Annotated in this window: 46 protein-coding genes; 20 read left to right on the forward strand and 26 right to left on the reverse strand. The window is 65.4% G+C overall.

Features of this window, described 5'->3' with window-relative positions; all coding sequences use genetic code 11:
- Nucleotides 1-146 precede the first annotated feature (146 nt).
- The 5 genes from N0B15_RS16370 to N0B15_RS16385 all read left to right on the forward strand — a co-directional run bounded on the left by N0B15_RS16370 (nucleotide 147) and on the right by N0B15_RS16385 (nucleotide 3,290).
- On the forward strand, nucleotides 147-1,448 hold the full coding sequence (locus N0B15_RS16370; protein WP_263020783.1) for a hypothetical protein: 1,302 nt from the start codon (nucleotides 147-149) through the stop codon (nucleotides 1,446-1,448).
- Nucleotides 1,449-1,550: 102 nt separating this feature from the next.
- The gene (locus tag N0B15_RS16375) at nucleotides 1,551-1,841 is read left to right on the forward strand and encodes a UPF0175 family protein (RefSeq protein WP_263020784.1); all 291 of its coding nucleotides are present in this window, start codon (nucleotides 1,551-1,553) and stop codon (nucleotides 1,839-1,841) included.
- Nucleotides 1,842-2,348 carry a DUF3368 domain-containing protein gene (locus N0B15_RS16380; protein WP_263020785.1) on the forward strand — a complete coding sequence of 169 codons (507 nt, stop codon included), beginning with the start codon at nucleotides 1,842-1,844 and terminating at the stop codon, nucleotides 2,346-2,348.
- 97 nt (nucleotides 2,349-2,445) lie between these two features.
- Nucleotides 2,446-2,658 (forward strand): hypothetical protein, encoded by a 213-nt coding sequence (locus N0B15_RS18425; RefSeq protein ID WP_464502977.1) that lies wholly within the window; start codon nucleotides 2,446-2,448, stop codon nucleotides 2,656-2,658.
- Between the two features lie 263 nt (nucleotides 2,659-2,921).
- Nucleotides 2,922-3,290: a hypothetical protein gene (locus tag N0B15_RS16385; RefSeq protein WP_263020786.1), complete on the forward strand. Its 369-nt coding sequence runs from the start codon at nucleotides 2,922-2,924 to the stop codon at nucleotides 3,288-3,290.
- A gap of 541 nt (nucleotides 3,291-3,831) precedes the next feature.
- Here N0B15_RS16385 and N0B15_RS16390 read toward each other — a convergent pair.
- Nucleotides 3,832-5,721 carry an ATP-binding protein gene (locus tag N0B15_RS16390; RefSeq protein WP_263020787.1) on the reverse strand — a complete coding sequence of 630 codons (1,890 nt, stop codon included), beginning with the start codon at nucleotides 5,719-5,721 and terminating at the stop codon, nucleotides 3,832-3,834.
- A gap of 98 nt (nucleotides 5,722-5,819) precedes the next feature.
- On the opposite strand from N0B15_RS16390, the gene N0B15_RS16395 reads away from it, so the two are divergent.
- Nucleotides 5,820-6,176 carry a DUF7113 family protein gene (locus N0B15_RS16395; protein WP_263020788.1) on the forward strand — a complete coding sequence of 119 codons (357 nt, stop codon included), beginning with the start codon at nucleotides 5,820-5,822 and terminating at the stop codon, nucleotides 6,174-6,176.
- A gap of 12 nt (nucleotides 6,177-6,188) precedes the next feature.
- Here N0B15_RS16395 and N0B15_RS16400 read toward each other — a convergent pair whose 3' ends face one another.
- Nucleotides 6,189-7,466 (reverse strand): DNA double-strand break repair nuclease NurA, encoded by a 1,278-nt coding sequence (locus N0B15_RS16400; protein WP_263020789.1) that lies wholly within the window; start codon nucleotides 7,464-7,466, stop codon nucleotides 6,189-6,191.
- Between the two features lie 227 nt (nucleotides 7,467-7,693).
- Between N0B15_RS16400 and N0B15_RS16405 the strand changes: the two genes are divergently transcribed.
- Nucleotides 7,694-7,855, forward strand: a complete 162-nt coding sequence (locus N0B15_RS16405) for a hypothetical protein (protein WP_263020790.1) — start codon at nucleotides 7,694-7,696, stop codon at nucleotides 7,853-7,855.
- Nucleotides 7,856-8,049: 194 nt separating this feature from the next.
- On the opposite strand, the gene N0B15_RS16410 is transcribed toward N0B15_RS16405, so the two are convergent.
- Nucleotides 8,050-8,706, reverse strand: coding sequence for a hypothetical protein (locus N0B15_RS16410; protein WP_263020791.1), 657 nt, complete (start codon nucleotides 8,704-8,706; stop codon nucleotides 8,050-8,052).
- Between the two features lie 353 nt (nucleotides 8,707-9,059).
- Complete coding sequence (locus N0B15_RS16415) at nucleotides 9,060-9,707, reverse strand: cysteine hydrolase family protein (protein ID WP_263020792.1); 648 nt, start codon at nucleotides 9,705-9,707, stop codon at nucleotides 9,060-9,062.
- 90 nt (nucleotides 9,708-9,797) lie between these two features.
- On the opposite strand from N0B15_RS16415, the gene gpmI reads away from it, so the two are divergent.
- Nucleotides 9,798-11,330 (forward strand): 2,3-bisphosphoglycerate-independent phosphoglycerate mutase, encoded by a 1,533-nt coding sequence (gene gpmI, locus N0B15_RS16420; RefSeq protein WP_263020793.1) that lies wholly within the window; start codon nucleotides 9,798-9,800, stop codon nucleotides 11,328-11,330.
- Between the two features lie 53 nt (nucleotides 11,331-11,383).
- Nucleotides 11,384-11,560, forward strand: coding sequence for a hypothetical protein (locus tag N0B15_RS16425; RefSeq protein WP_263020794.1), 177 nt, complete (start codon nucleotides 11,384-11,386; stop codon nucleotides 11,558-11,560).
- A 17-nt stretch (nucleotides 11,561-11,577) separates the two neighbouring features.
- Here N0B15_RS16425 and N0B15_RS16430 read toward each other — a convergent pair whose 3' ends face one another.
- Entirely contained in the window at nucleotides 11,578-12,054 is a 477-nt protein-coding gene (locus tag N0B15_RS16430; RefSeq protein WP_263020795.1) for an NUDIX hydrolase, read from the reverse strand.
- A 97-nt stretch (nucleotides 12,055-12,151) separates the two neighbouring features.
- Here N0B15_RS16430 and N0B15_RS16435 point away from each other — a divergent pair, with 97 nt between their 5' ends.
- Nucleotides 12,152-13,441 (forward strand): O-acetylhomoserine aminocarboxypropyltransferase/cysteine synthase family protein, encoded by a 1,290-nt coding sequence (locus tag N0B15_RS16435; protein WP_263020796.1) that lies wholly within the window; start codon nucleotides 12,152-12,154, stop codon nucleotides 13,439-13,441.
- Between the two features lie 45 nt (nucleotides 13,442-13,486).
- Here N0B15_RS16435 and N0B15_RS16440 read toward each other — a convergent pair whose 3' ends face one another.
- The 4 genes from N0B15_RS16440 to N0B15_RS16455 all read right to left on the reverse strand — a co-directional run bounded on the left by N0B15_RS16440 (nucleotide 13,487) and on the right by N0B15_RS16455 (nucleotide 16,657).
- Nucleotides 13,487-14,338, reverse strand: a complete 852-nt coding sequence (locus N0B15_RS16440; protein WP_263020797.1) for an Ig-like domain-containing protein — start codon at nucleotides 14,336-14,338, stop codon at nucleotides 13,487-13,489.
- A 203-nt stretch (nucleotides 14,339-14,541) separates the two neighbouring features.
- Nucleotides 14,542-14,889 (reverse strand): four-helix bundle copper-binding protein, encoded by a 348-nt coding sequence (locus tag N0B15_RS16445; protein WP_263020798.1) that lies wholly within the window; start codon nucleotides 14,887-14,889, stop codon nucleotides 14,542-14,544.
- 54 nt (nucleotides 14,890-14,943) lie between these two features.
- Nucleotides 14,944-15,402: an SHOCT domain-containing protein gene (locus N0B15_RS16450; protein WP_263020799.1), complete on the reverse strand. Its 459-nt coding sequence runs from the start codon at nucleotides 15,400-15,402 to the stop codon at nucleotides 14,944-14,946.
- A gap of 88 nt (nucleotides 15,403-15,490) precedes the next feature.
- Nucleotides 15,491-16,657 (reverse strand): ATP-binding response regulator, encoded by a 1,167-nt coding sequence (locus tag N0B15_RS16455; RefSeq protein ID WP_263020800.1) that lies wholly within the window; start codon nucleotides 16,655-16,657, stop codon nucleotides 15,491-15,493.
- A 212-nt stretch (nucleotides 16,658-16,869) separates the two neighbouring features.
- On the opposite strand from N0B15_RS16455, the gene N0B15_RS16460 reads away from it, so the two are divergent.
- On the forward strand, nucleotides 16,870-17,688 hold the full coding sequence (locus N0B15_RS16460) for a winged helix-turn-helix transcriptional regulator (protein ID WP_263020801.1): 819 nt from the start codon (nucleotides 16,870-16,872) through the stop codon (nucleotides 17,686-17,688).
- A gap of 7 nt (nucleotides 17,689-17,695) precedes the next feature.
- Here N0B15_RS16460 and N0B15_RS16465 read toward each other — a convergent pair whose 3' ends face one another.
- The 4 genes from N0B15_RS16465 to nadA form a co-directional block, all read right to left on the reverse strand.
- Nucleotides 17,696-19,474 (reverse strand): sensor histidine kinase, encoded by a 1,779-nt coding sequence (locus N0B15_RS16465; protein ID WP_263020802.1) that lies wholly within the window; start codon nucleotides 19,472-19,474, stop codon nucleotides 17,696-17,698.
- Nucleotides 19,475-19,585: 111 nt separating this feature from the next.
- On the reverse strand, nucleotides 19,586-20,401 hold the full coding sequence (nadC, locus tag N0B15_RS16470; RefSeq protein ID WP_263020803.1) for a carboxylating nicotinate-nucleotide diphosphorylase: 816 nt from the start codon (nucleotides 20,399-20,401) through the stop codon (nucleotides 19,586-19,588).
- A complete protein-coding gene (locus N0B15_RS16475) occupies nucleotides 20,398-21,954 on the reverse strand; it encodes an L-aspartate oxidase (RefSeq protein WP_263020804.1) in 1,557 nt (518 codons plus the stop codon). The genes nadC and N0B15_RS16475 overlap by 4 nt, the downstream gene beginning before the upstream one ends.
- Before the next feature lies 1 nt (nucleotide 21,955).
- The gene (gene nadA / locus N0B15_RS16480; RefSeq protein ID WP_263020805.1) at nucleotides 21,956-23,089 is read right to left on the reverse strand and encodes a quinolinate synthase NadA; all 1,134 of its coding nucleotides are present in this window, start codon (nucleotides 23,087-23,089) and stop codon (nucleotides 21,956-21,958) included.
- A 183-nt stretch (nucleotides 23,090-23,272) separates the two neighbouring features.
- On the opposite strand from nadA, the gene gfo6 reads away from it, so the two are divergent.
- Complete coding sequence (gene gfo6, locus N0B15_RS16485) at nucleotides 23,273-24,343, forward strand: D-xylose 1-dehydrogenase Gfo6 (RefSeq protein ID WP_263020806.1); 1,071 nt, start codon at nucleotides 23,273-23,275, stop codon at nucleotides 24,341-24,343.
- 602 nt (nucleotides 24,344-24,945) lie between these two features.
- Here gfo6 and N0B15_RS16490 read toward each other — a convergent pair.
- From N0B15_RS16490 to N0B15_RS16525, 8 genes are all read right to left on the reverse strand, one after another.
- Nucleotides 24,946-27,159 carry a glycoside hydrolase family 3 N-terminal domain-containing protein gene (locus tag N0B15_RS16490; protein ID WP_263020807.1) on the reverse strand — a complete coding sequence of 738 codons (2,214 nt, stop codon included), beginning with the start codon at nucleotides 27,157-27,159 and terminating at the stop codon, nucleotides 24,946-24,948.
- A 147-nt stretch (nucleotides 27,160-27,306) separates the two neighbouring features.
- On the reverse strand, nucleotides 27,307-28,407 hold the full coding sequence (locus N0B15_RS16495; RefSeq protein ID WP_263020808.1) for an ABC transporter ATP-binding protein: 1,101 nt from the start codon (nucleotides 28,405-28,407) through the stop codon (nucleotides 27,307-27,309).
- The gene (locus N0B15_RS16500) at nucleotides 28,404-29,477 is read right to left on the reverse strand and encodes an ABC transporter ATP-binding protein (protein ID WP_263020809.1); all 1,074 of its coding nucleotides are present in this window, start codon (nucleotides 29,475-29,477) and stop codon (nucleotides 28,404-28,406) included. The genes N0B15_RS16495 and N0B15_RS16500 overlap by 4 nt, the downstream gene beginning before the upstream one ends.
- Complete coding sequence (locus N0B15_RS16505; protein ID WP_263020810.1) at nucleotides 29,477-30,556, reverse strand: ABC transporter permease; 1,080 nt, start codon at nucleotides 30,554-30,556, stop codon at nucleotides 29,477-29,479. Before N0B15_RS16505 ends, N0B15_RS16500 begins: the two co-directional genes overlap by 1 nt.
- Entirely contained in the window at nucleotides 30,543-31,466 is a 924-nt protein-coding gene (locus tag N0B15_RS16510; RefSeq protein WP_317618616.1) for an ABC transporter permease, read from the reverse strand. Before N0B15_RS16510 ends, N0B15_RS16505 begins: the two co-directional genes overlap by 14 nt.
- 113 nt (nucleotides 31,467-31,579) lie before the next feature.
- On the reverse strand, nucleotides 31,580-33,466 hold the full coding sequence (locus tag N0B15_RS16515; RefSeq protein ID WP_263020812.1) for an ABC transporter substrate-binding protein: 1,887 nt from the start codon (nucleotides 33,464-33,466) through the stop codon (nucleotides 31,580-31,582).
- A gap of 214 nt (nucleotides 33,467-33,680) precedes the next feature.
- Entirely contained in the window at nucleotides 33,681-34,586 is a 906-nt protein-coding gene (locus N0B15_RS16520; RefSeq protein ID WP_263020813.1) for a HEAT repeat domain-containing protein, read from the reverse strand.
- Between the two features lie 127 nt (nucleotides 34,587-34,713).
- Nucleotides 34,714-34,929, reverse strand: coding sequence for a hypothetical protein (locus N0B15_RS16525; RefSeq protein ID WP_263020814.1), 216 nt, complete (start codon nucleotides 34,927-34,929; stop codon nucleotides 34,714-34,716).
- 398 nt (nucleotides 34,930-35,327) lie between these two features.
- On the opposite strand from N0B15_RS16525, the gene N0B15_RS16530 reads away from it, so the two are divergent.
- From N0B15_RS16530 to N0B15_RS16540, 3 genes are all read left to right on the forward strand, one after another.
- Nucleotides 35,328-37,487 (forward strand): methyl-accepting chemotaxis protein, encoded by a 2,160-nt coding sequence (locus N0B15_RS16530; protein WP_263020815.1) that lies wholly within the window; start codon nucleotides 35,328-35,330, stop codon nucleotides 37,485-37,487.
- Nucleotides 37,488-37,813: 326 nt separating this feature from the next.
- Complete coding sequence (gene hmgA, locus N0B15_RS16535) at nucleotides 37,814-39,046, forward strand: hydroxymethylglutaryl-CoA reductase (NADPH) (protein WP_263020816.1); 1,233 nt, start codon at nucleotides 37,814-37,816, stop codon at nucleotides 39,044-39,046.
- Between the two features lie 216 nt (nucleotides 39,047-39,262).
- Nucleotides 39,263-39,391 carry a hypothetical protein gene (locus N0B15_RS16540; protein WP_263020817.1) on the forward strand — a complete coding sequence of 43 codons (129 nt, stop codon included), beginning with the start codon at nucleotides 39,263-39,265 and terminating at the stop codon, nucleotides 39,389-39,391.
- Nucleotide 39,392: 1 nt separating this feature from the next.
- Here the strand turns inward: N0B15_RS16540 and N0B15_RS16545 are convergent, their stop codons facing one another.
- Nucleotides 39,393-39,728, reverse strand: coding sequence for a hypothetical protein (locus N0B15_RS16545; RefSeq protein WP_263020818.1), 336 nt, complete (start codon nucleotides 39,726-39,728; stop codon nucleotides 39,393-39,395).
- 48 nt (nucleotides 39,729-39,776) lie between these two features.
- The gene (locus N0B15_RS16550; protein ID WP_263020819.1) at nucleotides 39,777-40,301 is read right to left on the reverse strand and encodes a DUF5817 domain-containing protein; all 525 of its coding nucleotides are present in this window, start codon (nucleotides 40,299-40,301) and stop codon (nucleotides 39,777-39,779) included.
- A gap of 123 nt (nucleotides 40,302-40,424) precedes the next feature.
- On the opposite strand from N0B15_RS16550, the gene N0B15_RS16555 reads away from it, so the two are divergent.
- The 5 genes from N0B15_RS16555 to N0B15_RS16575 all read left to right on the forward strand — a co-directional run bounded on the left by N0B15_RS16555 (nucleotide 40,425) and on the right by N0B15_RS16575 (nucleotide 44,869).
- Complete coding sequence (locus N0B15_RS16555) at nucleotides 40,425-40,763, forward strand: cupin domain-containing protein (RefSeq protein WP_263020820.1); 339 nt, start codon at nucleotides 40,425-40,427, stop codon at nucleotides 40,761-40,763.
- 87 nt (nucleotides 40,764-40,850) lie between these two features.
- Nucleotides 40,851-42,212 (forward strand): NRAMP family divalent metal transporter, encoded by a 1,362-nt coding sequence (locus N0B15_RS16560; RefSeq protein WP_263020821.1) that lies wholly within the window; start codon nucleotides 40,851-40,853, stop codon nucleotides 42,210-42,212.
- A gap of 3 nt (nucleotides 42,213-42,215) precedes the next feature.
- A complete protein-coding gene (locus N0B15_RS16565) occupies nucleotides 42,216-42,767 on the forward strand; it encodes a hypothetical protein (protein ID WP_263020822.1) in 552 nt (183 codons plus the stop codon).
- Between the two features lie 74 nt (nucleotides 42,768-42,841).
- The gene (gene pdhA, locus N0B15_RS16570; protein ID WP_263020823.1) at nucleotides 42,842-43,957 is read left to right on the forward strand and encodes a pyruvate dehydrogenase (acetyl-transferring) E1 component subunit alpha; all 1,116 of its coding nucleotides are present in this window, start codon (nucleotides 42,842-42,844) and stop codon (nucleotides 43,955-43,957) included.
- Nucleotides 43,958-44,029: 72 nt separating this feature from the next.
- Nucleotides 44,030-44,869, forward strand: a complete 840-nt coding sequence (locus tag N0B15_RS16575) for a hypothetical protein (protein WP_263020824.1) — start codon at nucleotides 44,030-44,032, stop codon at nucleotides 44,867-44,869.
- Nucleotides 44,870-44,993: 124 nt separating this feature from the next.
- Here N0B15_RS16575 and icd read toward each other — a convergent pair whose 3' ends face one another.
- The 3 genes from icd to map form a co-directional block, all read right to left on the reverse strand.
- Entirely contained in the window at nucleotides 44,994-46,256 is a 1,263-nt protein-coding gene (icd, locus tag N0B15_RS16580) for an isocitrate dehydrogenase (NADP(+)) (RefSeq protein WP_263020825.1), read from the reverse strand.
- A gap of 158 nt (nucleotides 46,257-46,414) precedes the next feature.
- Nucleotides 46,415-46,666: a hypothetical protein gene (locus N0B15_RS16585; RefSeq protein ID WP_263020826.1), complete on the reverse strand. Its 252-nt coding sequence runs from the start codon at nucleotides 46,664-46,666 to the stop codon at nucleotides 46,415-46,417.
- Between the two features lie 114 nt (nucleotides 46,667-46,780).
- Entirely contained in the window at nucleotides 46,781-47,674 is an 894-nt protein-coding gene (map, locus tag N0B15_RS16590; protein WP_263020827.1) for a type II methionyl aminopeptidase, read from the reverse strand.
- Between the last annotated feature and the right edge of the window lie 259 nt (nucleotides 47,675-47,933).

Raw genomic sequence — 47,933 nt, forward strand, 5'->3', positions numbered from 1 at the left:
ACTGATCGACGACGCACAGAAGATCCACCAGCAACGGCCAGTGTTACAAGAGACGCTCGCTACCGCTACGCAACCGAGGTGTGAGTCTTAGCTAAAGACGAATAATCCCTAGATTAAAGCGGCCCGACTGTCTCGAGTCGGGCTGAATGCGCCGATCGATCGTCATCGCGGCCGTCGTGCTCACGCTCGCGTTCGTCTTCGTCGGCGGCCCGTCGCTGTTGACCTCGCCGTCGACCAGCGACGTCGCCCCGGAGGAAGAAGAGACGCTGCCCGACGTGGTCTCGTTCGACGACGCAGCGAGTGGCTTCTGGCCCTATTTGAACGCCCGCGAGAGCCACGAGAAACGGAGTCCGATCAACGTGATCGTCCGCGGCGAGACCGACGAGGTGGTCCGCGCCCTCGCGGAGGAGACCGACGGCGAGTGGGACGAACTGGCCGAGGAACACGAGGACGCTGAGCCGGATACCTACGCGTTCCTGGCCGAAGAGCGCCACCACGCCACCGGCATCGAGTGGGGGGAGGCAGCGGGGACGACCCGCTACGCCTGGGTCGACCCCGGTGGCGACGACGACCCGCGCTGGGTGACCGAGACGCTCCAGCTCGAGGACGGCGACTACTACGGCCAGCGCTATCACATCCGGCTCTACGAGACGCCGAACCCCGACGACCGGTGGGTCGCGATGCAGGGCCACACCGAACACTTCGACTGGTTCACCTTACGCCACCGCGTCGACGGTGTCGAGGCAGCCCAGTTGCGCATCGAATCCGACTTCATGTCGCTGCCCCAGGTCGACAACCAGACCAACGTCAGCCGGATCAACCTCGAGAACAGCGGCCCCTCCGACGCCGACGGCTGGGCGACGCTCGTCGACCTGACGGCGCTCGCCGTGATTCCGGCGACGCTCTCCCTCGCGGCGAGTCGCGGTGTCAGAGGGCGTGTCGAGGACCGCGCCGACGACCACCTGACCGAGGCCGACCGCGCCCGTCTCGCTGCGGCTGCCGACCGACTCGAGGCCGGCCACCTCGTGCTCGCGGCGACGATCCTGACGCTCTTCCTCGGCGTCCGCGTCGTCGGCGTCGCCTTAGAGCGGGGTGCCGACTTCCTGACGATGCACGTGATCGCCGCCATCCTCTACCCGGTGATCACACTGGGGATTCCGATCGCGACCTACCTGATCGCACGCGGTCTCGAGCGGCGGATGGACGCGGCGGTCGCGGCCTCGCTCTCGCTCGCGGTGGCCATCTGGATCGACTACGGACTGCTCGGGGTCGACTCGCTGCCGGTCGACGTCGTCGTCCAGCGGATCCTCGTCGTGGTCGCCCTCGGCCTGATCGCCGGCGGGGCGGCCAAACGTGCTACGCGTGACTCGAGTCTGAACGACATGGTGATCGCGGGGGTCGTCCTCTGGGCGCTCGTGCTCGTCGGGACGCTCTTCGGCTATCTCTAGCGGCCGGTACGAGCCCCGACAGCACGCAACCCCCCTCGTTCGAACTCGCTGACGGACCCGGCGGACGAAGCGTTTGTATACATTGAATACGTTGTATACACTATGGGCACGATCTCGGCGCGCGTTCCGGACGAACTCGAGGACGAACTCGAGCGCTACCTCGAAGACGAACGACTCGATCGGAGTACTGGCGTCAGAAAGCTCCTCGCGGACGGTCTCGAGTCCTGGCGGCGTGAGCGCGCACTCGAGCGCTTCACTGCGGGTGAGGTCACACTCACGAAGGCGGCGGCCGTAGCCGGGGTGTCGGTCTGGGAGTTCAGACAGCTCGTCCGCGAGCGAGAGGCCGCCTGGGTCTCCAGTGCAGACCTCGAGACAGATCTCGAGGACCTCTGAATGTGGGTGTTCGATGCGACACCGCTGATCTATCTGGCGACGGTAGACCGGGTGGGCTACGTTCGACAGCTCCGCGGGCGTCGGGTGATTCCCGCCCGCGTCTACGACGAGGTCGTCACCCGCGGACTCGAGGAGGGCTACCCCGATGCGAGACGCCTCGAGCGGGCCGTCGAGAACAGTGAGTTCGAGGTTCAGACCGTCGAGGAGACGGCGCTCACCGACCGGCTCCAACAGAACCCGACGCTCAGCGATGCAGATATTGCGGTGCTCACCTGTGCGGCGACCAAGGACGGAACGGCCGTAATGGACGAAGCCGCTGGCCGGAGCGCGGCCGCGGTCGAGGGGATCGAGACGCGCGCGACGGCGTACCTCGTCTGTTCACTCGCGAAGCAGGGCAAGATCGAGACGGCTGCGGCACGCGAGACGGTCGACGCGATGGTCGACGCGGGGTGGTACTGTGCGCCCGATCTCTACGCGAAGATCGTCCGGACGCTCGAGTCACTCTGACGCGCGTCTCACTCGCGGCCGTGTCGCGTCACACACGGCGAATCAAACGCGCCGTGATTCCAAAAAGATTTCAGCCCGGAAGAACGATCCGGCGGATATGGTCCTCTCAACGAATTCGATATGGGACGAAGTCGCAGGAGATATCTCGGATAAATTGGTGATCGAGTACGAAGATGCGACTGTTTACGGCGATTTTGAACAGGAGCAGACACTTCACCGAGGCAAGGTTCGTATTCTCCCAAATGGTTGGGTTGCATTGCCTACTGACCGGCTACTGTCTCCCGAAGCAGTACACCATATCGATCCGTAGAGCCTCCGAGTCGATTGGACGAGTACCGCGGACCGGCCCGAGCAACTCGCCACTCCATCTCTCGTGGAGCGGTTTTCGGGTGAGAGATGGCGAGGTGTGTTCCGATCAGTCTACCTGCATATTGTGCACTGTAGTGGATGGTTCGATTTGGGAAATTCGAGAGAGACTTTGAGGAAGCGATGGGTGCATGAATCAACCATGGTACAATCATGCTGGGTTCATGACCAAGTCTTTAAGTGATTACAGCCCAAATAATCGACCAGATGGCGAAATACAAGACACTCTGGGAGGCTGAGATTGAATCGACACACAAGGAAGCAGATGACTCTGGAAAGATGATTCAAGTGCTTGTGCGTACAGATGATAAACCTCATATCTCTATCAGAGATGCTTACAAAGGACCAGCAGGGAACTTCCTGAATAATCCTCCAACATACAACCCTGATGAAGAGGTCGAAGAGGAACTAATCGAGATTCTTCCTCAGGCTTTCAGGAAGGGTCGGATCTACAAGGAGGCTTTGAAGCAGTTCCAAGACTGTGACGAGATTAGCGATGAACGGGCGATAGGGCTCCTTGACCTTATAGATGAATACGATGACATAACACAAATACTTGAACTGGTCGAGGCCTGAAAGCGGTGTCCAGTGCCTAAAGTCACCTGCGTATTGCGCTGAAGATAGCAACCAGCGCTGAATCTACACTCTATATTCAGTAGGTTGTTTCTGAGCCTATCGGAGAGGTCGATAGCTGCTCCGGTAACGCCTTCGCCTGCGTTGTCCGCTACGAACCACCTGCGAACTGTGGTCCCCCACAATCGCAGCTCGCAGTTTTCGACGGCCGCGATGCTCAACCCACTGGCCGTGGCGCGTGCTGGCGGCACGCCCGAGCATTGCGAGGGTGTGCCGACGACGCTGCGCGAGGGGCGAGTGAGCGACCAGCGGGAGCGAACGAGTCGGCTGGGGAGGGTGAGGCTGCGGTGGGTGGGACTTCGGAAGGGGCCGGGCGCTCGAGGGGCGTCGCGACGTGAGAACCGGAGCGAAGCGAGGACCGCAACGAGCGAGGTCCCTCGAGCGTCCGGGGGCTTCCGGCAGCAGTGTTCGCGACGACCGAACCGGCCGCAACACCGCTCAGGGACACACGGTCAGGCAGCGGTATGGGAACAAACTGACCCTCTCACTCCCGACCGTGTCGCGTCACACACTGCGGGAGACCGATCAACTCGACGGGTTCTGAGTTGTCCGGCGAGTAGACGACCATCTGGCCTTTCTCCATGTAGGGGACTTTCGACTCGAGCGTCCGCGGGATGTTGACGCTCTTGATGGCGTCCTCGTCACCGAGGTTGAGGACGACCGTGGTGTTGATCTGTTTGAAGACGGGGTCGGCGATGTCCTGGGGGTCCTGGGTGATGAGAAACAGCCCGAGGCGCTCTTTCCGGCCCTGTTTCGCCGCGTCGGTGAACGTCGAGATGACCTTCCCGGCCTGGACGCTCTCGGCGTCAGCGAGGAAGTTGTGTGCCTCGTCCATCCCCAGGATGAGCGGCGTCTCCTTGATCCGGTCGTAGTCCGGGTCGTTCGAGAGTTTCTGGTCGATCAGCAGACTCGAGAGTGCGAGGACGACCGTCTCGGTCGCCCGGGTGTCGCTGACGTGGTAGGTGGGGACGACGCTGAGACCGCCGGGGCGGACGAACGAATCGATGAGGTCGGTGATCGGCCGGGCGTCCTGGTCGAAGACGTGGCCGAAGCCGAGCGCCCGGCGGCGGACGGCGTCGAAGGTCGCCTCGTGGACGCGGCCGGACTCGTCGAGTTCCTCGCGGAGGGCGGGATCGTCGAGGAACGCCCGGAACTCCTCGTAGGTGCCGCTCGAGCCGTACTGGCGGCGGAATCGCGGCAGGAGGACGCTCACCAGCGCGCCGTACTGGTTGTCGTTCAGGCCGCTGCCCGCGACGAGCCACGGGTCGTCGTGGACCATCGAGAAGGGGATGGTGAACTCGAGACACTCCGCGCGGTGGTGGCTCGCCGCGTAGGTGGCGTCGCCGACTTTCGGGACGAACACCGTCGTCTCCTCGTGGCCGCCGTAGGCGATACCCTCGCGCTCGAGGCGGCGGGCGAACTCGCCGTCGAGGTCGGGGTTGTCGTCGTGCATCTGGGCGTACTCGTCCTGGGGGTCGAACTGGACGACGGCGGGGGTCACCGTCCGGCCGTCGCTCATCGGGTAGCGCCGGTCGTCGCTCAGGTACTGCCGGAGGACGTTCTTCGCCGCGTGGGTCTTCCCGGAGCCGGTCCCGCCCGCGATCAGGGTGTGGCGAAACACCAGCGGGTCGCCCGCCTCGTAGTCGTCTTTGACCCGGTAGTCGATCGTCGGCGGCGAGGCGGCCGTCCGCACCTTCTCGCCACCGACCGAGAGGTGCCCCAGGAAGACGCCCTCGTCGGGAATCTTGAGTCCGGTCTTGATCTCGTCGGTCTCGCTCGCCTGGCGGATAATCGTCCGGGGTTTGGGCACTCGGTCGGTCATCCGCCGCTTGAGGTCGTCGCCGTCCTCGTAGAGCACCGCCACCGGCTCGAGTTCGGCGACGAACTTGTAGTCGGTCTCGTCGCGCTCGTCGAAGCCGCTCGAGCGCATCGCCCGGCGGGCGTGGATCTCGGTTGCGTCGTCGGCGTGGTACTGCTGGGCGTACTCGAGGGCGGTGACGCGACAGAACAGCATCTCTCCGCGGGCGCGCCCGGCGGGCGTCGCCTCGTCGGGATACGGCGCGAGCAGGTAGGTGCCGAGGCGCACCTCCGACCGGTGCTCCCGCGTCACGTAGGCGCGAAGCGCCGTCTCCTCGCCGTCTTCGCTCACGCGCAGCCCCTGTGAGACACAGAGCGCGCCGATGCCCACGTCCGTCCCCTGTGGCTCGACGCGCGTCGTCTCGAAGCCGTCGTCGCTCGCGTCCGTACTCGAGGCGCTCGCGTCGGCCGACGAGGTGCTCGCCTCCGCCGACGGCTCGCTCGAGGCGTCGGTGTCGGTGGTCTCGTCACCGCCATCGTCGGCGGAGAAGGTGCTGAAATCTCCCAGATCGGTCATACACACGTTATCCCAGTCGACCCACAAACCCGTTTCCCCTCGAGTACCCGGCAACGCCCCTCCACTGACCTTTTCCCTCTCCGGCCCGTACTGTAACTATGCTCTTCGTACGCGGTCGCGCGAGAGGGACGGAGTTGACCGGCACGCTGTACGAACGAGGCGAGCGCGCCCCGACGTTCCGGGGCGCACCCGACGAGGACGCCGCCTACGTCTGGGTCTGTGACGAGTTCTACGAAGTCGACAGCGGTGGCTCGGTCCAGCGCCTCGACGACCGCGAGGTCCGGCTGGCCTTCGAGTCGCCGATGCCCCGGGGCTTCGACACCAAGACGCAGGCGCTCGAGGCCGCCGAGGATCACGTCCGGACGCAGTTCGCCCGCATCGGCATCGGCTCGTCGGCGGTCGACATCGAGGTGGAGTCGGCCGACCACGACGCGGCAGTCGACTTGCCGAGCTAGGCTCTCGAGCGACTAGAAGCCCTCTTCGCCCCAGCGGTGGTCGTCGTAGGTGCGGCGCTCGGTGGTGTCGAAGCGCTCCTCGAGCGTCCGGCGGAGCGAGGCCTTCTCCGCGGCGCTGATCCGGGCGAGTTCGTCGGCCTTGGCGACGATCGTCGGTGGGCCGTGGGCGACGGCGACCTCCTGCAGGAGCTGCCGGGTGAGCGCCTCGCGCGTCTCCTCCTCGCGCGTGAACGCGTAGGGGGCTTCGATCCGGTAACAGAGGTCGTCGCGCGGGTCGTAGAGGACGAAGAAGGTGACCTCGTAGGCCTCGAGCGGGAGACGGCGCTCGACACCCAGTGCGTCGCCGTCGACCGAGAGCGGGCGGTCGACGCCGCCACGCGAGCGGAACCAGCCGGTGTAGGTCAGCGCGTCGGTCTCGCGCTCCCAGCGGGTCCCCTCCACGTCGTCGACGTACTCGCCACACTCGAGGATGCGCGTGAAGAAGGCCGAATCGTCGCCCCAGGGGGTTTCGATGCCCGCCTCCCGTTTCGCCTTGAGCGTCCGACAGAGGACGCGCGTCGCCGGATTCTTCACGAAGCCGACGAGCGGGACCTCCCGCTCGACGAACGTCTCGACGAGGCGGACGTAGTTCTCGAGGACGGTCGTCGGCCGGGGGTCCTCGAGGAGGAAGTTCTCGAGGTCGGGGTGCTGGTCGGCCCACCGGAGCAGGCCGCGCGGGTAGAGCGGGCCGTCGAGGACGAGGAGGTCGCGCACGTCTTCGGCGTGGGCGAGGGCGTGTTCGCTCTCGGCGAGGTAGAGTGCGAGTGCGTGGACGACGCCCTCGGCGAAGCGTGGCAGCGGCGGCACCTTCACGACGCGCGAGCGACTGTAGCCCTCGTCGAAGCGGTCCCACTGGTCGTGGACGGTCATCGTCTCGTCGTTCGAGTGGGCCGTCGCCACCACCGTCCGCCCGCGGTGTACGTCCAGGTCGCTCGGGGTGGCGCTCATCGCCGCCTGCGCGATGTCGATCACCAGGCCGTTCTTGAACGTCGTCGGGTTGATCGTCCCCGCGTCGAGGCCGTGGCAGGTCGGAAACGGTGGCTCACAGAGGGCGATACTCTCGAGGTCGACCCGGTGGCGCGAGACCGTCTCGACCGGCTCGAGGACTACCCGTCCGTCGTGGCTCAGCGGGTCGAGAAAGCGCTCCCAGACGGTTTCGGCGAACGCCCGGTGGTCGCGTTCGTCGACGCCGTGGTCGATCCGTCCCGCGAGTCGCGCGATGCCGTCGAAGTGAACCGGATCGAGTGTCATACCGGTTCTCACAGAGGGCACCGAGAAAAATCGTGGTGGTTCTCGCCCTCGTCTCACCGTGCGAACGATCGATCACGTTCGAACCAATGGTATGACGCGTCTCGGGCACCCAGCGGAACCATGCTCGAACGCGACGACGTCTCGATTCGAGACGAGATTCCGGGGTGGGTCGAGCTCGACTTCTCCGTCGTCCTGGTGCGCTCCGGGTTTCGATCCTGGGCTCGACGTTGAGCCGCCGGTTCTCCTCGACGCACGCGACGGTGCCCGAAGTGTTCGGCTTCGGCGCGATCGAACCGGTCGGTACGCTCGCGTTGATCGCACTCGGCCTCGCACTGATCGCCCTCGGCTGCTGGCGAGTCTACTTGTTTCGGCGATTGCGAGCGGCGTGATCGACACAGCAGACGGCGGTTTTCAGTTCACGACCGACTCAACTCGACCGTCGCACCGCCCCATCGGTCTTCATCACGGCGACACCGATCCACGAAGTTCTTCGAGCCCCCGCTGGTACGTCTGCAACGTCGCGTCGGACTCGTCTCCAGGTCCAGCTCGACAGAATTGCTGGCCGGTGTACCCCCAACTCGGTTCAGTCTTCCCGTTCCCAGCGGAGAAATACGGCGATCAGGTGATCGTCGTACTCGATACACGGGATCGTTCCACCCGTCACGTCTCCCGCCCCGCTTGCCGCCGTTGCGGTGCGTACCATCGACCGCGGAAGGTCGCCGCGAACGCCGCCGTCGTCCTCGTAGAGTGATTTGTACGCGGCGGCGGCTTCCTCGCCGTCGGACGAGTCCGGACTGACGGTGGCGGCGATCCGTTCTTCTTCGATTTCTCCTCCGTAGTACCAGCTATCTGGTGGATGTTCCTCAAGGTCGTCGAACGCCTCCTGGAACAACCGAACGCCGTCGATGCGCTCATCCTCCCGCGAAAGGCTGCCGTCACACTCGGTTTCTTCGGGGTCGGCGAGGTAGAAGATTAGGTCCAGGTATTCAGTGTACTGGTCGTCATCCTCGCCTGCATCGTCGCTCGGGTCGTAAACAGAGTCGTCATCGTCGGTGCCATCGTTGCCATTCACTTCGGTATCATCGCCGCCATTCATCTCGGTGTCTTCGTCTGTCGACCCTGAATCGTCGTCGAGACAGCCCGCGAGGGCGGCGAGCGGGAGGGCGAGCATTGATCGACGAGATTGGGGATGGGGGTCCATATTTTCAAGATTTAAATCCTGCATGATAAGGCTTCTCATTCTAACACCCGGGGCAGTTTGGCGACAGTTCGTGTATCATTTTCTTACTTTCGGGTAAGGGAACTAACTCGACAATCACCACCCGACATGTTGTCCTGATGGGCGGTGCCGAATCCGATCGCTGGAAACGCGATGGTCATATTCGACAGTGTAGGGGGACAGTCAAAACCGTTCCCTGAACCACGATCCTGTTGACGACATGTCACACGATCGGATAGTGAGGCACTCCCGACACTCGAGCGGGACGCAGCACGCGAGGGGGGTGACGACGAATCTACGGGACACGAGTCGTGGCGTCGCCCCCGGGTTCTCGATCGACGCCGCCATCCGTCGTCGGCCAATCGCCGCTCGACTCACGCACCCGGCGTGAGCCACTCGAGTGCCTCGTCGGTCTCCATCACCGAGACGCCGATTCCCTCGAGTTCCTCGAGGCCGCGCTCGTAGGTCCCGGAGGTGGCGTCGGCGACGAAGACGACCCGGTAGTCGCGCTTGCTCGCCTCGTAGACGGTCGTCCGCGGACAGTTCGGGAAGTTACAGCCGCAGACGACGAGCGTGTCGACGCCGAGGGCGTCGAGGTGGCTCTCGAGCGGCGTCTCGTAGAACGCCCCCCAGCGCGGTTTGTACAGCGCCCACTCGAGCGGGCCGAGTTCGTCGAGGTCGCCCGCGAGCAGCGCGTCGGCGTCGAGGTCGCTCGCACCCTCGGGGCGGAGTTCGTCGACCAGTTCGCTGCCCGTCGAGCCGGGACGGGCGATCGCCGCGCCGTCTTCGATGGCCGCGCGCCGACAGGCGTCGACGTTCGAGCCGTCGGGGCGGTAGAGCCTGACGACGTGGACGATGGGGCGCTCGAGCGCGCGCAAGCGCTCGAGGAGACGGGCGATGTCGGGCACCACCGCCGCGGTTCCGGGAATCTCGGCGGGGGCACCCGGTAGCGAGAAGTCCCGCTGGGTGTCGATCGTCAGGAGGGCGGCGCGCTCCGGGTTCGGCCGCGTGTACTCGTTCATCACGAAATACGTCAGCGAGAAACAACGTGCGCGTTTCGGTTTCGCACCCGTAACGACAGCTAATTAGGCGATCCGACCGACCCGTCGGACATGGAGGGTGCACTCATTATTCTCGACGGCTGGGGTCTCGGTGACGAGTCCGCAGGCGACGAGGCGGGACGGAACGCGATCGAAGCGGCGCACACCCCGGTGTTCGATCGGCTCTCGAGGACGGGCGCGGCAGGCCGACTCGAGGTCGCGGGTCGACGTGTCGGGTTGCCCGACGGCCAGATGGGCAACAGCGAGGTCGGCCACCTCAACATCGGGGCTGGCCGCGTCGTCCTCCAGGAGTACACCCGGATCTCCGACTCGGTCGCAGACGGGAGCTTCCGTGAGAACGCCGCCTTCGACGCGGCCTTCGAGTACGCCCGCGAGAACGGCGGCCGGGTCCACTTCCTGGGCCTGGTCAGTGACGGCGGCGTCCACGCCGACCACGAACACCTCCACGCACTGATCAGACTCGCCGCCGACCGCGAGGTCGAGGCGGTCACCCACGCCTTCACCGACGGCCGGGACACCTCGCCGACCGGGGGTCGCGAGTATCTCGCCACGCTCGAGTCGGTCGTCGAGGAGGCGGGGACGGGCGACGTCGCGACGGTCATCGGCCGCTACGACGCGATGGACCGCGACCAGAACTGGGAGCGGACGGGCAAGGCCTACGACGCCATCGTCGACCGCGAGGCCGAGTACACCGCGCCGTCGGCGCTCGAGGCGGTCGAGGCGGCGTACGACCGCGGCGAGACCGACGAGTTCGTCGAGCCGACGCTGATCGAGGGTGCGCCGGCGCTCACGGCTGGTGACGCCGTCATCTGGTTCAACTACCGCTCGGATCGCGCCCGACAGCTCACCCGGATGCTCGCGAACATCCGCCCGGAGTGGCAGCCAGCGCGGACGCCGCCGGCCGTCGAGGTCGTCACGCTCACCGAGTACGACGAGACCTTCGACCTGCCTATCGCCTACCCGCCGAGCCGGCCCACCCAGGTGCTCGGAGAGGTGCTCGCCGACGCGGGCAAGACGCAGTTGCGCATCGCCGAGTCCGAGAAGTACCCCCACGTCACCTACTTCTTCAACGGCGGCGACGAGGTCGCCTTCGAGGGCGAGCGTCGCGAAATCGTCGAGAGTCCCGACGTTCCGACCTACGACCGCAAACCGGAGATGAGCGCGCCCGGTGTCACCGACGCGGCCATCGCCGCCATCGACGGCGAGGAGTCGCCCGACGTGCTCGTCCTCAACTACGCCAACCCGGACATGGTCGGCCACACCGGCGACTACCGCGCGACCGTCGAAGCCGTCGAAGCCGTCGATACGCAACTCGGCCGCCTCCTCGAGACGCTCGAGACCCGCGGCGCACACGTCTTCGTCACCGCAGACCACGGCAACGCCGACGACATGGGGACCGACGAGGACCCGCACACGGCTCACACCTACGCCGACGTGCCGTTCGTCTACGTCGCCCCCGACGGCACCGACGGCGGGAAGGGAGTCCGCGAGGGCGGCACGCTCGCCGACATCGCGCCGACGGTGCTCGAGTGTCTCGGTCTGAGGGGACCACCCGAGATGACCGGTGAGAATCTGCTCGAGTGACCTGCTCGTGCTGACCCGATTGGTATATGTCGCCGGAGTCTGAACCACGACACATGGAACAGGACTCGAGCTCCAACGAATCGCTCATGGCCGGTGACGACGCCGATTTCGTCGGCGAGGTCGTCAAGATCATGCTCATCTGGATGGTCGTCGTCGTCATCGCAGGTATCGCTCTCATCATCCTGCGCGAGCCGTTCACGGGGCTGTTCTCGCTCGCCGGACTCTTCTAGGCCGGACTCGGGCGTGGTTATCGCCCGTCTCGAGCCGCGGCTATCGCCTCGAGACCGAAACTGACGACGTCGCGCTCGAGGTCCTGCTCGCGGAGGTCGGCCGCCGAGTACCACCGCCAGGCGTCGACGCTCGCCTCGTCTGCGGGCGGTGCAATCTCCCTGCTCGGGACGGTCGCGTAGTAGATGTGGTCGACGTGCTGGTGGGCGACTCGGCCGTCGTGGACGTCGACGTCGTAGAGCATCTGGTGTCTCGGCTGTGGGAGCCGTCGTCCGGTCTCGGTCTCGACGGCGGGTGTCTCGCCCGGAGAGAGGAGCGTCGCCTCGAGACCGGTCTCCTCACGACACTCGCGGACGGCGGCTTCGTGGGGGAGTTCATCCCGGTCGATGTGGCCGCCCGGCGGGACGGTGATGCCGAGACGGTCGTGTTCGTGGAGTGCGGTCGCCCCGTCGTTGACGACGTAGATGGTGGCGGTGAAGTGTCGCGTCGTCTCCATACGCTGGGTCGCCGCGACGGTACTATCAGTCTCCCGATCCGGCCCTGTCGATTGCCTTCGGGTGCACTTTTACAAGCCCTCGAGTGCGTGTAGCCTCATGGCAGAGGATCCAACTGACCACCGATTCGCGACGCGGAGCGTCCACGCCGGCCAGGACCCCGACGAGTCGACAAACGCGCGCGCACCACCGATCTATCAGACGACCTCCTACGTCTTCGACGACACCGAACACGCCGCGAACCTGTTCGGTCTCCAGGAGTTCGGCAACATCTACTCGCGGATCATGAACCCGACGAACGCGATGCTCGAGGCACGCCTCGCGAGTCTCGAGGGTGGCGTCGGGGCGCTCGCGACCGCTTCGGGGATGGCGGCGTTCGACCTGGCGACGTTCATTCTCGCGGACGTCGGCGACAACATCGTCTCGGCCTCGTCGCTCTACGGCGGGACCTACACCTACCTCACTCACACCGTCGAGAAACGCGGCGTCACGACCCGCTTCGTCGACACGCTCGACTACGACGCCTACGCCGACGCGATCGACGACGACACCGCGTTCGTCCACTTAGAGACGATCGGCAATCCCGCGCTCGTCACCCCCGACATCGAGCGCATCGCCGACATCGCCCACGAACACGACACCCCGCTGTTCGTCGACAACACGTTCGCGACGCCGTATCTGTGCCGGCCGATCGAACACGGCGCGGACCTGGTCTGGAACTCGACGACGAAGTGGATCCACGGCGCTGGCTCGACCGTCGGCGGGGTTCTCGTCGACGGCGGCACCTTCCCCTGGGACGAGGGCGACTACCCCGAACTCACGGAGCCGAACCCGGCCTACCACGGCGTGAACTTCTACGAGACCTTCGGCGAGATGGCATTCTCGGTCGTCGCACGCACCCGCGGCCTGCGCGACCTCGGCAACCAGCAGTCGCCGTTCGACGCCTGGGTCACGCTCCAGAAACTCGAGAGCCTGCCCCTGCGGATGGAGAAACACTGCGAGAACGCGCTGGCGGTCGCGGAGTACCTCGAGGATAGTTCGGCGGTCTCGTGGGTGAACTACCCCGGACTCGAGAGCCACGAGACCCACGAGATGGCGACGAAGTACCTCGACGGCGGCTACGGCGGCATCATCACGTTCGGACTCGAGGGCGGCTACGACGCCGCAGAGACGGTCTGTAACGGCGTCGAACTGACGAGCATGCTCGCGAACGTCGGCGACGCGAAGACGCTCATCATCCATCCGGCGAGTACGACCCACCAGCAGCTCACCGAGGAGGAACAGCTCGCCAGCGGCGTCACACCCGAACTGATCCGCCTCTCGATCGGTATCGAGGACGTCGACGACGTGATCGAGGATCTGGACCGGGCGATCGGCGCGCTGGGCTGACTCGAGCGGGAGTTCGTACCCCCTGTCAATCCCGCTGGTAGGCCGTCACTCCCCGCCGGTGAGCGATTCCCCTTCCCAGTACCGTGCCTCGACGGTTCCATCCTCGTCGATGCGTACTTCGACACCCCGACACACTGCAGAGAGCGTGAACGACGCCGTCCGGTCTCCGGCCACGTCGATTCGCACCGTGAACCTGCCCCCGGCTTCGAGCACACCGTCGATGCGCGCACGCTCGCCAGCGCCGACTTCGAGGGTTCGGTCGGCCGTCTCGCCGTGACAGTCGTCGACGACCTCGACCGCGACCGTCCGTGCGAGACCGTCGTTCGAGAGGAACAGCACCGTGTCGTCGCCCGCGTAACAGTCGTACTGTGTATCCCCGATGCCACCGTCGGGTTCGACGTATCCGATCGCGAGTCCTTCGGGGAGAATCGCGAGTCCGTGGCGGTAACACGACGGGCCGTCCCAGGAGGCGGTGGTGGACTCGCCGTCGATGGTCACGGTTGCGGTGTGCGTCTCGTTTCCGTCGAGTACGTTCGACTCGAGGCGTCGCTCCTGTGCTGAGAGCCGATACGACCGCTCGAGGACTGTCGAGCCACTCGAGGTGGTGACCGTAACGGCTGCGTCGACCGGGCCGTCCCGTTCGTTCTCGACGGCGAGTGCCGTCGTCGCCCCGTCGAAACAGGGGTCGCGACTGTGTCTTCCTCGTTCGCGACTCAGCAACGCCGAGAGGGGGTACGCCGCGGGCCCACAGCCGTCGTCGAGCGGCGGCGTCTCGAGGTCCTCGAGCGGGACGAGCCGTCCGTCGCCCCCACGCCTCGAATCCACCAGGTTCAGACACCCTGCAAGAGGGACACTCACACCCGCTGCGGACGCCTGCAGGAGTGATCGTCGCTTCATAGAAACAACTCAGGACTCTCACAGATAAGTGTTGGTCGGTGTATTGACCAGTCCCACGTATTCGGGTGTGGAGGGCGCCACTCCGAGGAACTGACACATCCGCTGAGCCGCGACGGTCCCTCGGGTGCGCCGTCGTAGTCCGTACGTGTATTGTCTTTCCCAGCCTCGGCCAGTACCAGGACGGACGCCGGCGTCAGCGGTCTTCAGGCCGACGCCATCTCCCGGCAGGACTCGACGCACTTCGGGAGGACTTCGGCACACTCCTGGCAGTGGGCGTGGTCGTGGTTCGCACACTCGTCTGCACACTCCTCGCAGGCGTCGGCGCAGATGGCCGCGAGGTCGTCGCTGTAGGCCGAGTTCCGGGCCATAAAGCGGGCGTGCAGCGCCGTCAGATCCGCGACGTCCCGACAGAGGCGGATACAGCGCGCCATCTCCCCGCCTTCCTCCGCGCAGGCGTCCGCACACCACTCACAGACCTGGGCGGCCTCGAGACAGTTGTCGATACACTCCTGCATCTGGTCGTCGGCGTGTTGGAGCGATTGCAGCGCCATAACAGGCCAGACTGCGCTCACGAGCGCAATCAACCCGTGGCGTTCGTGTGCAAGTCAGCGCTCGAGGTCCGGTTCGCGCTCGTCGTCCACCCGCTCGTCTCGGTCGCCCTCGTCAGGTGTTCCCGCCTCGGCGCTCGCGTGTGGGCCGTCCGCTCGAGCGTCTCCCCGGCCGTTATCGAAGACCCCCTCGAGCGCGTCGTCGACGCCGAGTAGACGCTCGAGGCGGTGTTCGAACTCGGCGTCGTCGATCTCGCCGTCGGCGTAGCGGCGTTTGAGTTCCTCGAGCGGGTCGTCTTCGCGCTCGGCGGTCCCGTCGTTCTCGGCCAGCCACGCGGCGATCTCGTCGCCCCAGAACAGAAAGATCGGTGTCAGCAGGAACCAGCCGACGATCGCGATCGGCCCGGAGAGAAAGACGAGTCCGAGTTCCGTGACGAGACCGGCGAGCGCGAAGGTGACGAGACCGATCAACAACCAGAGTTCGCTCGCGATGAACCGCCGGGTGCGCTCGTCCATGTCACGTCGGTGCTAGCCGGCGGGGATACGTGGCTGTTTCGACTGCGCTGTGGGTGGGCCGGGACGATGGACGTCCGGACGGACGCAGTCACCGCTTCCCGACGCGCTCGAGTGTCACGGTGACGGCCGTCCCCTGCGGGTAGTTGTTCTCGATGTCGATGCGGCCGCCGATTTCCTCGAGCACCGTCGTCACGAGGTAGAGACCGACGCCCATGCCCGAGCGGCCGTCGAAGCGCCGCTCCGGATCGACGAGCAGCGCCTTCTGGCGGTCCGGAATGCCGACGCCGTCGTCGGTGACGGTGACCGACGCGCTCGCGTCGTCCGCTTCGACCGTCACCGTGATCGTGGGGCGGTCGTTGTCGTTGTGTCTGATCGCGTTCGAGAGCAGGTGTCTGAACACCGAGGCGAGCATCGGCGAGCCAGCGACCGAGAGCGCTTCCCCCGCTCCACCCTCGCGTTCACACTCGAGCGTCAGGTCGACGGTGTGTTCCGCCCGGAGGCGCGCCACCTCGGTCTCGAGGAGGTCGGTGAGGTCACAGGGCTCGACGGCGACACCTGCCCCTCCGTCAGGACCGGCCGTCACCGCCGGCGTACTCGAGTCGGCGGCGATGACGTCCATCACCTCCGCGGCGGTGTCGGTCAGGTCGACGACGTGCTGGGTCGCCTCGAGCAGCGCCTCGAGTGCGGTCTCCCCGTCGGCGTCGACCTGGGTCCGTAGCTGGTCGCCCCAGCCGACGATCATGCTCACGTCGTTTCGGATGTCCTGTCTGACGATCTGGTTCAACAGCGCCAGACGGTGGTTCCGGTCGACGAGTTCGCGCTGGTTGCGCTTGCGTTCGATGGCGTAGCGGAGCGTCCGGCGGAGCAACGCCGCGGTGATGGTCCCCTTGACGAGGTAGTCCTGTGCGCCGCGCTGGATGGCTTCGACGCCGACGTCGGTGTCGTTCTGTCCGGTGAGGACGACCACTGGAACCGCTGGCGTGGAGGCGACCATCGTCTCGACCGTCTCGAGACCGCTGCTGTCGGGTAACTGGAGGTCGAGTAAGATCACGTCGGGGGCGTGCGTCCGGACGTACTCGAGGGCGTCGCCCAGCCGGTCGACGTGATCGATCGAGGTGATCTCGAGGAGACCGTCACCGCCCTCACCACCGTCGTTCGTGGCAGACTCGTGTATCAGCCGAGAGACGTACCGTGCGTCGTCCGCGTTGTCTTCGACGATCAACAGGTCGATGTCCCGTTCCCCCGCGCCGCTCATGGTCCCACCTCGAACGACGGTGCGTACGGAGTGGCGACTCGGATTCGGGACGCGTCCCACCCCCCTCCGGTCCTCCGTGGCTGCATGACACGCCGTTTCGGTCCGAAGACACTATGCGTTTTGGTATGCAGGGTGACACGGCCGTCACCTTCTCGGACCGCCACTGTCGTTGGACCCCCTATAGCTATGTCACTCCCGCAGTAACCGCGTGCATGGTCACGAACGGGATCGACGTCCCATCCGACGACCAGATGGCACTCGACGTCCTGTCGTTGCTCTCGAAGAAGTGGCATCCCGTCGTCGTGGTCGTCCTCGCCCACGAGGGTCCGCTCGGCTTCAACGATCTTCTGGAATCGATCCCCGACATCTCCGGGAAGGTCCTCTCGGGGACGCTCGAGGCGCTCGGCGAGGCGGGCCTGATCGAACGGACGGTCGTGAGCGAGTCACCGCTTCGCGTCCGCTACGAACTCACGGAGGCGGGGTGGGACCTCGACCCGGTCTTCAGCGCCCTCACGATCTGGGGCGAACGCCACCTCGAGACGAGCACGCCGACGGTCCTCGTCGCCGACGCAGACCGGAGGATCACCGACATGTACGGGCAGTGGCTGACCGACCGCTACACCATCTCGCGTGCACACAACGGCGACGAACTCGCCGCAGCGGTCGGTGACGGCTCCGAGGTCGACGTCGTCCTCTTCGACGAGGGGCTGCCCGGCGTCGAGCCGGCCGAGACGCTCACCTCTCTCGCGAGCACCTGCCGAACGGTCGTCCTCGTCGGCGACCGCCCCGGCTTCGACCTCCTCGAGTTCGACTGTGACGACGTGCTTCGGAAACCGATCGTCCGCGAGACCGCCCTCGAGTCGGTCGAGGCACAGCTCTCCCGGCGGGGCGAACCCGACTCACAGCGCGAACACGCAGCGCTGTCGGCGAAGTGTTCGCTGCTCGAGAGTGCCTACCCCCGCGAGACGCTCGCGGCGAACGACGCCTACGTCGCCGCGTGTGAGCGCCTCGCCGCCCTCGAGGACGCGTAGACCGTCGTCACTCGAACGAACGCTGTCGGTCGGCGGGCAGCGTGACTCGGACGTCCGTGCCGACGCCCGGTGTCGACTCGATGGCGAGCGAGCCGCCGTGGTAGTCGACGATCTTCTCACACACCGCGAGTCCGACACCCGAACCGGGAGCGGCATCCGTCCGGTCGGCACGCACGAAGAGTTCGCGGGCGCGTTCGGCTTCACCCGGCGTCATCCCCACGCCGTCGTCGCGAACGGTGATCGTCCACTCGTCGCCGGTTCGGTCCGCGAAGACGTGAATCTCCGGCGACCCGTCGGTATACTTCAGCGCGTTCGACAGCAGGTTCTGAAACAGCCGTCGGAGCAGGTGTTCGACCCCCCACACCGTCGGAAGCGCGTCGACGGTGACCGTCGCCTCGCCCTCCTCGATGTCGAATCGCACCGTCTCGAGCACGCTCGAGACGACTCGATCACAGTCGACTGGCCCGAACTCGTCGTCGGTCGTCTCGATACGTGCGTACTCGAGGAGATCCGTGATCATGGTCTGCATCCGCGTACAGTTGCGCCGTGCCGTCTCGAGGAACTCGCGTTCGTCCGCCGTGAGCGTCGAGGCGCTCTCCTCGAGCAACGCCAGGTAGTTGTCGGTCGTCCGTAACGGCTCACGCAAGTCGTGGCTGGCGACGCTCGTGAACGCCTCCAGTTCGTCGTTCGACCGACGCAGCCGCTCGAGCGTCGCCTCGACTTCGGCTTCGAGTTCGCGCTCGACCGTCACGTCACGGACGACGATCGATCGGCCGAGCGCCTCCCCACGCCCGTCGAGAACGGGTGCAGAGACGACGGTGACGTGACGACGGCCACCGTCGCCGTCGACGACGGTTTCTGTCTCGAGCGTGCCATCGGTCGCCGGCCGGCCGGCCAGGCTGGCTGCCATCGGTGTGAGCACCCCGAACCTGCGCCCGACCACCTCGGTCGCCTCGAGACCGATGATGGTCGCTGCACGGCCGTTCAGGTCGACGATTCGGCCGTCTCGGTCGACCACCACGACGCCGTCTTCGAGGGTATCGACGACGAACTCACGGGCGATGGGTGTCAGGTCGAGCAGACGGTACTGAGCGATTGCGACGAGGTACGCCACGCCGATGAGCGGAAAACTGAACGGTGTGAGATCGAAGTTGACGATCGGTGAGAGTCCCGCGTGGTGGACCGTATTCGCGACCATCGAGAGCACGGCGCCGACCAGTAAGAGTCCTGCCTGGCGCTGGTACACTCGCGGTGACCAGAACAGCAGTTGAGCGAGGACGACGACCCCCGCGGTCATCAGCACGTAGCCGTAGGCGGCGTGTGCCCAGAACACGGGACCGAACACCTGTCTGAAGACGAGCAGCGACTCACTCGCGGCTTCGACGCCGAGCGACTCGCGGACGAGTCCGTGGTGCTCGTTCGTGTAGACCGCGCCGACGTAGGCCGCGGGCACCACCGCGAGTGCGGCGACCGCTCGCTTCGTCACCCAGTGACCCCGGCCGGTGAACTCGAGGGTGAAACAGAACCACGCGACGGGGACCGTCGCGACGCCGACGTGGACCAGGTTCGCCCAGAACAGCTTCGTCGACTCGTTCGCCCCCGCTAGCTGGAGACTGTAGGCTGTCGCCCACAGGGACATCGCGAGCATCAACACCGCGAACGCGGTGCCTCCGGGCGCGTCACGGTTTCGCCACGCGTACCAGGCGATCACTCCCGTGAGCGCCGCGGCCACCAGGAGCAACGGCACAAACGGCGTGTAGTACCACTGCCAGTCGAGTATCGACACCACGGGTTTGCTGTTCAACTGCGGGCGACTGCATTGACCGTTACGGCTCGAGACGCGCCTCGAGCGCCGTCTGTCGCCCCTCTTACACCTGCGGCCCGTTTCCGAGCCGACTCACTCGCCCGTTCGAAACGAGCAGTCGAGCGAGGTGGCCGAGTGGGTCAGACTCCCCATCGAGATCACGTCGACGCCCGTCGCCGCGTAGGCGGGTACCGACTCGAGCGTGATGCCGCCGCTGGTCTCGGCGAGCACGTGCGGATAGGTCTCGAGCGCGGCCACCGCGTCGCTCACCGCCTCAGGTGTCATGTTGTCGAGTAAGACGACGTCCGCGCCCGCCTCGGCCGCACGCGGGGCGTCGGCGACCGACTCGACCTCGACTTCGATCTTCGTCGCGAACGAGACGCGCTCGCGAAAGCGAGCGACCGCGCCCTCGAGTCCGAGTTCGGCGACGTGGTTGTCCTTCACCATCACCATGTGCGAGAGGTCGAGGCGGTGGGTGTCGCCGCCGCCGGCGACGACGGCGCGCTTCTCGAGACCGCGCAGGCCGGGCGTGGTCTTGCGCGTCGCGGCGATGCGAACGCTCTCGCTCTCGGAGCGCGCGGCGTCGACCGCCCGGCGGGTCGCCGTCGCGACTCCCGAGGCGTGGCCGACGAGGTTGACCGCGACGCGCTCGCCACGGAGCACCTCGCGTGCGGGTCCGGAGACGGCGAGAATCTCGTCGCCGAGGTCGACGCGCTCGCCGTCGTCGAGCCGTGACTCGAGGTCGACGCCGAGGTAGCCGAAGACGGCGCTCGCGGCCTCGAGTCCGGCGACGAGACCGGATTCTTTCGCGACGAGGCGGCCGACGGTCTCGCCGGGGACCTGGTTGGTCACGTCGTGGTGGCCGACGTCCTCGCGGAGCCAGCGCTCGACGTCCGCGTCGGTGATCATAGTGGATCGGCCGTCGCACCCGCCAGTTCTTCGTCGGACGCCTCGCTGACGACGTAGTGACAGCCCGCAGACTCGGGGTTCTCACTCGCCGCACGCGCGATCAGCAGTCCCGTGATCGTCGCGTAGCGAAGTTCGTAGAGGTCGCGTGAGGTCCGCGTCCGCGTGTAGGCGTCGAGTTCGCCCTTCAGCCGCCGGAGGACGGCCCCCGCGCGGGCGACCTCGTCGGGGTCGCGGACGAGCCCTAGATACTCGTCCATCGTCCGCTCGAGGCGAACCGCCTTCTCGGCGGCGAACCGCGCCGGGAGGGCGGGGTCGCTGTCGAGCAAGCGTGGCGCGTCGACGACCCTCGCCTCGGTCTCGCGGCTCGCGGCGTCTTCGCCCGCGCGAAGCCCCCAGACGAGACCCTCGAGCAGGCTCGTACTCGCCAGGCGGTTCGCGCCGTGGACGCCGGTCCTCGAACACTCGCCGACGGCGTAGAGGCGGTCGAGGCTCGTCCGTCCGCGGTCGTCGACCGCGATGCCGCCACAGAGGAAGTGCTCGCAGGGGGCGACCGGAATCTCCTCGCCCTCGATGCCGCGCTCGCGGCAGGTCTCGGCGAGGTCGGGGAACTCGGCTTCGAACGCGAGCGGGGAGACGTCGAGGACGACCTGTCCCGTCTCCGCCCGCTCGCGGGCGACGGCGCGTGCGACGACGTCTCGCGGGGCGAGTTCGGCGTCGGCGTGGTAATCTGGCATGAAGCGCTCGCCGTCGGCGTTACGCAACAGCGCACCCTCGCCGCGGAGCGCCTCCGAGAGCAAGAACGGCTCCTCGTCGTCGTAGGCCGTCGGGTGGAACTGGACGTACTCGAGGTCGGCGACGTCCGCGCCGGCGAGGGCGGCCATCGCGATACCGTCGCCGGTCGCCTCGGGCGGGTTCGTCGAACGGCTGTAGAGCGCGCCGACGCCGCCGGTCGCGAGAATCGTCGTCCCCGCGTAGATGGGGTGGCCCTCGGCCGACTCGTCGGAGAGCACGCCGTGGACGCGCCCCTCGTGGGTGAGCAACTCGAGTGCGGCGGTGTCCTGTCTGATCTCGACGCCGTCGGCCGAATCGAGGTGGTGTAAGAACGGCCGGAGGATGTGCGTTCCCGTCGAGGCGTCGACGTGGAGGATGCGTGGCTCCGAGTGGGCGGCCTCCCGTGCGTAGTCGAACGCCCCGCTCTCGGTCTTCGGATCCTCGTCGAAGCCGATCTCGAGGGTGTCGACGAGGACGTCCTCGACGGCGTCGTCGGCGTGGCTGACGAGCACGTCGACGGCGGCCGGATCGGCGGTGCCGTCGCTCGCCTCGAGAATGTCGCGTTTGAGCGCCTCGGGATCGCCGCGGGTCGTCGAGATGCCGCCTTGCGCCCAGTCGGTGCTCGCGCCGTCGGGTCTGCTCGCCTTCGTCAGGACGAGTACCTCCGCGCCGCCTCTGGCGGCTGCCAGCGCCGCACCACAGCCGGCGATGCCGCTGCCGACGACGAGTACGTCGACGGTTTCGGGTTCGCTCGCGTCGCCCGCGTCGGTCGTCGCCCCCATCTCAGACCTCCAGCATCCGTTCGAGGGCGACGGCGGCGAGTTCCTTCTCTTCGGGGGCGACCTGGATGACGTTGTGTTCGCGCCCTTCGACGAGTTCCTCGAGGACCCAGGTGAGGTAGTTGGGGTCGATCTGGCGCATGGCGTTGCAGTCCATGCAGGCGTCACCGCAGAGCGGCAGGACGTTCACCTCGGGGTGCCAGCGCTCGAGGTGACGGGTGAGGTGGATTTCGGTGCCGATCGCCCAGGTATCGCCGGGGTCGGCCTCCTCGATCGTCCGGCAGATTTCGGCCGTGCTGCCCGCCTCGTCGGCCGCTTCGACGACCTCGCGGCGGCACTCGGGGTGGACGATGACCTTGGCGTCGTCGTGTTCCGCGCGGACGGTCTCGATGTGTTCGACGCGGAAGCGCTCGTGGACCTGACAGTAGCCGTCCCAGAGGATGATGTCCGCCTCGGCGACCTCCTCGGCGTCTTTCCCCTCGGGGTCCCACGGGTCCCACTCGGCGAGGCTGTCTTCCATGCCGAGGCGGTAGGCGGTGTTCTCGCCGAGGTGTTTGTCGGGCAGGAACAGCACCTTGTCGCCGCGTTCGAACGCCCACTCGAAGGCGCGGTGGGCGTTCGAGGAGGTGCAGACGAGTCCGCCCTGACTCGCACAGAACGCCTTCAGATCGGCGTAGGAGTTCATGTACGTGATCGGAATGATGTTCGCGTCCGGCGCTGCCGCCGTGATCTCCGCCCACGCGGCGTCGACCTGGAGCGCCTCCGCCATCCCCGCCATCGGACACGAGGCCTCCATGCTCGGGAGGATCACCTGCTGGTCGTCGTCGGTGATGATGTCCGCCGACTCCGCCATGAACGTCACCCCACCGAAGATGACGTAGCTCGCGTCCGTCTCTGCAGCCTGCACCGAGAGCTGGTAGGAGTCGCCGATGTAATCGGCGTGTTCGACGATCTCCCGGCGCTGGTAGTTGTGCCCGAGAATCACGACGTCGTCGCCCAGTTCCTCGAGCGCGGTCTCGATGCGGACCGTTCGCTCGTCGGTCTCGAGGTTGTGGTACTGCGGCGGCAACTGCTCGAGGTTTCCGTACTTGAAGAGACTCAGATCAGTCTCGAGATCGGCCGTTTCCATTTTGACCATTCACGTCACCTGTTGGTACGCTCACCTCATACCCCGACATTGAAAACTATTTTCCTTCAAACTCGCCTATCGGAGGCGTTTCGTCGTTTATTGCCGGTTTCTGTCGGTACCAGCCACTAACACACGTGAGACACTCTCTCGCGTGTGAATTAGTGACTTTTATCGGGCGACCGTAGTGTCCACATGGCACTCGAGCGTTACTTCGTCGACTTCACCGAACGCGACTGGGAACGTGAGTCCGTCAGCGGGACGGTCAGGATGGCGGTCGTGGGCGTCGGGGGGTTCGCGCGCGAACGCGCGCTGCCCGCGATCGATGCCAGCGCCTATACCGACGCAACCGTCCTCGTCAGCGGCTCACCAGACTCGACTCGCGAGGTCGCAGACGAGTTCGGCGTCGAGCACGTCATCGGCTACGACGCGTTTCTCGACGGTGTGCTCACCGATACCTACGACGCGGTCTACGTCGCGACGCCGAACGCCTTCCACGGCCGCTACGCCACCGCAGCCGCCGACTACGGCAAACACGTCATCTGTGAGAAACCGCTCGAGACCACACCAGCGCGCGCCCGGGAAGTCGTCGACGCCTGTGCGGAGGCGGGTGTGACGCTGATGACGGCCTACCGCCTCCAGTGTGAGCCGACCGTCAGGCGGACCCGTGAACTCGTCCGTGACGGTGTTATCGGCGACGTCGTCCAGATTCACGGCGGCTTCTCGAACCCACTGCTCGCGAACACGACGCCCGACACTTGGCGTCTCGACGCCGATCTCGCCGGTGGCGGTGCGCTCGTCGACCTGGGCGTCTATCCACTGAACACCGTCCGGTTCGTCCTCGACACCGACCCGGTCTCCGTCTACGCGTCGACCACCTCGACCGACGACGCCTTCGCTGCCGTCGACCAGCACGTCGCGTTCCAACTCGAGTTTCCTGGCGGTGCGACGGCCTCGTGTACGGCGAGTTTCGACGCCCACGCCAACAGTCAGCTCCAGCTCATCGGCACCGAGGGATCGGTCTGGATCGCCTCACCGTTCGGCGGCGTCGTTCCCCACGAAATCGTCGTCGAGAGCGGTGATATGTGCATGGAGTACACCGGCAGGCCGACCGACGAAGTCAGAGAGGAGTTCGCTTACTTCGGCTACTGCGTCCTGACGGAGACGACACCCGAACCCGATGGCCACGACGGTCTCACCGATGCCGCCATCATCGACGCCGCCTACGACGCCGCCGGTTCGGACCGACGCGTCGAACTCGTGTGACGTGCCAGCACACAGCCCCGTCTCGAGTACTGATCACCAACCTATCACCTCACCGTACCTCTCCGACGAGCACACACCACTACTGGAGGGTGTGTACGTCCGTGCTGTTCCGGACCACTGTCCGGACCGGCTACAATATGTGGTATCAGGAACCGATACTCGACATCCATGTGTGTTTTTGGCTGCTTTCCTCGAAAGCCCTCGTTTCGATCAGCTGCTCTGCCATCCGCCCCTCCGCTCTAGTCTGAACAGGTGAATATATGTGAGAATTATGTCTTCGGATGCGAGTACCCGTTTCTGACGTTTTACGCGTTCTCCGTCACGAAAAGTACTGATATTCTCCCGGACGACAGTTACAATCGTACGTTTGTAATACGTGTGGTGGGCATTCACCAACGGCGATTGCTGTTTGTAAATGATTATAGATATGTATTATTTTCTATTACTGTCCCGGTGGCCGCGTCGCTGTCTTTCGGTTACGCTCTATATTTCCATTCACCTCTTCGTGATACATAATCAGTGTGTAACAATTGTTCACTCCAGCGGGAGACGCAGACTCGAACCCACCGCGAAAACCGACTCCGTCGGTCTATTCGCGCCTCTCAGTCACGGACGTCGAACGTGACGGACTCGTCTTCACACGTGAGTTCGAACGACCCCGGTTCGACGGTCTTTCGCCCGTCCGAGTCGGTCACACCGAGTGCCGCGTTCGGAATCTCGACTGTCGCCGTCGTCGTCTCTCCTGGCTCGAGGCTGACCTTCGTGAAGGCGACGTGTTCTCTGACGGGGCGAACCCGTGAACTCACTTCGTCGGTCAGGAAGAAGTCGAGCGCCCAGTCTCCTGCCCGCTCGCCGGCGTTCTCGACCGTAACCGTCGCCTCGAGTGACTGCGCGGGTCCGATGATCTCCGCCGAGACCGTCAGGTCACGGCACTCGAACTCGGTGTAGCTCTCGCCGTGACCGAAGGCGAACAGCGGGTCGTAGCTGTTCGGGTGCTCGTCGTCACCGATCGGCGTCGGGTGAGCGAAGTAGTTGAACCGTTGCGGTAAGTCGCCCTCAGAGCGCGGTACGCTGATCGGGAGCTTTCCGGACGGGTTGTACTCCCCGAACAAGACGTCTGCGATCGCCTCGCCGCCCTCGCTCCCCGGATAGTACGAGAAGAGAATCGACGGGACGTTCTCTGCGGCCCACTCGACCGCGAGCGGCCGGCCACCGATGACGACCAACACGACGGGCGTTCCGGTCTCGTGGACGGTCTCGAGCAGCTCCTGTTGCGCGTCCGAGAGCGTCAACTGCGAGCGCGTCGGGAACTCGCCGGTCTCGCCGACGAGCTGTTTCGGGCCGAACTCGTGGTAGTACCAGTTCTCACCGACGACGACGACCGCGGCGTCGGAGACCTCCGCAGCCTCTTCGACCGCCTCGAGGTCGAGTGTCTCGGTCATCGTCGCTCCCTCTTCGTAGTGGACGGTCGTCTCCTCGCCGACGGCAGCTTCGATACCGTCGAGCACCGTCGACCCCGCCCCGTCTTCGGGGTGCTGGACGCTCCAGCCACCGAACTGGTGGCGCATGGAGTCGGCGTTCGGTCCCGTCACGAGAATCGATCCGAGGTCGGACTCGAGCGGCAGCAGGTCGTCTTCGTTCTGTAACAGCGTCTGTGACTCGCGCGCGCTCTGGAGTGCCGCTTCACGGTGGGCCGGTGCGCCGACGACGTCGACGACTTCCTCGACGTCGACGAACGGATCCTCGAAGAGTCCGAGTCGCTCTTTCACCTCGAGAATGCGTGTCACTGCTTCGTCGACGCGTTCCTCCGAGATCTCGCCGTCTTCGACGAGCGAACGGAAGTGCTCGGCGTACTCCTCGCGACCGATCGAGACCTGGTCCAGTCCGGCGGTGATCGCCCGCTTGGCCGAGTCGCGCTGGTCGACCGTCACCCGGTGGTCCTCGTGGAGGTGGTCGATGCCACCCCAGTCGGAGAGCACCGCTCCCTCGAAGCCGAGACGCTCGCGGAGTAACTCCGTGAGATACCGGTGTGAGCCGTGTGCTGGCTCGCCGTCGATCGAGTTGTAACACGGCATCACGATCGAGGCTCCCGCGTCGATCGCCTCGACGAACGGCGGGAGGAAGAGCTGGTGGATCGTACTCGAGGAACGGTCGACGGCTGCCGCGTCCTCGCCCGCCTCTGGCTCGCCGTAGGCGGGGAAGTGCTTCGCCGTCGCGGCGACGGGGGGACTGTCTGCCCCCGACTCGAGACCGCGGATCGCGGCGGCGGCGAACTGTCCACACAGCAGCGGGCTCTCGCCATAGGTCTCGAACGTCCGTCCCCAGCGCGGGTCCCTGGCGACGTCACAGGTCGGGCCGTAGTTGAGGTTCGCGCCGGTCGCTCGCATCTCGGTGGCCGTGATCTCGCCCCCGGTTTCGGCGTACGATGCGTTTCTCGTCGCCGCCATTCCGAGACCGTGGGGAAACACCGCCGCCCCGTGGACGTAGGCGTGGCCGTGGACCGCGTCGACCGGCAACAACAGCGGAATGCCGTGTCGCGTCTCCTCGAGCGCCGTCCGCTGGAGCTCGTTCGAAATTTCGGTGACCTTCTTCGCATCGTGATACTTCGAGACGCCGATTCCGAACGCCGCGATCGTTCCCACGTGCGTGTCGACGACGAGTTCCTTTGCGTCTTCGACGCTGATGTCGTGGCCGCCCATAGAACCGATATACGCACCGACGAGTTGCCCGACTTTCTCCTCGAGCGTGAGGTCTGCAACGAGACTCGCCACTCGAGTCTCAGAAGTCCCCTCCTCGTGACTTTTTTGCACAGTCATCACACACCGTTTCGCCGGAGAGTACTTAAAATTGGAGACTTCCGGTGGGACCGTTCGATCGATCGTGAACGTCGAATCGCTCACTGGGAGCGTTCGATACGGTCCACACTCGAAGCGGGTGAAAAACGTAAAATTCGCTGAGACCGCTCAGTCGGACGTCGACGGCGCCGTGGCGGATGGCTCGTCTTCGTCGACGAGTTCTGGGCTGTTCCAGTACTCGTGGTCCGGTTCTTCGCGGAAACACGAGACGGTGTGGCCCTCCTCGACCGTGACGGGCTCGGGCGAGTTGACCCGGCAGGCCTCTCTCGCTTCCGGACAGCGCGTGTGGAAGCGACAGCCCGACGGTGGGTTCTTCGGGTCCGGGATGTCGATCTTTCGGACCGGCGGTTCGCCGCCGTCCTCGTCGATACGGAGGTTCGGCGTCGCCCAGCGAAGCACCTTCGTGTAGGGGTGTTTCGGGTTGTTGATGACCTCTTCTGCCGGACCGATCTCGACCAGTCGGCCGAGGTACATCACGCCGATGCGTCCGCCACCGTGGCTCGCGAAGTACCGCGCGTTCGAGAGGTCGTGGGAGACCGCGACGAACGAGGTGTTGAACTGGTCTTGCAACTCGAGCATGAGGTCCATCATCTCGACGCGCAGCGAGACGTCGAGTGCGGAGATCGCCTCGTCTGCGAGGATGACGTCGGGGTCCATCAACAGCGCACGCACGAGCGCGACGCGCTGTTTCTCGCCACCCGACAGCTGGTGTGGGTAGCGGCCCGCGTAGTCGTCCGGTGGCGACATGCCGACGCGCTCGAGCAGTGAGAGGACCTGGGCACGTCGGTCACTGGCGGTCATCTCCTTGTGCCAGCGCCGCAGCGGTGCCTCGAGAATCTTCATCACACGCCGGTTCGGGTTGAGCGAACTGCCAGGGTCCTGGTGGATGATCTGGAGCGACCGTCGAATGTCTCCGTACGGAATCTCGACGTTCCCCGTCTTGTCTTTCGCGTCCCAGATGTCCTGGCCGCGGTACTTGACGCTGCCGCCGGTCGGGCGCTGGAGACCGATCGAGGTCTTTCCGAGCGTCGTCTTTCCACAGCCCGACTCGCCGACGAGACAGACCACGTCGTTCTCTTCGATGTCGAGTGAGACGCCGTCGACTGCCTTGACGACCTCGGGGTCCTCGAAGAAGTCGAACATGCCCTTGCTCTGCTCGAAGTGGACTTCGACGTTCTCGAGTGAGATCAGTGGTTCGTCGTTGCTCATCGTTCGCCTCCCTGGTTGTCGATGTTGAATGGTATCGCGTCGGCCGCCTGGTCCCAGTGGAAACAGCCGACCTGGTGTTCGTCAGTGAACGTCGGGCGCCAGTCGGGGTCCTCGGCGACACACTCTTCGTCGGCGAGTGGACACCGTGGGTGGTACGAACAGCCGTCCGGCACGTTCACTGGGTCGGGTGCTGCACCCTCGATCGCTTTCATCTCCGACAGCGGTGCGTCGAGGTTCGGTGTGGAGTTCAACAGCGACCGCGTGTACGGATGTGCCGCATCACGAAGGATCTCCTCGGATGGGCCGATCTCGACGAGTTCGAACGCGTACATCACGGCGAGTCTGTCCGCCAGCTCCGCGATCAGCGGCAGGTCGTGTGTGATGAAGACGATCGATAGCTCGTACTTCTCTTTGAGCGTCTCTAACAGCGAGAGGATCGACCGCTGCATCAGCAAGTCGAGTGCGGCCGTCGGCTCGTCCATGACGAGGACGTTCGGCTCGAGCACGACCGAGAGCGCGATGAGCGCCCGCTGTTGCATCCCACCGCTGAGCTCGTGTGGGAACGACTCGAGAACGCGTTCGGGCTGGAGATAGAGGTCCGCGAGCAGTTCTCGCGCTCGCTCCATTCCCTCGCCGACGTCGTAGTCGTGGGCCTTCAGCGTCTCTTCGAAGTGGCCGCCGACTTTCATCGTCGGGTTGAACGAACTCATCGCTCCCTGGAAGACCATCGAGATCTCCTCCCAGCGAAGCTTCCTGAGTTCGTCCTTGCTCACGCTGAGCACGTCGATGGCGGTCTCGCTGTCGGGCCGATAGGTGATCGTCCCCTCGAGGATGCCCGGATCGACGACGGCGTCGAGCATCGCCGAGGCGAGCATCGACTTTCCGCTGCCGCTCTCGCCGACGACGCCGAGAATCTCGTTTCGCTCGATGTCGACCGAGACGTTATCGAGAACGCGCGAGACGCCACGATCCATCTCGAAGTAGACTTCGGCGTCTCTGATCTCGACGATCGGATCCGGCGTCGTGTACGACGCGGGCTTGCTTCTCTGTGTAGATTCTTGTGAGCTCATTATGTGATCGTACTCGTGACCTCCTCGTCTTTGTCTTCATTTTTCGTCTTCCCCGTTCCACGCTGCCTGACGCGTGGGTTGAACAGTCGGTCGGTACCCTGCGAGCACAGGATGAGTCCGAACGACAGCCCAACGATCGCGAACATCGGCATCAGGAGCTGATAGGTGTAATCGGGGTTGAACAGCGCGCCTTGCTGGTAGGCGAACTGCATCGCGACACCCCAGTTGTCGGCGTAGGAGCCGTGGGCGAGAATACCGAGGAAGTACAACCCGACACCGTTGAAGATCACCTGTCGTGAGGACATCACGAAGTTCACCATGATGTACGGCATCAGGTTCGGCAGGATGTCCTTCTGGATGATTCTCGGCGTCGAGATACCCATCGTTCGGGAGGCCTCGACGTAGGAGTGTTCACGGATCGTAAGCACCTGTGCGCGGATCGTTCGCGCAAGCCCTGCCCACCAGCCGATGACGAGCAGCGGGCCGACGACCCACGGGTTTCGTGGATCGATCATGACCGCTAACACGATGACCAGCGGCAGACCGGGAATCGTCATGACGATGTCGGAGATCGTCGTCAGGATCGAATCGGTGAGCCCACCTTTGTATCCCGACACGGTCCCGACGATGGTCGCGACGACGACGACGTAGACGCCGCCTGCGAACGTCATCTTCAACATCGCTGGCGTCGCGTGGACGATCATCCCGAAGATGTCGTGGCCGAGTCCGTCAGTGCCCAGCGGATACGCGAGACTCTGGAACGGTCCCTGGTCGTTGTACTCGAAACCGCCGAACTGATTCGCACTGGGCGTCTCGACGATTGTCACGCTCGAGAGGAACGCGAAGTTCGAACTCGAAACCCAGGCGATCAGCCCCATGAGCACGTATCCGAGGATGAGCAGGATGCCGACTTTCATTCGCCAGTCGCGCCAGGCCTCCCGCGCCGGGAGGTAGAACGCTTCGTACGCGAACTCGCGGTACTGCTGTGACGTGGTGACCTCTTCGGTCGCCTCGAACGAGAACAACTCGCTCGTGCCACCGTCGGTCGACTTCCCTGTCTCGTCGTTAGTAGGACTCATCTTTCCCTCCTTCACTGACTCGTGGATCGATCTTACCGTAGGTCAGGTCGGCGATCAAGACGGAGATCACGACGCTGACCGTGATGACCAGGAACGTCCCCATCATTACTGGGTAGTCCCGCCGATCTATTGAATCGAACATGTAGAATCCGATCCCACGGTACGAGAAGATTTCCTCTAAGATGATCGATGCACCGAACATGAATCCGATGATGATGAGGAAACTCGTCCACATCGGCAAGATCGCGTTCCGTCCTACGTATCGCAGTGCGATCCGCCGGTCGGAGAGTCCGCGCAGTCGTGCGACACGGATGTAATCCTGTCCGAGTACCTGGATACTGTTCCCCCGCATCCCGAGTGCGAACCCGCCCCAGGCCGTGATGATGAACGACGCAGCGGGCAAGGTGGCGTGGTAGAGCGCACTCGCCATGAACTCGAGTGAGAACCCGGGGGTGACATCTCGTGCATACCGTCCGCTCAGTGGGAAGACCGACCACTCCAGCGCCAGTACGTAGATCAGCGCGATCGCCGCGATGTAGTACGGGACTGAACTGAGGAAGATGGCGACGACACTGGACCCGACGTCGAAGGTCGACCCCTCCTTGTACGCCATGAGTGCCCCCAGACCGATGCCGAGGATGAACATTCCGAGAATGCTGATCGACATCACGAACGCCGTCCAGGGCAGTGACTGGATGATGATCTCGGCGACCGAGTCGCTGTAGAAGGTAGACTCCCCGAGGTCCCCACGAGCGAGACCAGACATGTAGCTGATGTACGCTTCGGTCAGCGTTTCGTCCGGATCGATGCTGAGCCGTTGCTCGACCATCGCGTTGATCTCGCGCCTGCTCATGGCCGGATTCTGGGTGGCGATTTCCTGGACCATCCGCTCTACCGGTCCGCCAGGCATCGCCCGTATCATCGCGAAAGTCAGGGTAGCCACTGCCCACACGGTAAACAGGGCCATTCCGATTCGCTTTATGAACCAGTTCATAAAATTTTCAAGTACTAGTTAGTCGAGTGCTACTCTCGTGCCGCGAGCAGCCCGCGCTTGGGGAGCCAGAAGAGCGGCCACTGGACCTGCAGGTAGTGCCACTCGTCGCCGCCGCGGCTTGGGTCCGGGTAGTCCCACCGCTCGTTGTTCAGGAACGACTGCTCGTACTTGTCCTGAATCGGGAGCATCGGGAGGTCCTGGTTGATGACCCACGCGAGCTCCTTGATGATCTCCGAAGCCTCGTCCGGGTCGTTCGCACTCGCGAGGTCGGCGAGTCGCTCCTCGAAGTTGACGGTTATCTCGCCGCTGCCGTCCATCGCTGGAACGGTTGCTTCCTCCGGGTAGTTGAAGAACGAGGCTTCCGAGTCGAGCTGGCGGTTGCGCAGCTGGTGTCGGATCGAGTAGTAGGGGTGGTTGAACTGCAGGGCACCCTCGTTCCACTCGAAGCCTGCAACTTCGAAGTCGCTGTCGCCCAGGTCCGACTCGAGCGTCCCGCGCTCGACACCGTTCAACTCGACGTTGATACCGAAGTTGTTGAGCTGTGAGGCGACGGTCTCGATTGCCGACACCCAGTCACTCCAGCCGGCGGGGTACTTGATCTCGAAGCTGAACTCGTCGCCGTCGGGGGTGAGCCACTGGTCGCCCGCGTCGGTGAGCGTGTAGCCGGAGTCTTCGAGTAAGTCGCTCGCTCGCGCACCGTCCTGAGCGTAGGACTCGTACATGTCGATGTCGTCGCCGAGGTAGTCCTCGACGGTCGCCGACGTGATACCCGCGGGCACGGCGGGAACGGCCTTCGACTCGGGGTCCGCGTTGTTCGCTGCGAGCTCCATGTCGCTGGCGAAGCTGATCGCCTGGCGGACGTTCCGGTCGTCGAACGGCTCGACGTCGTGGTTGAAGATGAGACCGACACCGAAGGTCCCGGGGAACCGGACTTCGTCGACGGTGTCCGGGAACCGCTGGACGACCGAGCTGGGGACGAACAGGCTCAGCAGGCCGTCGAACTCGTCGCCGAGCATCGACTGCTGGTAGGCCTCGTTGCTCGAGCGCTGGTACATGTGGTAGCCGTTGAAGTTGATGTAGTCAGCGTCGGGGTGGTCGTCGAAGGCGGGTGCGGCCATGTACTCGTTGGTCGACTCGTCGTCCGAGAAGTAGAACGGACCACAGGTGACCGGCTCGCGGTCGTCCCACCCGACGAGTTCGCCCATCACGTCGTCCTCGTCCTCGCCGTCCTCCTCGATTCGCTCGAGGTACTCGCCGTACACGTGGGCGGGCGAGTTGACGTTCTCCGTGAGAACGATCCACTCGGCGACCTCTTCGTTGACGGGTTCCTCGAGCGTGATGACCACGGTCGAGTCGCCGTCCGCTTCGACGTCAGATGCGAAGTCCCAGAGCTCTGCGTCCTGGTAGCGGCCCAGGCGCATTCCGACGGCGACGTCCTCTGCGGTGACGTCTTCGCCGTCGCTCCAGACGAGGTCGTCGCGGAACTCGAGGGTGATCTCCTCGTCGGTGATCTCCCACTCGGTCACGGCGTGTGGGATCCACTCGCCGAGCTCGAGGTTGTAGTTCGCGAACTCCTCCCAGACGGCGTTCTCCATCTGGCCGCCCTGTGCGGCGGGGTTGAACGGGTTGAACTGGACGTTCGTCGGGTCGTCCCAGTTTCCGGTCTCGAACCAGATGTCGACGTCGCCGTGGCTGTCTGCGACCTTCTCGTCGGGCTCGACCTGGCGGTCGTCCGGCGCGTCGCCGTTGCCACCGTTGCCGTTGCCACCGTTGCCGTTGCCGTTGCCACCTTCGTCGTCGTCGCCGTTTCCGCTACAGCCGGCCAGTGCGGCGGCTCCTGCGACTCCTGTTAGCGCTACGAACTTTCGTCGAGAGACTACGTCGTCGTATTTCTCATGCGATTGGCTATCAACCATACAAGTATTCTCTTCTAAGCCCATGGTATATAAATATTCCTTGATTCGAGAGCAACCTTCTCGAGCCACCGATCGTTCCCAATTTCAACGGGGACCTCGGTTGAAAACCCTTCCGTTAGCGTTCCACTACCACGTCTTCTTCTCGAGACGCTGTGATGTGTCGATCGGAGACGCTGTGAATCCCGCCCTCTCTGGGGTGTGGAGAATCGAGTACTTACGCGTTCGCTTCGAGCCAGTCTGCGGTCTCTGCGGCGAGTTCTCGGAGGTCCTCGTCGTGATCAGACTCCGCGACCGACCGGAGCGGTTCGATCGCCTCCGCTGCTTCCGCGTAGCCGAGCGCTCGGATCGCTCTCGCACGGACGAAGGTCGTGTCGTCTTCGAGGACGTCGATGAGTGGGTCGACGGCGTCGGTCACGGCGGCGGGGTCAGCTTCGGCGACGTAGCGGATGACTTCGACAGCACCACCGCGAGTGGGTGCCGTTCGCGCCGATAGCACGGGGAAGAACTTCGGCAGCCGGTCGGCGAACGCTTCGGGTTCGGCTTTCGCGATTTCGACCAGGACGTTCGCGACGATCTCGTTCGACGCGGCCGAACGCAGCATGTCTGGCTCTCGCCGTTCGCGAAGCTTCTGGTAGTGTTCTTTGAGCTCCGGGTCGTCCGGTGGTTCCGGCATCGTCGGCTCCGGTCCCTCGGCCAGCACGTCGACGAGCGAGTCGATGTGCTCGACGAACGCTTCCGGCGTCGACTCGAGCTGCATCGCGATGGCTCGCGCGGCGCGATACTGGTACATCGGTGTCGGATCGTCGAGGTTCGCTACGAGCTGTGGAATTGCGGGCTCGACGAGGTCGGGCCGATCGCTCGCGACGAGTGAGAGGACGAGCCCTGCGTGGCTCCGGGCGGGTCCGTACGATTCGTCGAGACAGTCGATCACGCGGTCGACTAACGGGGTGACGCGTTCTGGGTCGTCGAGTGCGAGCCCGGCGAGTACCTTCAACCCCGTGTTGCGAATCTCCTCCCACTCGTCGTCGAAGAGCTCCTCGATTTCATCGAGATCGATTTCGTCGGGATCCGACTGCGCCGTCTCGATGAGATGGTGAGGTACCTTCCTCGGCTGAACCATAGGTCCTATTCTAGAATGTTAGCGTTAAATAATCCTCGGATTCTTTCTCCCAGGGTATCCGCCCGCTCCTCGGATTCTTTCTCCCGGGGTATCCGCCCGCTCGACGGGGGATCCGGATACGTCCCGGTCAGGAACACCGCCAGACGAAATAGCCGATGAGGACGAATGCGACGCTGAGAATCCCGATATTGAACGTCGCGATGACGTATTCTTCCGTCCCCGGTTCCGTGGCGACCCACCCGACGAGGGTCAGTGCGAACAGCGCCACCACTAATGCGAACAGAAACGTCATCTCGGCGTGGTGGTCACAGACGATGCGCCAGAACCGTTCTCGCTTACTCATGCTCTCCGCCTACGCCGGTCGTTGCTACACTGTCCATGTCTCCTGTCACCCGTTCACCGCCAAAAATGTGTCGAAATAACTATATACTCTCCACCCCTCGACCCATCGGCCCAGCGGTGCTGACCGTGTACGGTACGTGGCGGTCCGTACCTTTCGTGAACCTTTCCTCAATATGAAAATAACTGGTGTCGGAACTTTTAATACATGTGAGGTGTATATCCAAACAATTAAACGTGTATGTCCGGTTACAGCGAAGTAACTAAACTACGGGGGGAATAATGATTCACATACCATCGTTTCTACAAGGCACATTCATCACACGCAGCTACCGTGCGAAATTCGTCGTATCGTTCCTCTTCGTCCTCCTCGTGATCGCTACCGTCGGCGGCTATGGATACGTGCAAGCGGACTCACTGATCCAGCAGGATACCACAGAGAACCTCGAGTCGTCCGCGTCGCTGCAGGCGGACTCGCTCGGCCAGTGGGTAAACGGACTCGACGCACAGGCCAGATCCATCGCGAGTTCGGAGACACTCAACGCCGAGAGTGAGACCCAGCTGTACACTGGACTCCACAGGGAGCGGCGACATCACTCAGACACCACGGCGATTCACTACTTCGACGCCGAGTCGGGAGAGATGATCACCAGCACCCTCAGCGCCTACCGCGAAGAGGGACTCTCGCTCGAGGAGATCGACCAGCCGTGGGCCGACGCGAGCATTCGCGACGAACTCGTGACCGACCGCACCGTCTGGCGATCGAACACTTCCTACGACTCCGCGGACATCGGCAGCCAGGTGATGGCGTTCGCCGTTCGTGACGCGACCGACCCGAACAAGGTGGTCGTCGTCGAGGGGACGATCGACCTCCGCGTTCGGTACCTCCACCAGCCCGGACTGAACCACTCGACAACCATCGTGAACGTCCACGGCGAGACGGTACTCGGCGCCGAAGACGGAGGGACCGACGTCCCCGACCAGCGCACCGTTCAAGATGCCGTCGATCGAACCGTTGAGAACGGAACGGTGCAGTTCGTCGAGCACGGTGATACGTTGCGAGCGTACGCGCCAGTGGTCGGCACCGACTGGGTCGCCGTGACGAGCGTCCCCGCCAGCGACGCCTACGTCGTTCGCGACGCCGTCGGCTGGAACGTCCTGCTCATCGTCATCTCCGGTCTCGTGACGCTCTCTGCGGTGGGTGTCGTCCTCGGCCGACAGACGGTCACCCCGCTCGCTCGGCTCCGAGAGCGTGCGGACCAGATGCGCCAGGGTAACCTCGAGGTCGACCTCGAGACGAACCGCGCCGACGAAATCGGGCAACTGTTCGGTGCCTTCGACAGCATGCGTACCTCGCTTCGCGAACGCATCCACGAGGCCGAAACCGCCCGGGACGAAGTCAACCGGACGAACCGCCACCTCGAGTCGAAGGCGGCGGAGTACAGCGAAGTGATGCGCGCCTGTGCCGACGGCGACTTCACCCACCGGATGAACGCGGCGAGTGAGAACGAGGCGATGACCGACATCGCCCGCGAGTTCAACCAGATGATCGCCGAGATCGAACGCACGACCGAACAGCTCAAATCGTTCGCCACCGACGTCGCGACCGCGAGCGAACAGGTCACCGCCAGTACCGAGGAGGTCCGCGCGGCGAGCTATCAGGTGTCCGAATCCGTCCAGGCGATCTCCGACGGCTCTGAGCGCCAGAACGAGAGCCTCCAGTCGGTCGACTTCGAGATCGACAACCTCTCGAGCACCATCGAAGAGATCGCTGCCTCCTCGAACGAGGTCGCAGACCTCGCCGAGCGTACCGCCCAGACGGGCGAGAGCGGGCGCGAAACCGCCGACACGGCGGTCGAGGGGATGAACGAGATCGAGCGCGAGTCCGAACGCGCAGTCGAGGAGATCGAAGCGCTCGAAGCCGAGATCGAACGTATCGACGAACTCCTCGAGTTCATCACACAGGTCTCCGACAAGACCAACATGCTGGCGCTGAACGCCAACATCGAAGCCTCCCGCTCGTCCCAGGGTGGAGACAGCGGCTTCGGCGTCGTCGCCCTCGAGATCAAAGAACTCGCCGCCGAGACCAAAGACGCAGCGAGCAACATCGAGACGATCACCGGAGAGATCAAAGACCAGACCCACCGAACCGCAGCGGAGGTCCAACAGACCAGCGAGCAGGTCGCCGCCCAGCGCGAAGCGGTCGAGGAGACGGTCGCCGCACTCGAGGAGATCGCCACCTACGCCCAGGAGACGAACGACGGCGTCCAGGACATCTCCGCGGCGACCGAAGAGCAGGCGGCCTCGACCGAAGAGGTCGTCGCGATGGTCGACCAGGCGGCCTCGATCTCGGAGGAGTCGGCCGCCGAAGCCGAGAACGTCGCCGCCGCCGCCGAAGAGCAGACCAGTTCACTCACCGAGGTCTCTCAGTCCGCGCTCGAACTCGCCCGACAGGCCTCGAACCTCTCGACCGAACTCGAGCAGTTCGAGACGGACGCGGGCATCGTCGGCGACGGCGACTCGTCGAACGGAGAGAGTGACCGGGCGGACTCGATGCACTGACCGGCCGCTCGACTCGCCTCTCGCGGTCGTCACGACCGCCCTCGCACGCTGTGGCTCGCGGCGCTTTACACACCACTATCGTTTTACTCGAATTTGAATTGTACAGTGGCGTGGTCGCTGCTGTGTTTCACGCCCCTCGCCGACAGTTCCGGCTGTGGGTCCCACACTTCGTGTTCTCGCACGCCCACAGCGCACTCGACTCGAGGGGTGAAACGCCAGACGCGTGACTGCCACAACGTGTAAACACTGATATAGTTGTTTCCCGGCTGTGAGTGGCTGCGCTCGAATCAGCAACTGTTACACGGGCGGACTTCGACGGGGAGACCATGACGAACGCAGATCCGGACGACCTCGCAACCCGTGTTCGAGAGGGCGACCTTCGCCTCCACACACTCGAAGCCCACGCCGACCACGAGACGGCCGCCGCTGCACGTCGCCGACTCCTCGCCGAGGAGACGGGCGCCGACCTGACGGCCGTCGGAGCGTACGGGTTCGACGCGGCCGTCGCGGAGTCGAACATCGAGAACATGGTCGGGGCGGTGCAGATCCCCCTCGGCGTCGCCGGGCCGGTCTCGATCTCGGGTGGGGCGGCCGACGGCGAGTACTACCTGCCGCTCGCGACGACCGAAGGAGCGTTGCTCGCCTCCGTCAACCGCGGCTTGTCGGTCGTCGACACTGCGGGCGGGGCGAACGCACGCGTCACCAAGACGGGAATGACGCGCGCCCCGGTGTTCCGCGTCGACGGCGTCGTCGAAGCTCTGACGGCTGTCGAGTGGGTCGAGGCGAACCTCGAGTCGCTGCGCGAGGCCGCCGCGGAGACGACGAGCCACGGCGAACTGCTCGGCGTCGAACCCTACGTCGTCGGCGACTCGCTCTACCTCCGGTTCGCCTACGATACCAAGGACGCGATGGGGATGAACATGGTCACCATCGCCACCGAGCGCGCCTGCGAACTCGTCGAGGCGGAGACGCCCGCCGAACTCGTCGCGCTCTCCGGCAACCTCTGTTCGGACAAGAAACCCGCCGCGATCAACGCCGTCGAGGGCCGAGGCCGGTCGGTCACCGCCGACGTCGTCATTCCCGGCGACCTCGTCGAGGAGCGCCTCCACACCACTCCGGAGGCCATCGCGGAGGCCAACGTCCGGAAGAACCTGATCGGGAGCGCCAAGGCGGGGAGCCTCGGCTTCAACGCCCACGCCGCGAACGTCGTCGCCGCCGCGTTCCTCGCGACCGGCCAGGACGAAGCCCAGGTCGTCGAAGGGGCGAACGCGATCACGACGATGGACGCCCGAACCCGAGACGACGGCTCGAGCGACCTCTACGCCAGCGTGAGCCTCGCGAGTCTCGAGGTCGGCACCGTCGGCGGTGGGACGACCTTGCCGACCCAGCACGAGGCGCTCGAGGTGCTCGGACTGGCCGGCGGTGGCGACCCGCCGGGATCGAACGCCGACGCACTCGCGGAAGTGATCGCCGTCGGTGCACTCGCCGGAGAACTCTCGTTGCTCGCCGCGCTCGCCTCGAGACACCTCGCGAGCGCCCACGCCGACCTCGGCCGGTGAGCGCGTCCGTTCTCTCGGACCTCGCTTTCGGGGACGACGTTCACTCCCACACCTCGCGCGTCGTTCTCGCTGTCGGCCGCTCTGTGACCATCTCACGGGGAGAACGGCGCTCGAGACCACTTTCACTTTCACCCCGCGCTGTTGGCGATGGTATTTTCCGCCCCGTCCAGTAGCCCTCGTTGCGTCCGTTCGCTGAGACCGGCGGGCGCGTCCACCATGATCGACAACCGCCACCAGCCACCGCTCGAGTCGTCTCGTACCTACCGCTACGTGCTGGTAATCGAAGCGCTCGCCGCCATCGCCTTCTTCACCGTGTCGACGGCGTCGACACTCGGCGTGCTGTGAGCTAGTCGCGTTCCCGTACCGTCGTCCGGACGATGTAGATGCCCCCCGCGGCGAGGGCGACGAGTCCGACGGTGACCTGGCCCACGCCGGTCCCGACGAGAATCAGGACCCAGCCGACGGCCGCCCCGCCGTGGGCGAGCGCCATATCGCCACGTCCCACGACCGCGTGGAGCAGTGCGACGGTGGCGAACATCGCTGCGAACACCCACATCGCGAGCGTCATCGACTCGACGCCGAAGGGCGTGGGATCGACGACGGTCCCGTAGAGGAGGACGCAGACGACCACCAGCATTCCGAGTCCGATCGTCGTCGCCTGGGCGTCTACCGTCTCTGCCATCGCCCCCTCTTTCGTCCCCGTCACGAAGGGCGCTCCGGTTTCCGCCGCTCAGAGCGGGCGATACCGGCCGCCGCTCTCACTGACCGCACCGCTCCGGGTGAGTTTCTCGAGCGCTCGCTCGACGTACTCGGCCGAGACGCCGCGTTCACCTGCGTACTCGACGATCTGCGCTTCGGTCGGCCGCTCGAGTTCGGCGAGCGCCCGGTCGACGATTTCGGACTTGCTTCCCCCGCGCGCCGGTTGGCGCGGGTTACGCTCGCCGGCGCTCGCGATCTCGTCGGTATCGAGTCCCGACGCTTCGAGGTACTCCTCGTCACTCACGACCCCGTCTGCGACCTGTGTCTCGAGTTCGGCCACCGAGTCGAGACGCGCGAAGGCGTCGCCGTGACCGCTGCGGTTCGCGAGCATCGAGGCGCGGACCTCGCGGGCGTGGTCTACGTCTTCGGTCTCGACGAACTTCTTTCGTGCCTCGTAGCGCTTCCGGGTGCCACACCGCGGACACGCGGTCGTCTCCGTCCGCCCCTCGAGTATCCAGAGGTGTGAACACACACTACAGCCGACGACGGCGTACATCTACGCTGTGTTGCGCCCGCGAGGCAGTTCAATGTTTGGCTCGTCGCTCGAGCGCTCACCGGCGCCCGGTGTGACCCTGCCACACCGTGTACGTTTTTCCGCTCGTCTCCCGTGAGTCGGTCCGTGTACCGAGACTCACTCACTACCCACGACGAGACCGAAGCGCTCGCGGGCGTCTTCCTCGCCCAACTCGCCGAAACCGACTCGATGAGCCTCCAGCACTTCACGCTCGAGGCGGGCGCGACCATCGAGGAGCACAGCCACGAGAACGAGCAACTCGGCTTTCTCTACGAAGGGGCGCTCGTGTTCACGACGGCCGAGCGGGAGGTCGTCGTCGAGACGGGGGATGCGTACGCTATCCCCGGCGACGAACCCCACGCCGTCGAGAACCGCGGTGAGGTGACGGCACGCGGCATCGACGTCTTCGCGCCGCCGCGCGGGCCGCCGGACTGGAGCGAGTGAGCCGACGAGCGGCACGTATCGTCGCCGCCGTCGCCCGCCTCGAGCGAAATACCACGCGGTTATAGCACCGAGTGACCAACGTGGTGCATGGCAACGGAGACGCAGTCGTGGGGGATCGGGACGCTTCGCTCGTTTCTCGCCCGCGTGGGACCGACGTGGCTCGCGGGTGCGATCGCGGCGGGCCCGGCGACGATGGCGAGTTTGCTCGTCGCCGGTGCGAGTTTTGGCTACGCGCTGCTGTGGGTCGTCGTGCTCTCGGCGGTGCTCGGTGCGCTCGGGCAGTATCTGGCGATGCGGCTGGGACTGTTCACCGAGGAGGGCCTGGTTCGCGTCGCAGAGCGCCACCTCGGGGAGTTCTGGGCCTGGGTGCTCGTCGTCGACGTGGTGCTGGCGGCGGGACTCGCCCAGCTCGTGATCATGAAGACGCTCGCGGACGTGAGCGCGGCGATGGCAGGCGACCTCGTCGGCGTGGCTGCACTCACCGACCCGCGTGTCTGGGGCGTCACCTGGGCGGTGATTCTCGCGGCCGGACTCGCCGGCGGGGGCTACCGGGTGGCCGAACTCGGCGCGAAGGTGGTGGTCTCGCTGGTCGTCCTCGCGTTCGTCGCCGCCGCGTTCGTCGTCCCGATCGATCCGTCGGCGGCGGCGAGCGGACTCGTGCCAACGATTCCGGAGGGCGTCGGCGGTGCCCTCGTCGCCGCGGGCATCCTCGGCGGGGCCGTCCACATCACCCTGCTGACGATGCAGAGCTACACGATGCGTGCCCGAGGGTGGACCCGGGGCGACCGGGACATCGCGACCCTGGACGTGGGCAGCTCGATGCTGCTGGCCTTCGGCGCCTACAGCCTCGCCATCTTCCTCGTCGCCGCGAGCGTCCTCCCCGCGCTCGGGGTCGACCCGGGGACCGTCACGGAGCTACAGGCCGCGGAAGCGCTCGGTCCCGTCGCCGGCGAGTACGCCACCTGGCTGTTCCTCGCCGGACTCCTCGGTGCCGCTGTATCGACGCTCGGCGGGAATACCGTCGTCCCACCCTACGTGATCGCCGACAAACTCGAGTGGGAGCGCTCGATCGAGGACACGCGCTACCGGGCGCTGCTCGCCGCCGTCGCGCTGCTCTCGGCTGGCGGCGCGTTCATCGAGGGTGCGTTCTTCCCGCTGCTCGTGCTCGTGCTCGCGTTCGGACTCGTCGGCACGCCGTTCGTCCTGGTCGTGATCCTCCTCCTCTCGAACGACCCCGACGTCGTCCCCGAGACGAACCCGCTCGCGCTCAACCTCGCCGGTGTCGCGCTCGTCGCCGTCGCGACCTTCCTCGCCGCGGAGTTCGTCCGCGACGAACTCGCGACGGTGACCGACCCGCTCTCGGCGTTCGTCGTCGCCTTCGCGCTCGCGATGGCGCTCGCGACGCTCGGCCTGCTCGCGGCGTACGCCCGCAGATTCCTCGAGCGCTGACCGATGCCTGCACGCATCCCCGAGACCGGCCGCGTCCTCGTCACCGGGCCGTCGAACGTCGGCAAGACGCGCCTCACCGCGCGGGCGCTCGAGCGCTGGCTCGCCACCCGCGGACCCGACGGCGTGGCCGTCCTCGAGTTCGCCCCGGAACTCGAGCGCGACGGCCGACTACTCGGCGGGCGACTCGAGCGGTTCACCGAGTATCCACCAGCGGTCTGGGCCGGCGTGCTCGAAGCCCACGCCCCGCGTGCGGCGGCTGCGACGGCCACGGAGGCGCAGGCGCTGGCCCGCGAGAACGCCCGGCGGGCGACGGCGATACTCGAGTCGGTGCCCGCCGACCCGGCCGCAGTGTTCGTCAACGACGCGACCATCCCGTTTCAGCACGGCTCCGCCGAGCCGTCGGCGCTCCTGGCGCGGTGTGCGGACGCCGACCTCGTGGTGGCGAACGCCTTCGAGAGCGACGAACTCGGCGTCGACGACCCACTCTCGAGGCGCGAGCGGCGCGTTCTCGAGACGCTCTCTGCGTGGGCGGACGTCCACGTTCGCCTCGGCTGACCCAGCGGTTCTCGACGACCCGAGGACGCTCGAGGACCCCGAGGTTCTTGGCCACCCCGTCCGTGGGGGTCGGTATGGACGTCGCAGAAGGGCGCTCGAGTGAGTCGGACGACGGGCCAGTACAGGTGCTCTCGCAGGCGGGTGAGCCACTCGACGGCTACGAACCGACGCTCACAGACGGGACGCTTCGCTCGATGTACGCGGATATGCGGCTGTATCGCCACTTCGACGAGCGCGCGGTGAGCCTCCAGCGCCAGGGCCGCCTCGGGACCTACGCGCCGCTGGCCGGCCAGGAGGCGACACAGGTCGGCTCGACCTACGCGCTCGAGACCGACGATTGGATCGCTTACCAGTATCGCGAACACGGTGCGGTGCTCTCACGCGGCGACGTGGCGGCGTATCTCACCTACTGGCTGGGCCACGAGGCCGGAAACGAAGCCATCGCCGACCACAACGTCTTCCCGCTCAACATCTCGATCGCCAGCCAGATTCCCCACGTCACGGGGCTGGGGATGGCCGCGAACTACCGCGGCGACGAGACGGTCTTCTGCTGTCACTTCGGCGACGGCGCGACCAGCGAGGGCGACTTCCACGAGGGACTCAACTTCGCGGGGGTGTTCGACACGCCGACGGTGTTCGTCTGCCACAACAACGGCTGGGCGATTTCGACCCCACGCGAGCGCCAGACCCGGAGTGCGACCATCGCCCAGAAGGCGACCGCCTACGGCTTCGACGGCATCCAGGTCGACGGCATGGACCCGCTGGCGGTGTACGAAGTCGTCTCACAGGCGGCCGAGAAGGCACGCGACCCCGACACAGCGCAGGCGCGACCCACCCTGGTCGAGACGCTGACCTACCGCTACGGCGCGCACACGACCGCCGACGATCCGACCGTCTACCGCGACGAGGCCGAACTCGAGCGCTGGCGCGAGAAAGATCCGATCGACCGCCTCGAGCGCTACCTCCGAGCCACCGGCCGACTCGACGACGAAGAGATCGACGCCATCGAGACGCGCGTCGAAACGCGGGTCGCCGACGCGATCGAACGCGCGGAGGCCTTCGAGGGCGATCCCGACCAGTTGTTCGCGTTCGTTTACGACGAGCCGACACCGCGCCTGCACGAGCAACGCGAGGCGTTCGCCACCTTGCGCGAGCGCCACGGCGACGAGGCGCTGACGCGCCACGAGTGACCGGACGCGTGCTGTGCTCGCGTCTCGAGAGCCCGAGTGAGAGTTATGGGTCTCGCACGCAGAGACGTGGGTATGGTACGCCCACAGTCGGCGCTGGTCCTCGGTCTCTCCGCGTACGTCTTCGGAATCGTGACGACGCTCGCGTTCGTCGCCACGATGCTCGCCGGTGGCGTCTCCACGCCGCGCTGGCAGCTCGTGACGGTGGGGCTGCTCGCCGCGGCCGTAGCCGCGAGCGCCGTGGGTCCCCTCTCGGCTCTACTCGAGCGCGCCAGCGCCGTGCGGGACCAGCTCTTCGCGTTCGTTCCGTTCGCCGCGACTGCCATCGTCGTGCTCGTCGTCGCGTTCGCTCACTCGAGCGCCGTCCTCGCTCCGGCGCTCGTCCTGCTGTCCGTCGCGCTCGGTGGCTGGTCCGTGCTGCACAGCGGTCTCCGAACGCGCCGTGCGGACCGGCTACTCGGACGCGCCGACTCGCTGGCGTCGCTCCCCGATGTCGACGGACGCCGCCCATCACGCCGCCTCCGCGCGCTCGCTGCCGCGTTCGCCGCCGTCTCGCTCGCGGGTGCTGCGCTCGGTTACGCCCTCGGTGAGGGGTCGTGGTACGTCTACGTCGCCTTCGCGGGCGGCCCGCTCGCACTCGTGGTCGTTCCCGAGCGCTCCGTGACGGTCACCGACCGGGGACTCCGCTTCGAGTCGTGGGCCGGACGGCACGCCCTCGAGTGGTCGGCGCTCGAGGGCTACTACCTCGGCTCGGACCTCGTCCTGTTGCGCTCGCCTGCCTGGCGTCGCGACCTCACCTTCGACCGAGAGGCGGTCGACGAGGAGGCGCTCGCGGCGCTCGAGCGGTTCCTGCCCCGAGCCACCTCTCCAGGGGTTCCGGCTGGTGGACTCGACGCTGTTCGGCACGGAACCTGAGACGCTGTGTGCTCGAGCAGTCGCTCGAGCGATGTGGCACGAAAACGGGTGTGAGTGTCGGTGTGGCGTCGGAGGGCGATTCGATGCCGCCGAGAGTCGGCGGTATCTCCTCGCCCGAAACCGTCTACGACAGTTTCTCGATGTTCTCGACGATGGCGTCGGCGAACTCGCTGGTGGCGACTTTGGTGCCGCCTTCGATCTGGCGGTGGAGGTCGTAGGTGACCGTGCCCGAGGAGATGGTCTCCTCGACGGCGTCGCGGACGAGGTCTGCGGCGTCCTTCCAGCCGAGGTAGTCGAGCATCTCGCGTCCGGAGAGGATCATCGCGGTTGGGTTGACCTTGTCCTCGCCGGCGTACTTTGGTGCGCTCCCGTGGACGGGTTCGGCGAGACAGCGGCCGTGGCCGAAGTTCGCACCGGGGGCGATACCGAGACCACCGATCTGTGCCCCGGCGGCGTCGGACATGTAGTCGCCGTTTAAGTTCATCGTCGCGACGACGTCGTACTCGTCGGTGCGCGTCAGGATCTGCTGGAGCATGTTGTCGGCGATGCGGTCTTTGACGACGACGGTCCCCTCGGGCTGTTCGCCGTCGTACTCCTCCCAGAGGTCGTCTTCGGTGATGACCTCGTCGCCGTACTCTTCTTCGGCGAGTTCGTAGCCCCAGTCGCGGAAGGCACCCTCGGTGAACTTCATGATGTTACCCTTGTGGACGAGGGTGACCGAGTCACGCTCCTGGGCGATGGCGTAGTCGATGGCCTCGCGGATGAGCCGTTTCGAGCCGAACTCGGAGATGGGCTTGATGCCGATGCCGACCGGCCCGTCGTGGATGACGTCGGCGACCTCCATCTCGTCTTCGAGGAACGAGCGGACCTGCTCGACCTCGTCGGTGCCGGCTTCCCACTCGATGCCGGCGTAGACGTCCTCGGTGTTCTCTCGGAACGTCACCATGTCCATCTTCTCGGGCGATTTCACGGGTGAGGGAACGCCGTTGATGTGGTAGGTGGGCCGAACGTTCGCGTACATGTCGAGCGTCTGGCGCAGTGCGACGTTCAGCGAGCGGAAGCCGGCGCCGACGGGCGTCGTCAGCGGTCCCTTGATCGCGACGCGGTGTTCGCGGATCGCCGTGACGGTGTCCTCCGGGAGGTTCTCGTCGTACTTCTCTCGAGCGCTCTCACCGGCGTAGACGCGCATCCAGGCGATCGACCGGCCGGTCGCCTCTGCGGCGGCGTCGAGCACTTTCTGCGTCGCAGGCCCGACGTCGGTTCCGATACCGTCTCCGTAGATGATCGGGATGATCGGATTCTCCGGAACGTTCAACTCGCCGGTCTCCTCGTCGGCGAGCGTGATCTGCTCACCCTCCGCTGGAACCTCGACCTTCTCGTAACTCATAGACATTCGTACGGTGTCGCGTACCCGGTAAAAGGGCTACCATTTGACTCTGTATTCGCTGAAAATAGTTCGCCACCACGAATCACCACCCACCTCGGCCGCGCTCTCGCGGTATTTCGCGAGGGACCCGCGGCCGCCGGCGACACTCGGGAGACGCCTCACCAGTGTGTGACTATCATCCACACCCCTGTGACGAGACCCCCAACGCCGACGAGTGCGAGAGCGAGACCCGGACCGACGACCGTCTCGGTGGCGTCGAGAACGGCCCAGAACGACGCGAGCGCCGTAATCGACCCGACGACGACCGCCGTGCCGACGTCGACGCCGTCGTGGCCCTCCTCGAGTGCCACGTTGCTCACGGCGACGAGCGTCATGAACGCACAGAAGCCCGCGAGCAACACCGGCGTCATCGTCGGCCGGTACTCGGCCACCCCTGGTAAGTGTACAGGGTTCGAACCGTGGGTTCGTCGGCGGCTCTCGGGTCGAGTGTCTCCCCGCCTCGGCTCTGGGACTCCACGCCGGGACTAGCGCGTCGTGACCTCACAGCCGTCTTCGGTGACGATGACGGTGTGTTCTTTCTGGCTGACGAGACAGCCGTCGTCCTCCTTGAGGACCGGGTAGCCGTGGACGACTCCCTGGGACTTGAGCCGGCGCAGCGCCATCTCGGGGCGCGGCGACTCGAGCCAGCGGGTCGCGAACGGGAGGGTGCGGAACTCGTCGGTGATCTGAGCGAGCGCCTCACGCGCCGCACGGTTTCTGACGGTGCGTTCGTTCTGCAGCGAGAAGATCTCCTCTTTCGACCCCTCTCTGACCTTCCCACCGCCGTCGGTTGCGAACGGCTCGAGTGCGACGACGTCGCCGACCTCGAGCGTGGTTCCCTGGGAGACCGCGCGGTTCGGAATGTTGGGGCTGGTGTGTTGTTCCCAGTGGCCCAGGCCGTGGCCGGTCAGGTTGACGACCGGGTTGAAGCCGTAGCCGTCGATGACCGACTCGATCTCCGCGCCGATGTCGCCGGTGTCGACGCCGGGTTCGATCAGGTCGATCGCCGCCTCGAGCGCCGCGCCGGGTGCCTCGGCGAGGTCGTCGTTGCCGGAGAGGTCGACCGTGATCGCGGTGTCCGCCAGCCAGCCGTCGACGTGGACGCCGATGTCCAGATTGATCATCTCCTCGCCGAAGGTCGACTCGTCGTCGGCCGCCGGCGTCGCGTGGGCGGCCTCCTCGTCGATCGAGATGTTGACGGGGAACGCGGGTGCGCCGCCGAGTTCGCGGATGCGGTCTTCGGCGTACTCGGCGATCTCGAGATGTGAGACACCCACGTCGACGCGTTCGGCGGTCTCCTCGCGCACCTGCGAGAGGATCCGCCCCGCCTCGCGGTGTTTCTCGTACTGCTCTGCGTCCAGGTCGACCTCGGTAGCCATGCCTCGAGTTGTATCGGTCGGCAAAAAGAAGTTGCGTCTCTCTGGGCGTCGCCTCTGTGAGGTGGTCAGGTGAGAAGGGGCGTCGTAGGGCGGTATCTGTCTCCGCTGGGGGCGTGGGGACTCGCGGAGTCGGATGGCCGGATCAGGCGTTGTTCGACGGGTTCCGAAGATGAATTATAATGCATAGGTTGAACGGTGACTACTCGCCAGTTTGATGACTATTTCGCAGCTCGACGAGTCAGTGAATTACGCTATTCTA

It is taken from the genome of Natronobiforma cellulositropha, from assembly GCF_025629245.1.
GTDB lineage: Archaea > Halobacteriota > Halobacteria > Halobacteriales > Natrialbaceae > Natronobiforma > Natronobiforma cellulositropha.

Coding starts and splice junctions, on each gene's coding strand:
- N0B15_RS16410 (WP_263020791.1), bottom strand. CDS start 8,706: ATGAGAAGCCTTATCATGCAGGATTTAAATCTTGAAAATATGGACCCC.
- N0B15_RS16540 (WP_263020817.1), top strand. CDS start 39,263: ATGATCGACAACCGCCACCAGCCACCGCTCGAGTCGTCTCGTACCTAC.
- N0B15_RS16435 (WP_263020796.1), top strand. CDS start 12,152: ATGGCAGAGGATCCAACTGACCACCGATTCGCGACGCGGAGCGTCCAC.
- N0B15_RS16495 (WP_263020808.1), bottom strand. CDS start 28,407: ATGAGCAACGACGAACCACTGATCTCACTCGAGAACGTCGAAGTCCAC.
- N0B15_RS16505 (WP_263020810.1), bottom strand. CDS start 30,556: ATGAGTCCTACTAACGACGAGACAGGGAAGTCGACCGACGGTGGCACG.
- N0B15_RS16395 (WP_263020788.1), top strand. CDS start 5,820: ATGCTCTTCGTACGCGGTCGCGCGAGAGGGACGGAGTTGACCGGCACG.
- nadA (WP_263020805.1), bottom strand. CDS start 23,089: ATGGTCAAAATGGAAACGGCCGATCTCGAGACTGATCTGAGTCTCTTC.
- pdhA (WP_263020823.1), top strand. CDS start 42,842: ATGGACGTCGCAGAAGGGCGCTCGAGTGAGTCGGACGACGGGCCAGTA.
- N0B15_RS16500 (WP_263020809.1), bottom strand. CDS start 29,477: ATGAGCTCACAAGAATCTACACAGAGAAGCAAGCCCGCGTCGTACACG.
- N0B15_RS16550 (WP_263020819.1), bottom strand. CDS start 40,301: ATGTACGCCGTCGTCGGCTGTAGTGTGTGTTCACACCTCTGGATACTC.
- gfo6 (WP_263020806.1), top strand. CDS start 23,273: ATGGCACTCGAGCGTTACTTCGTCGACTTCACCGAACGCGACTGGGAA.
- N0B15_RS16455 (WP_263020800.1), bottom strand. CDS start 16,657: ATGAGCGGCGCGGGGGAACGGGACATCGACCTGTTGATCGTCGAAGAC.
- N0B15_RS16450 (WP_263020799.1), bottom strand. CDS start 15,402: ATGGACGAGCGCACCCGGCGGTTCATCGCGAGCGAACTCTGGTTGTTG.
- map (WP_263020827.1), bottom strand. CDS start 47,674: ATGGCTACCGAGGTCGACCTGGACGCAGAGCAGTACGAGAAACACCGC.
- N0B15_RS16585 (WP_263020826.1), bottom strand. CDS start 46,666: ATGACGCCGGTGTTGCTCGCGGGCTTCTGTGCGTTCATGACGCTCGTC.
- N0B15_RS16370 (WP_263020783.1), top strand. CDS start 147: ATGCGCCGATCGATCGTCATCGCGGCCGTCGTGCTCACGCTCGCGTTC.
- N0B15_RS16520 (WP_263020813.1), bottom strand. CDS start 34,586: ATGGTTCAGCCGAGGAAGGTACCTCACCATCTCATCGAGACGGCGCAG.
- N0B15_RS16515 (WP_263020812.1), bottom strand. CDS start 33,466: ATGGTTGATAGCCAATCGCATGAGAAATACGACGACGTAGTCTCTCGA.
- N0B15_RS16545 (WP_263020818.1), bottom strand. CDS start 39,728: ATGGCAGAGACGGTAGACGCCCAGGCGACGACGATCGGACTCGGAATG.
- N0B15_RS16400 (WP_263020789.1), bottom strand. CDS start 7,466: ATGACACTCGATCCGGTTCACTTCGACGGCATCGCGCGACTCGCGGGA.
- N0B15_RS16385 (WP_263020786.1), top strand. CDS start 2,922: ATGGCGAAATACAAGACACTCTGGGAGGCTGAGATTGAATCGACACAC.
- N0B15_RS16380 (WP_263020785.1), top strand. CDS start 1,842: ATGTGGGTGTTCGATGCGACACCGCTGATCTATCTGGCGACGGTAGAC.
- gpmI (WP_263020793.1), top strand. CDS start 9,798: ATGGAGGGTGCACTCATTATTCTCGACGGCTGGGGTCTCGGTGACGAG.
- N0B15_RS16510 (WP_317618616.1), bottom strand. CDS start 31,466: ATGCCTGGCGGACCGGTAGAGCGGATGGTCCAGGAAATCGCCACCCAG.
- N0B15_RS16460 (WP_263020801.1), top strand. CDS start 16,870: ATGGTCACGAACGGGATCGACGTCCCATCCGACGACCAGATGGCACTC.
- N0B15_RS16425 (WP_263020794.1), top strand. CDS start 11,384: ATGGAACAGGACTCGAGCTCCAACGAATCGCTCATGGCCGGTGACGAC.
- N0B15_RS16490 (WP_263020807.1), bottom strand. CDS start 27,159: ATGACTGTGCAAAAAAGTCACGAGGAGGGGACTTCTGAGACTCGAGTG.
- N0B15_RS16560 (WP_263020821.1), top strand. CDS start 40,851: ATGGCAACGGAGACGCAGTCGTGGGGGATCGGGACGCTTCGCTCGTTT.
- N0B15_RS16525 (WP_263020814.1), bottom strand. CDS start 34,929: ATGAGTAAGCGAGAACGGTTCTGGCGCATCGTCTGTGACCACCACGCC.
- N0B15_RS16565 (WP_263020822.1), top strand. CDS start 42,216: ATGCCTGCACGCATCCCCGAGACCGGCCGCGTCCTCGTCACCGGGCCG.
- N0B15_RS16575 (WP_263020824.1), top strand. CDS start 44,030: ATGGTACGCCCACAGTCGGCGCTGGTCCTCGGTCTCTCCGCGTACGTC.
- N0B15_RS16475 (WP_263020804.1), bottom strand. CDS start 21,954: ATGGGGGCGACGACCGACGCGGGCGACGCGAGCGAACCCGAAACCGTC.
- N0B15_RS16430 (WP_263020795.1), bottom strand. CDS start 12,054: ATGGAGACGACGCGACACTTCACCGCCACCATCTACGTCGTCAACGAC.
- hmgA (WP_263020816.1), top strand. CDS start 37,814: ATGACGAACGCAGATCCGGACGACCTCGCAACCCGTGTTCGAGAGGGC.
- N0B15_RS16375 (WP_263020784.1), top strand. CDS start 1,551: ATGGGCACGATCTCGGCGCGCGTTCCGGACGAACTCGAGGACGAACTC.
- icd (WP_263020825.1), bottom strand. CDS start 46,256: ATGAGTTACGAGAAGGTCGAGGTTCCAGCGGAGGGTGAGCAGATCACG.
- N0B15_RS16445 (WP_263020798.1), bottom strand. CDS start 14,889: ATGGCGCTGCAATCGCTCCAACACGCCGACGACCAGATGCAGGAGTGT.
- N0B15_RS16390 (WP_263020787.1), bottom strand. CDS start 5,721: ATGACCGATCTGGGAGATTTCAGCACCTTCTCCGCCGACGATGGCGGT.
- N0B15_RS16440 (WP_263020797.1), bottom strand. CDS start 14,338: ATGAAGCGACGATCACTCCTGCAGGCGTCCGCAGCGGGTGTGAGTGTC.
- N0B15_RS18425 (WP_464502977.1), top strand. CDS start 2,446: ATGGTCCTCTCAACGAATTCGATATGGGACGAAGTCGCAGGAGATATC.
- nadC (WP_263020803.1), bottom strand. CDS start 20,401: ATGATCACCGACGCGGACGTCGAGCGCTGGCTCCGCGAGGACGTCGGC.
- N0B15_RS16415 (WP_263020792.1), bottom strand. CDS start 9,707: ATGAACGAGTACACGCGGCCGAACCCGGAGCGCGCCGCCCTCCTGACG.